General features: G+C 65.4%; 50 protein-coding genes (2 of these 50 only partly in view). 29 read left to right on the top strand and 21 right to left on the bottom strand.

The window, feature by feature from the left end; genetic code table 11:
* A protein-coding gene (locus tag ACUCV0_RS14215) for a PAS domain S-box protein (protein WP_482212962.1) crosses the window boundary here: on the top strand, positions 1-1096 show its final stretch. Its footprint begins 3254 nt before the window's first position; only the last 1096 of its 4350 coding nucleotides appear in the window; its start codon lies off the left edge, out of view; the stop codon is at positions 1094-1096.
* Between the two features lie 73 nt (positions 1097-1169).
* Positions 1170-1484, top strand: coding sequence for a DUF2388 domain-containing protein (locus ACUCV0_RS14210; protein ID WP_017639490.1), 315 nt, complete (start codon positions 1170-1172; stop codon positions 1482-1484).
* Positions 1485-1564: 80 nt separating this feature from the next.
* Here the strand turns inward: ACUCV0_RS14210 and gcvH are convergent, their stop codons facing one another.
* On the bottom strand, positions 1565-1948 hold the full coding sequence (gcvH, locus tag ACUCV0_RS14205; RefSeq protein ID WP_059316484.1) for a glycine cleavage system protein GcvH: 384 nt from the start codon (positions 1946-1948) through the stop codon (positions 1565-1567).
* 76 nt (positions 1949-2024) lie between these two features.
* Positions 2025-3068, bottom strand: coding sequence for a glycoside hydrolase family 5 protein (locus tag ACUCV0_RS14200; RefSeq protein WP_271653267.1), 1044 nt, complete (start codon positions 3066-3068; stop codon positions 2025-2027).
* Positions 3069-3520: 452 nt separating this feature from the next.
* On the opposite strand from ACUCV0_RS14200, the gene ACUCV0_RS14195 reads away from it, so the two are divergent.
* From ACUCV0_RS14195 to ACUCV0_RS14180, 4 genes are all read left to right on the top strand, one after another.
* Complete coding sequence (locus ACUCV0_RS14195; protein ID WP_482212961.1) at positions 3521-4855, top strand: PQQ-dependent sugar dehydrogenase; 1335 nt, start codon at positions 3521-3523, stop codon at positions 4853-4855.
* A 134-nt stretch (positions 4856-4989) separates the two neighbouring features.
* A complete protein-coding gene (locus tag ACUCV0_RS14190) occupies positions 4990-5664 on the top strand; it encodes a response regulator (RefSeq protein WP_271653269.1) in 675 nt (224 codons plus the stop codon).
* Positions 5661-7037, top strand: a complete 1377-nt coding sequence (locus ACUCV0_RS14185) for a sensor histidine kinase (RefSeq protein WP_482212960.1) — start codon at positions 5661-5663, stop codon at positions 7035-7037. Before ACUCV0_RS14190 ends, ACUCV0_RS14185 begins: the two co-directional genes overlap by 4 nt.
* Before the next feature lie 108 nt (positions 7038-7145).
* The gene (locus tag ACUCV0_RS14180; protein ID WP_271653271.1) at positions 7146-7760 is read left to right on the top strand and encodes a glutathione S-transferase family protein; all 615 of its coding nucleotides are present in this window, start codon (positions 7146-7148) and stop codon (positions 7758-7760) included.
* 7 nt (positions 7761-7767) lie between these two features.
* Here ACUCV0_RS14180 and ACUCV0_RS14175 read toward each other — a convergent pair whose 3' ends face one another.
* Complete coding sequence (locus ACUCV0_RS14175) at positions 7768-9000, bottom strand: cyclic di-GMP phosphodiesterase (protein WP_482212959.1); 1233 nt, start codon at positions 8998-9000, stop codon at positions 7768-7770.
* A 106-nt stretch (positions 9001-9106) separates the two neighbouring features.
* Here ACUCV0_RS14175 and yihG point away from each other — a divergent pair, with 106 nt between their 5' ends.
* Both yihG and mdtD read left to right on the top strand, forming a co-directional pair.
* Entirely contained in the window at positions 9107-9994 is an 888-nt protein-coding gene (gene yihG, locus ACUCV0_RS14170) for a 1-acylglycerol-3-phosphate O-acyltransferase, YihG family (protein WP_482212958.1), read from the top strand.
* Positions 9995-10065: 71 nt separating this feature from the next.
* Positions 10066-11499 carry a multidrug transporter subunit MdtD gene (mdtD, locus tag ACUCV0_RS14165; protein WP_059316492.1) on the top strand — a complete coding sequence of 478 codons (1434 nt, stop codon included), beginning with the start codon at positions 10066-10068 and terminating at the stop codon, positions 11497-11499.
* An 86-nt stretch (positions 11500-11585) separates the two neighbouring features.
* Here mdtD and ACUCV0_RS14160 read toward each other — a convergent pair whose 3' ends face one another.
* Positions 11586-11795 carry a cold-shock protein gene (locus ACUCV0_RS14160; RefSeq protein WP_017639480.1) on the bottom strand — a complete coding sequence of 70 codons (210 nt, stop codon included), beginning with the start codon at positions 11793-11795 and terminating at the stop codon, positions 11586-11588.
* Between the two features lie 390 nt (positions 11796-12185).
* On the opposite strand from ACUCV0_RS14160, the gene ACUCV0_RS14155 reads away from it, so the two are divergent.
* Positions 12186-12878: an HAD family hydrolase gene (locus ACUCV0_RS14155; protein ID WP_482212957.1), complete on the top strand. Its 693-nt coding sequence runs from the start codon at positions 12186-12188 to the stop codon at positions 12876-12878.
* A 42-nt stretch (positions 12879-12920) separates the two neighbouring features.
* Here ACUCV0_RS14155 and ACUCV0_RS14150 read toward each other — a convergent pair whose 3' ends face one another.
* Together ACUCV0_RS14150 and ACUCV0_RS14145 are read right to left on the bottom strand one after the other, a co-directional pair.
* A complete protein-coding gene (locus tag ACUCV0_RS14150) occupies positions 12921-14138 on the bottom strand; it encodes an NAD(P)-dependent oxidoreductase (RefSeq protein ID WP_482212981.1) in 1218 nt (405 codons plus the stop codon).
* Positions 14139-14425: 287 nt separating this feature from the next.
* A complete protein-coding gene (locus ACUCV0_RS14145) occupies positions 14426-15919 on the bottom strand; it encodes a lipid II flippase MurJ (RefSeq protein ID WP_482212956.1) in 1494 nt (497 codons plus the stop codon).
* Positions 15920-16236: 317 nt separating this feature from the next.
* Here ACUCV0_RS14145 and ACUCV0_RS14140 point away from each other — a divergent pair, with 317 nt between their 5' ends.
* Positions 16237-16491 carry a YebG family protein gene (locus tag ACUCV0_RS14140; RefSeq protein WP_059316496.1) on the top strand — a complete coding sequence of 85 codons (255 nt, stop codon included), beginning with the start codon at positions 16237-16239 and terminating at the stop codon, positions 16489-16491.
* Positions 16492-16547: 56 nt separating this feature from the next.
* Positions 16548-17501, top strand: coding sequence for a nucleoside hydrolase (locus tag ACUCV0_RS14135; RefSeq protein WP_482212955.1), 954 nt, complete (start codon positions 16548-16550; stop codon positions 17499-17501).
* Between the two features lie 141 nt (positions 17502-17642).
* Here ACUCV0_RS14135 and fba read toward each other — a convergent pair whose 3' ends face one another.
* The 5 genes from fba to epd all read right to left on the bottom strand — a co-directional run bounded on the left by fba (position 17643) and on the right by epd (position 21589).
* Entirely contained in the window at positions 17643-18707 is a 1065-nt protein-coding gene (fba, locus tag ACUCV0_RS14130) for a class II fructose-bisphosphate aldolase (protein WP_059316498.1), read from the bottom strand.
* Positions 18708-18825: 118 nt separating this feature from the next.
* On the bottom strand, positions 18826-19155 hold the full coding sequence (locus ACUCV0_RS14125; protein ID WP_059316499.1) for an MliC family protein: 330 nt from the start codon (positions 19153-19155) through the stop codon (positions 18826-18828).
* Positions 19152-19349, bottom strand: a complete 198-nt coding sequence (locus tag ACUCV0_RS14120; RefSeq protein ID WP_059316500.1) for a hypothetical protein — start codon at positions 19347-19349, stop codon at positions 19152-19154. Before ACUCV0_RS14120 ends, ACUCV0_RS14125 begins: the two co-directional genes overlap by 4 nt.
* A 5-nt stretch (positions 19350-19354) precedes the next feature.
* On the bottom strand, positions 19355-20518 hold the full coding sequence (locus ACUCV0_RS14115; RefSeq protein ID WP_059316501.1) for a phosphoglycerate kinase: 1164 nt from the start codon (positions 20516-20518) through the stop codon (positions 19355-19357).
* Positions 20519-20545: 27 nt separating this feature from the next.
* The gene (gene epd / locus ACUCV0_RS14110) at positions 20546-21589 is read right to left on the bottom strand and encodes an erythrose-4-phosphate dehydrogenase (protein WP_271653281.1); all 1044 of its coding nucleotides are present in this window, start codon (positions 21587-21589) and stop codon (positions 20546-20548) included.
* Positions 21590-22050: 461 nt separating this feature from the next.
* Between epd and nrdH the strand changes: the two genes are divergently transcribed.
* The 7 genes from nrdH (at position 22051) to ACUCV0_RS14075 (ending at position 30453) form a co-directional block, all read left to right on the top strand.
* Positions 22051-22275, top strand: a complete 225-nt coding sequence (gene nrdH / locus ACUCV0_RS14105) for a glutaredoxin-like protein NrdH (RefSeq protein WP_017639470.1) — start codon at positions 22051-22053, stop codon at positions 22273-22275.
* 10 nt (positions 22276-22285) lie between these two features.
* The gene (nrdI, locus tag ACUCV0_RS14100) at positions 22286-22690 is read left to right on the top strand and encodes a class Ib ribonucleoside-diphosphate reductase assembly flavoprotein NrdI (RefSeq protein ID WP_482212954.1); all 405 of its coding nucleotides are present in this window, start codon (positions 22286-22288) and stop codon (positions 22688-22690) included.
* Positions 22672-24813: a class 1b ribonucleoside-diphosphate reductase subunit alpha gene (nrdE, locus tag ACUCV0_RS14095; RefSeq protein WP_482212953.1), complete on the top strand. Its 2142-nt coding sequence runs from the start codon at positions 22672-22674 to the stop codon at positions 24811-24813. The genes nrdI and nrdE overlap by 19 nt, the downstream gene beginning before the upstream one ends.
* 10 nt (positions 24814-24823) lie before the next feature.
* On the top strand, positions 24824-25804 hold the full coding sequence (gene nrdF, locus ACUCV0_RS14090) for a class 1b ribonucleoside-diphosphate reductase subunit beta (RefSeq protein WP_059316503.1): 981 nt from the start codon (positions 24824-24826) through the stop codon (positions 25802-25804).
* Between the two features lie 624 nt (positions 25805-26428).
* Positions 26429-27964: an AlkA N-terminal domain-containing protein gene (locus tag ACUCV0_RS14085; RefSeq protein ID WP_482212952.1), complete on the top strand. Its 1536-nt coding sequence runs from the start codon at positions 26429-26431 to the stop codon at positions 27962-27964.
* Positions 27964-28470 carry a methylated-DNA--[protein]-cysteine S-methyltransferase gene (locus ACUCV0_RS14080; protein ID WP_482212951.1) on the top strand — a complete coding sequence of 169 codons (507 nt, stop codon included), beginning with the start codon at positions 27964-27966 and terminating at the stop codon, positions 28468-28470. The genes ACUCV0_RS14085 and ACUCV0_RS14080 overlap by 1 nt, the downstream gene beginning before the upstream one ends.
* A 117-nt stretch (positions 28471-28587) precedes the next feature.
* On the top strand, positions 28588-30453 hold the full coding sequence (locus tag ACUCV0_RS14075; protein ID WP_482212950.1) for a type VI secretion system Vgr family protein: 1866 nt from the start codon (positions 28588-28590) through the stop codon (positions 30451-30453).
* Between the two features lie 68 nt (positions 30454-30521).
* Here ACUCV0_RS14075 and tkt read toward each other — a convergent pair whose 3' ends face one another.
* From tkt to ACUCV0_RS14050, 5 genes are all read right to left on the bottom strand, one after another.
* Positions 30522-32519, bottom strand: a complete 1998-nt coding sequence (tkt, locus tag ACUCV0_RS14070) for a transketolase (RefSeq protein WP_271653288.1) — start codon at positions 32517-32519, stop codon at positions 30522-30524.
* An 83-nt stretch (positions 32520-32602) separates the two neighbouring features.
* Positions 32603-33202 (bottom strand): PqiC family protein, encoded by a 600-nt coding sequence (locus ACUCV0_RS14065; protein ID WP_482212949.1) that lies wholly within the window; start codon positions 33200-33202, stop codon positions 32603-32605.
* Entirely contained in the window at positions 33199-34845 is a 1647-nt protein-coding gene (locus tag ACUCV0_RS14060) for a PqiB family protein (protein WP_482212948.1), read from the bottom strand. The genes ACUCV0_RS14065 and ACUCV0_RS14060 overlap by 4 nt, the downstream gene beginning before the upstream one ends.
* Entirely contained in the window at positions 34829-35470 is a 642-nt protein-coding gene (locus tag ACUCV0_RS14055; protein ID WP_059316510.1) for a paraquat-inducible protein A, read from the bottom strand. The genes ACUCV0_RS14060 and ACUCV0_RS14055 overlap by 17 nt, the downstream gene beginning before the upstream one ends.
* Positions 35467-36108, bottom strand: coding sequence for a paraquat-inducible protein A (locus ACUCV0_RS14050; protein WP_059316511.1), 642 nt, complete (start codon positions 36106-36108; stop codon positions 35467-35469). Before ACUCV0_RS14050 ends, ACUCV0_RS14055 begins: the two co-directional genes overlap by 4 nt.
* 215 nt (positions 36109-36323) lie before the next feature.
* Between ACUCV0_RS14050 and ACUCV0_RS14045 the strand changes: the two genes are divergently transcribed.
* The 5 genes from ACUCV0_RS14045 to ACUCV0_RS14025 all read left to right on the top strand — a co-directional run bounded on the left by ACUCV0_RS14045 (position 36324) and on the right by ACUCV0_RS14025 (position 42940).
* Positions 36324-37322 carry an ArsR/SmtB family transcription factor gene (locus ACUCV0_RS14045; RefSeq protein WP_482212947.1) on the top strand — a complete coding sequence of 333 codons (999 nt, stop codon included), beginning with the start codon at positions 36324-36326 and terminating at the stop codon, positions 37320-37322.
* 116 nt (positions 37323-37438) lie between these two features.
* The gene (metK, locus tag ACUCV0_RS14040; RefSeq protein ID WP_059316513.1) at positions 37439-38629 is read left to right on the top strand and encodes a methionine adenosyltransferase; all 1191 of its coding nucleotides are present in this window, start codon (positions 37439-37441) and stop codon (positions 38627-38629) included.
* 170 nt (positions 38630-38799) lie between these two features.
* On the top strand, positions 38800-39429 hold the full coding sequence (locus ACUCV0_RS14035) for a phosphatase PAP2 family protein (protein ID WP_482212946.1): 630 nt from the start codon (positions 38800-38802) through the stop codon (positions 39427-39429).
* Positions 39430-39582: 153 nt separating this feature from the next.
* Positions 39583-40629, top strand: coding sequence for a polyamine ABC transporter substrate-binding protein (locus tag ACUCV0_RS14030; RefSeq protein WP_482212945.1), 1047 nt, complete (start codon positions 39583-39585; stop codon positions 40627-40629).
* Positions 40616-42940, top strand: a complete 2325-nt coding sequence (locus ACUCV0_RS14025; RefSeq protein WP_482212944.1) for a putative bifunctional diguanylate cyclase/phosphodiesterase — start codon at positions 40616-40618, stop codon at positions 42938-42940. The genes ACUCV0_RS14030 and ACUCV0_RS14025 overlap by 14 nt, the downstream gene beginning before the upstream one ends.
* Before the next feature lie 59 nt (positions 42941-42999).
* Here ACUCV0_RS14025 and ACUCV0_RS14020 read toward each other — a convergent pair whose 3' ends face one another.
* From ACUCV0_RS14020 to thiI, 4 genes are all read right to left on the bottom strand, one after another.
* A complete protein-coding gene (locus ACUCV0_RS14020; protein ID WP_482212943.1) occupies positions 43000-44937 on the bottom strand; it encodes an autotransporter domain-containing protein in 1938 nt (645 codons plus the stop codon).
* Between the two features lie 435 nt (positions 44938-45372).
* Positions 45373-45762 carry a lysozyme inhibitor LprI family protein gene (locus ACUCV0_RS14015; protein WP_271653295.1) on the bottom strand — a complete coding sequence of 130 codons (390 nt, stop codon included), beginning with the start codon at positions 45760-45762 and terminating at the stop codon, positions 45373-45375.
* A 145-nt stretch (positions 45763-45907) separates the two neighbouring features.
* On the bottom strand, positions 45908-47725 hold the full coding sequence (gene typA / locus ACUCV0_RS14010; protein ID WP_059316519.1) for a translational GTPase TypA: 1818 nt from the start codon (positions 47723-47725) through the stop codon (positions 45908-45910).
* A gap of 156 nt (positions 47726-47881) precedes the next feature.
* Entirely contained in the window at positions 47882-49336 is a 1455-nt protein-coding gene (thiI, locus tag ACUCV0_RS14005; protein ID WP_059316520.1) for a tRNA uracil 4-sulfurtransferase ThiI, read from the bottom strand.
* Between the two features lie 385 nt (positions 49337-49721).
* Between thiI and glnA the strand changes: the two genes are divergently transcribed.
* The 5 genes from glnA to ntrC all read left to right on the top strand — a co-directional run bounded on the left by glnA (position 49722) and on the right by ntrC (position 55122).
* Positions 49722-51128 (top strand): glutamate--ammonia ligase, encoded by a 1407-nt coding sequence (gene glnA, locus ACUCV0_RS14000; protein ID WP_059316521.1) that lies wholly within the window; start codon positions 49722-49724, stop codon positions 51126-51128.
* A 158-nt stretch (positions 51129-51286) separates the two neighbouring features.
* Entirely contained in the window at positions 51287-51805 is a 519-nt protein-coding gene (locus ACUCV0_RS13995) for a DUF4124 domain-containing protein (protein ID WP_482212942.1), read from the top strand.
* Positions 51805-52443, top strand: a complete 639-nt coding sequence (locus tag ACUCV0_RS13990; RefSeq protein ID WP_323148135.1) for a DUF4124 domain-containing protein — start codon at positions 51805-51807, stop codon at positions 52441-52443. The genes ACUCV0_RS13995 and ACUCV0_RS13990 overlap by 1 nt, the downstream gene beginning before the upstream one ends.
* Positions 52444-52614: 171 nt before the next feature.
* Positions 52615-53679: a nitrogen regulation protein NR(II) gene (gene glnL, locus ACUCV0_RS13985; RefSeq protein WP_059316524.1), complete on the top strand. Its 1065-nt coding sequence runs from the start codon at positions 52615-52617 to the stop codon at positions 53677-53679.
* 12 nt (positions 53680-53691) lie between these two features.
* Positions 53692-55122: a nitrogen regulation protein NR(I) gene (gene ntrC / locus ACUCV0_RS13980; protein ID WP_482212941.1), complete on the top strand. Its 1431-nt coding sequence runs from the start codon at positions 53692-53694 to the stop codon at positions 55120-55122.
* A 1356-nt stretch (positions 55123-56478) separates the two neighbouring features.
* Here the strand turns inward: ntrC and ACUCV0_RS13975 are convergent.
* The gene (locus tag ACUCV0_RS13975; protein WP_482212940.1) at positions 56479-57036 is read right to left on the bottom strand and encodes a hypothetical protein; all 558 of its coding nucleotides are present in this window, start codon (positions 57034-57036) and stop codon (positions 56479-56481) included.
* A 72-nt stretch (positions 57037-57108) separates the two neighbouring features.
* On the opposite strand from ACUCV0_RS13975, the gene ACUCV0_RS13970 reads away from it, so the two are divergent.
* Positions 57109-57130: the start of a tRNA (cytidine(34)-2'-O)-methyltransferase gene (locus tag ACUCV0_RS13970; RefSeq protein WP_007161318.1), read on the top strand. Its footprint extends 446 nt past the window's final position; the window shows 22 of its 468 coding nt (coding positions 1-22); its start codon is at positions 57109-57111; its stop codon lies off the right edge, out of view.

Genomic DNA, 57130 nt, shown 5'->3' with positions numbered 1-57130 from the left:
TATCGCTCACGACTTCAACAACATGCTCACCGGCATCGTCGGGGCCCTGGACCTGATCCGCTTGCGCATCGCCAATGGGCGCACCCAGGACCTGGATCGTTACATCAACGCCGCGGTGAATTCGGCCGACCGCGCCGCTGCCCTGACCCACCGACTACTGGCCTTCGCCCGCCGCCAGACCCTGGATCCGCAACCGGTGGACGTGCACCAGCTGGTCGCCTCGCTGCAGGACCTGCTGGTGCGCACGGTGGGCGAAAACGTCGCCTTGCGCCTGGATCTCGCGCCGGTCGCCTGGCTCGCCCACAGCGATACCCACCAGTTGGAAAACGCCCTGCTCAACCTGGTCATCAACGGCCGCGACGCCATGCCCGCGGGCGGCGAGCTGTGCATCGCCACCGCCAATCTCAGCCTGGATGGCGAGGCGGCCGCACGCGAATCCCTGGCGCCGGGCGACTACGTGCGCCTGAGCGTGGCCGACACCGGCACCGGCATGCCGCCGGAGGTCAAGGCCAAGGCCTTCGAGCCCTTTTTCACCACCAAGCCGGCCGGCCAGGGCACGGGGCTCGGCCTGTCGATGATCTATGGCTTCGTCAAGCAGTCCGGCGGCACCGCACGCATCGACACCGAGCAGGGCCAGGGCACCACCATCAGCCTCTACCTGCCCCGCCACCCGGAGGTGGTCGCGGAGAACGACGACAAGCCCACGACCAAGGTCGCGCCCCGCGCCGAGGCCGGCCAGACCGTGCTGGTGGTAGAGGACGAATACGCGGTGCGCATGATCGTACTGGAGGTACTCGCCGAACTGGGCTACACCGCCCTGGAGGCAAGCGACGCCGACAGCGCCCTGCCGATCATCGAAAGCGGCCAGCGGCTGGATCTGCTCATCAGCGATGTCGGCCTGCCCGGCATGAATGGGCGCCAGCTCGCCGAAATCGCCCGTGGTCGGCGACCCGAGCTCAAGGTGCTGTTCATCACCGGCTATGCCAAGAATGCCAAGGTGCGCGGCGAATTCCTCGGCGAGAACATGGACATGCTGATCAAGCCGTTCGACATCGACGCCCTGGCCGAACGTATCCACAGCATGATCCAGCGCTAGGCTGATGCAGCGGCCTGGAACTCGGCGGACGTCTGAGCTCTCTATAGGAGACCTCAAGAAGGAGATCTCATCCATGCGCCTGAAGAAGCTTGCTCTGGTTTCCCTGATCGGTCTGCCGCTGCTGGCCGCGACCACCGCCGCCAATGCGGATGCGCGGTTCTGGCGGCATGCCGCGACCCTGGGGGCGACCTCCGGCTCGTTCTATACCACCAGCCGTGACGACCACAAGATCGTTGCCGCCACCCAGGACGACGCCAGCTCCTACCTGGCCAGCAACGGCCAGATCCGTGGCCCCTACCTGGAAGCCGCGCTGCGCGACATGCGCGCCGCCGAGCCGGGCCTGCAGGCCAGCGACAACGATCTCGCCATGCGCATCCTGACCCAATAAGGGCCAGGCAAAAAAGAACCCCGCCGGTCATGCCGTGCGGGGTTCTTTTTTGCCTGTTGCCTGGGCGTGAGGCTGTCGCCTCAGCTTTCGCTGGCCTGGCGATAGCCTTCGGCATCGAGCAGCTTGTCCAGCTCGGCCGGATCCTGCGGCTTGAGCTTGAAGAACCAGGCACCATAGGGTTCGCCGTTGACCTGCTCGGGAGCGTCGGCCAGGGCATCGTTGATGGCGATGACCTCACCGCTCACCGGAGCGTAGATGTCCGACGCGGCCTTGACCGACTCCACCACCCCGGCCTGCTCGCCAGCGCCCAGGGTCTTGCCGACTTCCGGCAGTTCGATGAACACCACATCGCCCAAGGCCTCCTGGGCATGATCGGAAATGCCGACGGTAACGCTACCATCGGCTTCCAGGCGCGCCCATTCGTGGCTGGCGGCATAACGCAGGTCGGCGGGAATCTGGCTCATGAGGGGTCCTCGGGACTGGCACGGTTAAAACTCAAGGGTAGCCTGCCGACCCCGAGGACCGCCATCGCTGGCTGGGTTAATTGGGCCCGATTCGTGTGCAGCTGCTGTTGTCGACGTACTTCTTCAGCGTCGCCCACTGGGGGCGATCCACGCCATTGATGGGCTCCACCGCCAGGTTGTAGTTGCCCCAACCCGGGCCGGCAGCCCAGTAGCTGGCCGGGATGCAGTGCTGCTTGAGATAGGCCAGCATGTTGTCCATGGCCACCAGCCAACGCGGATCGTCATCGGGTACGCCGAATTCGCCGATGTAGCCCTGCTTACCGTTCTTCTTCAACCAGTCGACGAAGGGCTTGACGCGATTCACCCCGACCATGGGATCGAAGCCGCTCATGTCCTTGCTCGCATACTGGCCACCGCCGTCGTTGTCGAAATAGACGTGGGCGGAAAAGATCAGCTTGTCCGCCGGGTCCTTGAGCGCCAGCAGCGGATCGTTCCACTGTGGCCAGCGCGAGGCGCTGGACCAGCCATTGCCCTCGACGATGATGGGATGGACGCTGTCCATGGTGCGGATGCCGTTGATGCCATGCTGGGCGGCGGTCGGCCAGAAGGCCACGGCGTCGTGGGGCTCGTTCATGATGTCGTAGCCGTAGAGCGCCGGATGCTTGCCGAAGCGAAAGGCCAGGCGATAGGTCACATCCCAGTAGTTGAAGTAGGTGACCTTGCCGGCGCCGATGACTTCGCCGCGATACCGCGCATAGTTGTGCAGGTCGAGGATCACCTTGACGCCGTACTTCTGCGCGTAATTGAGCGTCTGGGTGACCAGCGCGCCATAGTCCGGATCCAGCATTGAGTTCAGCTTGGGTTGGATACGCTCCCAGATGATCGGAAAGCGCACCAGCTTGATGCCCTTGGCGCTCCAGTCCTTGAAGTGCTGCTCGCTGGGAAAGATGTAGTTGCGGTTGTTGATGCCGGGCAGCACCTGGCTGGCGAAGCCGGCACCGGAAAAGTTCAGACCGACCAGTTCGACCGCCTGGGCCGAACCGAAGAGGGCGCTGCTCAGGGCCAGGGTTCCGGCCAGACGCAGGGAAAACTGGCGCAAGCGCCGGGTAAGGGATTGCATGACTGCACCTGTGAAAAGAAATGCGCCCCGCCCCCGCAACCTAGCGAGTTCTGGCGTGAGCGAGCTCAGGCGGCCGCGTCCTTCTGCGGCGCCGCATGGTGCGACTTCGTCGTCATTGTTGGGGCAGCTATCGGCGTCGGCACCTGCAGCTTGAGTGAATATTTCCTTTCAAAAACAATTAGTTACTGATCGATACGCGTCAGATTGCCGGCGCTTTGCAGCCGTATTTTCCGCAAGGGAGCTAACGCCTTGAATCAACAGGACTTTCTATATTCAGAAAAAGACAGAAGAGCCCGGATAGCATCCAAAAAGACCGACAATGCGGCTACAGTCATTTTTCAAACCGCCCACCCTAATCACTTCAGAGGCTCAGCAGGCCTCCACTACCCCTGGCCCGGAACGTTCTCCTGACCCCGGGCTCTATCCCTGCGAGCCCCCGCGAGAGCCCTGCCATGCCCCTTAGCGCGCCCTACCCTGCTCGTACCCTGACCCTGGCCCTGGCCCTGGTGACCGCCACCCTGCTCGGCTGCGGCGAGACCGCCCAGTTGCAACGCGACGCCGGCTATGGCCCGACGCCGACCCTGCCGGCGCCACACAAGACCCTGCTGCCGACAGTCAACGTGGCGCCAGCGGTCGGCTGGCCCGAGGGCGGCAAGCCCATCGCCGCGCCGGGCACCCAGGTCCAGGCCTTCGCCCGCGGCCTGGACCATCCGCGCTGGCTCTATGTACTGCCCAATGGCGATGTGCTGGTGGCGGAAAGCAATGCCCCCAAGCGCGATGACTTTCCCGGCATCAAAGGCTGGATCGCCGGTCTGTTCATGAAGAAAGCCGGCGCCGGGGTGCCCAGTGCCGATCGCATCACCCTGCTGCGTGATGCCGACGGCGATGGTGTCGCCGAGACCCGCACCCTCTTCGCCGAGCACCTCCATTCGCCCTTCGGCATGGCGCTGGTGGGCGAGGACTTCTATGTCGCCAACGCCGATGCCCTGGTGCGCTTCACCTATCGCCCCGGCGCCACCCGCCTGGAAGGCCAGGGCACCAAGGTCACCGACCTGCCGGCCGGCATCAATCACCACTGGACCAAGAACGTCATCGCCAGCCGCGATGGCCAGAAGCTCTACCTCACCGTCGGCTCCAACAGCAACGTCGGCGAGAACGGCCTGGATATCGAGCAGGGGCGCGCCGCCATCTGGGAGCTGGACCGCGCCTCGGGCCAGAAGCGTCTGTTCGCCACCGGCCTGCGCAATCCCAACGGCCTGGACTGGGAGCCCACCACCGGCAAACTCTGGACGGTGGTCAACGAGCGCGACGAAATCGGTAGCGATCTGGTGCCCGACTACGCTACCTCGGTGCACGACGGCGGCTTCTATGGCTGGCCCTACAGCTACTGGGGTCAGCACCTGGACAGCCGAGTGCAACCGCCACGACCGGACCTGGTGGCCAAGGCCCTTACCCCCGACTACGCCCTGGGCAGCCACACCGCCTCCCTGGGACTGGCCTTCGCCCGTGCTGACACTCGGCTCCCCGAGGCTTTCCATCAGGGCCTGTTCATCGGCCAGCATGGCTCCTGGAATCGTGATCCCAAGAGCGGCTACAAGGTCATCTTCGTGCCCTTCCGGGACGGCAAGCCCAGCGGCCCACCACGCGACCTGCTGACCGGCTTCCTCAACGCCAAGGAAGAGGCCCAGGGGCGCCCGGTCGGGGTGGTCAACGACGGTCGCGGCGGTCTGCTGGTGGCCGACGACGTCGGCAACACGATCTGGCGGGTCAGCGCACCGCCACGCTAAGGCGCTACCCCTTTGTTAATCCGTCCTTAAGCGCCTTGGACTAGTCTTGAGCCTGACCATCCTGGGGGATGGTCACCGCTCTTGCCGTGGCAGGCCCGGAGCGGTACAACCGCTCCACCGCCTTGGAAAATCCGATGAGAATACTGCTGGCCGAAGACGACATGCTGCTGGGCGACGGCATCCGCGCCGGCCTGGCTCTGGAAGGCGACACCGTCGACTGGGTGACCGATGGCCAGGCCGCCCAGGCCGCGCTGGAGACCGATCCCTTCGACCTGGTGGTGCTCGACATCGGCCTGCCCCGCCGCTCGGGACTGGAGGTCCTGGCCGGCCTGCGCAAGCGCGGCGACGCCACCCCGGTGCTGATCCTCACCGCTCGGGACAAGGTCACCGACCGGGTCACCGGCCTGGACACCGGCGCCGACGACTACCTGACCAAACCCTTCGATCTCGACGAACTGCTCGCCCGCGTGCGCGCCCTTACCCGGCGCAGCGCCGGTCGGGCGCTGCCGCAACTGGAGCACAATGAGCTGCGCGTCGATCCGGCCACCCACCGGGTGACCCTGGCCGGCCAGCCCGTCGAGCTGGCACCACGGGAATACGCCCTGCTGCGCCTGTTGCTGGAAAACATGGGCAAGGTGCTCTCGCGCAATCGCCTGGAGCAGGCCCTCTACGGCTGGGATGGCGATGTCGAGAGCAACGCCATCGAGGTCCATATCCATCACCTCAGGCGCAAGCTCGGCACCAGCCTGATCCGCACCGTGCGCGGCATCGGCTATGGCATCGACCAGCCCGAGCGGCCGGCGCCGTGAACGACGGTCCGGCGATCTCGCTGCGGCGGCGCCTGCTGACGCTGCTACTGTGCGGGATCTTCGCCTGCTGGCTGATCGCCGCCCTGGTGACCTATCAGTTGGTCCTGCGCCAGGTGAATCGCCTGGCGGACGAGGACATGCTCGACTTCGGCGCGGCGGCGCTGCACCTGGCCACCCTTGGCGAAGGCAATGACCATACCCTGCCGCCCGAGGCCCGCGCCCTGGAGCGCAGCCGCACGGCCATCGCCGATCTGCCACTGTTCAAGCGGCGCAATGCCCTCGGCTATCTGCTGCAGGCCGGCGACCAGCGCCTCGGCACCCTGGCCCCGCCAGCCGGCCTGGTCAATCAACCGGCCGGCTTCAGCAGCCTGCTGGCCGAAGGGCAACACTGGCGCGTGCTGCGCCTGAGCAGCGGTGACGGGCGCATCTGGATCTACGAAAACCTGGCCGATCGCCGCGGGGCCACCAACCTGCTGCTGCTCGGCTCGCTGTTCCCCCTGGCTCTGGCCCTACCGGTGCTGGCCGCGCTCATCTGGTTTGGCGTCACCCGTGGGATCGATCCGCTGCGCCAACTGGCCGCGCAGATCAAGCAGCGCTCCGCCCAGCGGCTGGAGCCGCTGCCGCTGAATCGCGTACCTTTGGAAGCCGCGGTCCTGGTCGAGGAGATCAACGCCTTGCTGCAACGCCTGGACGGTGCCCTGGAAGCCGAGCGTCGGCTGACCAGCGACGCCGCCCACGAAATTCGCACGCCCTTGGCCAGCCTGCTGACCCACACCCAGGTGGCCCTGCGTTCCAGTGATCCCCAGGCCCACGCCCGGGGCCTGGTGCAGGTGCGCCGCAGCGCCGAGCGCATCAGCCAGCTGATGGAGCAGATCCTGCTCCTGGCCCGCCTGGACAGTGGCGCCTTGCAGGAACAGTTCATTCCCGTCCACCTCGGACGCCTGGCGGCGGATACCCTCTCGGAACTCGCACCGCTGGCCATCGACAAGAACATCGACCTGGTCCTGGAGGATCAGGAGGTCCGGCTGTCCGGCATCCCCACCTGGCTGGGGGTGCTGCTCACCAATCTGGTCGGCAATGCCATCCGCTACACCCCGAGCGGTGGCCAGGTGCTGGTGCGGGTCGTCGAGGACGTGCCCGGGCGGGTTCGGATCGATGTCTGCGACAGCGGACCCGGCGTCACCCCGGAAGAGCGGGCGATGATCTTCACCCGCTTCTATCGCAGCGAGAGCGCCGGTCAGAACGTCGGCAGCGGCCTGGGCCTGCCCATCGTCAAGCGCATCGTCGAAATCCATGGTGGCACTCTGCATCTGGGCGAAGGCCTGCAAGGACGCGGTCTGGGCGTGCATATCGAGCTGCCTGGGCTGGTCTGAACCAGCCGCCTACGACCAAGGCCATCTTTTATCCGGGCCGGCCTAGGGCTTACAGTGAAGGGATTCGTCAAAAGCGAATGCAGTCCTGCACCCTGGAGAGCCCGGCCCATGTCCATGATCCTGTACCACACTCCCGCCTCGCCCTTCGGTCGCAAAGTCGTGGTGATGCTCCACGAAACGGACCTGATCGAGCAGGTCGAGGTGGAAATCGTCCAGCAGACGCCACTCAATCCCAATCGCGACGTGCTCGATACCAATCCGGCCGGCAAGATTCCCGCCCTGCGCCTGGCCGATGGCACCTGCCTGCACGACAGTCGCGTCATCCTCGACTACCTGGATACCCTGCACGAGCGCACCCCGCTGATCCCGCGTCAGGGCCCGGAGCGCTGGCGCCGCCTGACCCTGGCCTCGCTGTGCGACGCCATGATGGAAGCCGCGGTACAGATCCGCTACGAAAGCTTCATGCGCCCACCGGGCATGCAATGGAAGCTCTGGCTGGACAACCAGCAGGAAAAGATCGCCCGGGCGCTGGACTACTTCGAGCGCGAGGCCATCAGCGAGCTGGACGACGAATTCGACGTGGCCAGCCTCGGCATGGCCTGCCTGCTCGGCTATCTGGACTTCCGCATCCCCACCTTTGCCTGGCGCAGCGACTGCCCGCGGATCTCAGCCTGGTACGCCCGCACCAGCGAGCGGCCGTCGCTGCAGACCACGCGCCCCTGAACCAGCGCTAGGCCTGCTGCCAGAGACGCTCCAGATTGCGAAAGCCCCACTCCTCCGGGTCCTCCCGCCGCACGATGCGTTCGTCGGCGGGGGGCCGGGCGAGGTCCAGCAGGCGCTGCGGTAGGGGGGTGCGCGAGCGGGCGGAAAAGAACACCCGGACCCGGGGCGTCAACAGGCTGTCCGGATGCTGCTCGACCACCACCGCCAGTTGCTCGTTGCTCAGCCGCACCAGGGAGCCGATCGGATAGATGCCCAGGGTCTTGACGAAGGCCTGGAACACCTGGGGATCGAAATGCCCCTTCCACTCCGCCATGCGCCGGATCGCTTCGGCCGGACTCCAGGCCGTCTTGTAGGGTCGCGTCGAGGACACCGCGTCGTAGACGTCGCAGACCGCCGCGATCCGCGACAACAGGCTGATCTGCGTACCGGCCAGACCACGGGGATAGCCGCTGCCATCGAATTTCTCGTGATGGTGCAGACAGACGTCGATGACTTCCGCCGCCGCGCCCCACTGCCGCAGCAGGGCGACGCCCTCTTCGGGGTGCCGCCTCATCACCGCGAATTCCGCATCGGTCAGCTTGCCCGGCTTGTTGAGCACCTCAAGGGGCGTGCGCATCTTGCCCACGTCGTGCAGCAGACCGGCCTGCCCGGCCAGCCATACCTGCTCCGCCGGCAGCTCCATCTGCCGCGCCACGGCCGTCATCAGGGCGCAGACCGACACGGAATGGATGTAGGTATACTCGTCGGCCGTGCGCAGTCGCGTCAGGCTGATCAGCGCCGTGGGATGCCGCAGCACCGATGCCGATATCTGCTCGACCACGGTCGCCACTTCGCTCAGCTCGATGGCCTGCCCCAGGCGCACGTCCTGGAACAGCCGCGCCACCTCCTGCTTGGCATGGGCGCTCACGGCGGAAGCCTGCGCCAACTCCCGAGGGCAGTTGAGGGCCGCACCCGGCGCGGAGGCCGGGGCGGTAGCGTCGGCCGTGCTGATGGGCCGCGCGGCAGCCGACGTGGGGATCGCTTCGGGCTCCACGGGCATCGGTGGCTTGGGCTGGCAATCCAGCCCCTTGGCGATATCGATCCACACGGCGGTCACGGCGCTGTCCTGGATCTTCTGCAGGTCGCGCTGTTCCTGGAGCAGAAAGCGCGCCTTCCAGAACGGATGGTCGATCCAGCTGCCTTCGAACCTGTGGATGTACATGCCGAGGCAGACTTCGGCACTGGTAACCTTTTTGAGCATGGCGTTCACTTCGCAGCTTATCGGCAGCAGCCATTTGGAAGCAGATGATCGCAAACTGCCATGGCACGCTAAAGACTATCGCCCCAAGTTCTAGACGAGAGAATCCATGCACCTCCTGACCGGTATTGCCGTCTCCCTGCTACTTCTGCTGAACACCCTGGTCATGATAGGTCCGCTGATGGTGTTTGCCCTGATCAAGCTGCTGCCCAACGTCGCGCTACGCGACGTCTGCTCCCGATTGGTCACCGCCATTGCCGAAGCCTGGGCGGAAATAAACAAAGTCATCTTCGCCCGACTGACCCCGACCGTCTGGGATATCCGCGGCGCCGAAGTGCTCAGGCGTGACCGCTCTTACCTGGTCATCTGCAACCATCAGTCTTGGGTCGACATCCCCGCGCTCATCGAGACCTTCAATGGCAAGGTGCCCTACTTCAAGTTCTTCCTGAAGAAGGAACTCATCTGGGTGCCCTTCCTGGGCCTGGCTTGGTGGGCGCTCGACTATCCCTTCATGAAGAGATACACCCGGGCACAGCTGGCGCGGCGGCCGCAACTCAAGGGCGCGGACCTGGCCATCACCCGCCGTGCCTGCGAGAAATTCCGCCGCCAGCCGGTGACCATCGTCAATTACCTGGAAGGGACCCGCTTCACCGCCGCCAAACATGCCGAACAGGATTCGCCCTATCGGCACCTGCTCAAACCCAAGGCCGGTGGCATGGCCTTCGTCCTCGCGGCCATGGGCGAGCAGCTGGACACCCTGCTGGACGTCACCCTGGTCTATCCGGACGGACGTGTGCCCGGCTTCTGGGACCTGCTCTGCGGCCGCGTCAAACGCGTTATCATCGATATCCACGCGCGACCGCTGGATCCGGCGCGCTGGGCGGGCGACTACAGCGAAGACGCGGAATTTCGCGCAGGCTTCCAGCAGTGGGTCAGCGAGCTCTGGGCAGAAAAGGACCAGCGGATCGAGGCGTTACAAGATTCCCGCTCGCGTTGAACGAGCGGGGCACCCTGCGGCCTGCAGACAGTCAGAGTGCGGGTAGTCGGCTGTCTCGACAAGGATCTCTCATGCCCACCCCGACGCTGGACACCACCACGACCCGCTGGCTTCCCTGGCTGATCGCCGTCGCCTTCTTCATGCAGTCGCTGGACGCGACCATCGTCAACACCGCCCTGCCGCGCATGGCCGCCGACCTCGGCGAGAATCCCCTGCGCATGCAGGGGGTGGTGATCGCCTACCTGCTCACCGTCGCCCTGCTGATCCCCGCCTCGGGCTGGATCTCCGATCGCTTCGGCAGTCGCCGCGTCTTCTTCACCGCCATCGCCCTCTTCACTTTCGGCTCGCTGCTCTGCGCCCTGGCACCCAGCCTCAACCTGCTGATCGCCGCCCGGGTGATCCAGGGACTGGGAGGCTCGCTGATGCTGCCCGTGGGGCGGCTGGTGATCCTGCGTGTCTATCCCCGCAGCGAACTGGTGCGCATCCTCAGCTTCATCACCATTCCCGGCCTGGTCGGCCCCCTGGCGGGCCCGGCGCTGGGTGGCTGGCTGGTGGAAGCCGTGTCCTGGCACTGGATCTTCCTGATCAACCTGCCGGTCGGGATCCTTGGCTGCCTGGCCACCCGCCGCCTGCTGCCGGACCTGCGCAGCCCTCTGCCCCAGCGCTTCGACGGTCTGGGCTTTCTGCTCTTCGGCACCTCCATGATCCTGATCAGCATCGCCCTGGAAGGTCTCGGTGAACTGCACCTGCCCCATGTGCGGGTGGTGCTGCTGCTGATGGGTGGCATGGCTTGCATGGTCGCCTACTGGCTGCGCGCCCTGCACCACGATCAACCGCTGTTCTCGCCTGAGCTGTTCCGCATCCGCAGCTTCGCGGTGGGCATCTTCGGCAACCTCTTCGCCCGCCTCGGCAGCGGTGCCCTGCCCTTTCTCATCCCATTGCTGTTCCAGGTGGGCCTTGGCTATTCGCCAACCCAGGCCGGTCTGCTGATGATGCCCCTGGCCCTGTCCGCGATGCTCGCCAAGCCCATCGCCGGCCCGCTGATCGGCCGTCTCGGCTATCGTCGCCTGCTGGTGGGCAATACCCTGCTGCTGGGCTGCCTCATCGCCAGCCTCGCCCTGATCGGCCCTTCCACGCCCTTTGTCTGGCTGCTCATCCACCTGGGTATCCTCGGCGCGGTGAACTCCATGCAGTTCACCGCCATGAACACCATCACCCTCATCGACCTGCACGACCAGCAGGCGGCCAGCGGCAACAGCCTGCTGTCGGTGGTAATGCAGCTGGCCATGAGCTTTGGCGTCGCCTGCGCCGCCGCCCTGCTGGGCGGTTTCCAGGACGACTATGGCGATACCGAGGTGCTCTCGGCCTTCCGGGCGACCTTCCTCAGCGTTGGCGCCCTGTCGATGCTGGCGGCGGCGATCTTCCTGCAGGCCTCACGCGAGACCGGTCGACGGATCAAGCCATTGGCCACGGAGCCGGAAAAGAGCGCGCAGAACGTGGAGTGAGAGACCGGTCGCGCCGATCGGTACGCCAGAAACGAAAAACCCCGGCCAGGCCGGGGTTATTCGTGAGCTTCGGGCGACGTCAGGTGTCAGATGACCTGTACGCGCTCTGCCTGCATGCCCTTCTGGCCTTGCACGACTTCGAAGCTGACCTTCTGGCCTTCAGCCAGGGTCTTGAAACCAGTGCCTTCGATGGCGCGGAAGTGCACGAACACGTCCGGACCGCTTTCGGGAGTAATGAAGCCATAGCCTTTGGTTTCGTTGAACCACTTGACGGTGCCGTTCTGACGATTCGACATGACGGGTGTTGCTCCTTGGAATAACGGGTTTGTTATTGACACATGCTGGCGCGGCAGTGCGTTGCATAGACCAGACGCCCGGTACTGAGTTGCAAGGAGTAACAAGAATCGAGCAGCAAGGGGTGGACGAAGAGCCTACCGCCTCAGGTCACGATCGACGGCGACCCAAGCAAACACAGTTCTCGAACTCTACGCCATATTTTTCTGGAAAGCGATTACCCTCCGGAGGTCGAATTTGTTTTGTAAAAAGGGTGCTACAGCGCCGATTTTCGACCCATCGAACACCTCTCGCATACCCGTTCGAAAGGCCTCGCTTCAGCCTGCTCGTCGAAACCGGCACGTAAGGCAGAAAGGCGTCCAGGCCCTGAAATCCCCCAGCAAGGAATACCGATGAACGTTACCCCTGTGGAACTGCTGATCAGCGATTGCGATGGCGTACTGGTCGACAGCGAAATCCTCGCCGAACGCGTCGTTCTCGACGGCCTGGCCGTCCATGCGCCACGCGCCGAACTGGAAGCCCTGCTGCACGGCACCTTCGGCCTGACTACCCGGGACATCTTCAACCTGGTCGAGCAGCGCTTCGGCATCACCCTGCCGCCGGCGCTGTTCAGCGACCTGCGCGCCGAGGCCGAAGCCCTGATTTCCACCAGCGTCGAGCCCATCCCCGGCGTAAAGCGTGCCCTGGAAAGCATCAACCTGCCACTGGCAGTGGCCTCCAACAGCCTCAGGCACAGCGTCGAATCCTCGGTCAGGCGCGCCGATCTGGTGGCGCGGGTGGCGGGCCACATCTTCAGTGCCGACATGGTGCCGCAGCCCAAGCCGGCGCCCGATGTCTATTTGCTCGCGGCCAAGACCATGGGCGTCGCGCCGGAGCGCTGCCTGGTGATCGAAGACAGCGCCACGGGCGTCCGGGCAGCCCTGGCCGCGGGGATGCGCGTCATCGGTTTCACCGGCGCCAGCCATATTCCGCCGAGCCACGGCGACACCCTGAGCGCACTGGGCGTGACCGCGCTGATCGCCCACATGGACGAACTCCCCGAGACCGTTGCCCGGCTACGCGCAGCTGCCACCGGCCAGCAATGAAAAAGGGGCCCTAGGGCCCCTTTTCTTCCTGCGTTACCGGAATCAGGACAAGACCGAACCGGCCACCTTGGGCAGCGCCGCCACCGGTGCCATTTCGGCGACCGCGCTCCAGGCCGGCTCGCTGAGCTGGGTTTCCAGCAGCTGGCGGTGGATCGCCTCGCGATGCTGTTGCAGCACGATATCCAGGGCGCGGCTGGGCGTCAGTTCCACATCGTCGAAGGTGACGATCTGGCCGGGCTCCATCGCCCGCTTGAGCACGCTGTGCTTGAGCAGTCCGATCGGCAGGTGATCCGGGCACTCGGCGATCTTCACGGCTTCGCCGCGCACGCTGTAGCCGCCGATACCGCGCTCGATGATGTCGCCAGCCGCCATGGGCTTCTTCATGATCGCAGCCACGCTCAGGGTCGGCGTGGTGGAGTTGTTCAGCAGAATCTTGCCGCCGGCGATGACGCGACGCAGGGTCTTGCCGACTTCCAGGGAGCAGAGGTGGAAGGGGCGTACCAGGACATAGTACGGGCCCTTGCCCAGCTTGAAGTACTCGATGGCGCCGGCCTGGTCTTCGTCATGCCGACCAACCACGAAGACGCCACCCGCCGAGTAGCCACTCGGGATCACGTAGTCGACGATGGGCGTGCCCAACTGCTCGGCCATCTGCGCCAGGATGTTCGCGCTGTCCTGCAGGTTGGTCGAGTTCAGGCCTTCGAGACCCTGACGGGTGATGGTGGCGCCATAGTTGTTGCCCACCACCACCTGCTCGATCTGCACCTTGGTGCCATCGGTGAAGGAGGTGGTCTGGTCGACGCTGGTGCCCTGGCGCGCGGACCAGTAGGCCATGTCTTCCGGGGTCGGGTTGTGGTTCAGATAGCCCTTCATGTTGCCGTAGACCAGCGGCTTGAAGCCCATCTGCACGGCTTCTTCATGCAGCGCCGCCAGCGAACCAGGCTGGTCGCCCTCGGCCTCGGTCAGGAATCCCTTGCCCGCCAGGTAGGAACCCGTCGTCACCTGCAGCTCGGCATTGATGGTGACTACCTTGATCCCTGCCTCGAAGGCACGTTCGATGATCTCGGTACCGTGGTAGGGGTCGCCACTGCACTCCACCAGCAGATCGCAATGATCGATGAGATCCGTGACCGACTGGGTGAGCGCTTCGGTCAGGGGATAGTCGGTGACCGTGGCAATGGGCCGGCGGGTCAGGACGCGGGTCACGGTCATGTCGTCATAGTGGCGGCTGATGAGGCGAGCCAGGCAGCGCGAGATCATGCCGGTACCGACGATGCCAATACGGGTGACAGGGGATTGGGAGGACATAGGATCGATTCCTTTCAAAGAGAATGTCGGTAGCGAGCAAAGCCACCATGCAAAGTGCCGACCCCAACTACGTGTCCGATCTCTTACAAATGGAAGAACGGCTTCCATCAGAAATTCTTTGACTGGGATCAATCTTTCCGTGCGACTCGAAGCCAAATCAAAAATTCATGACTTCGTAACAGATAGCGACCAATGGCTGCAGATCGCCACCTTTTTCCTTGCCGTCCAGCGACGGCCGTTCAACTCGTCGGTTCTGCGCGCTTCGTAACTGCGTTACCGCGCGCCCAATAGCCACGGCGGAACAGGTCACGTTCGCCCAGGACCAGCAACAGCACCAGGAAGCCCAGCATCGCCACGCTGATGCTGACGATCAGCTCCAGCAGACCGACCGGCTTGGGCAACAGGAAACTCAGCAGGGCCACCGCGCTGCCGGCGCTGAACCAGCGCAGCAGCAGCGACAGATGCAGACCGGCGAGGGAATGACGATAGAGCGCCACGGCCATGAACAGCGCCTGCAGGAAGGCCCCGGCGGTAAAGGAATAGGCCAGACCCTGGGCGCCGAACGGCTGATAAAGACAGGCATCCAGGGCCACGGTGATGAAGGAACTGGCCAAGGTGGCATAGAGGAAGGTCTTGGCGCGCTGCTGCGACAGTAGGGCCCGGCCCCACAGCAGGGCCAGCCCCATCCAGGGCAGACCCAGGGCATAGGCCACTACCAGGGTCGCGGTCGCCGCACTCTGCTCGGCGCCAAAGGCACCGCGCTCCAGCAGGACCTTGACCACCGGTTCCGAATAGCTGAACAGCACCACCGAGGCCGGTACCAGGAACAGCAGGGTGCCGAGCAGCGCCTTGCGCATCAGCGCGGCGTACTTGTCGGCATTGCCCTCGTTCCAGCTGCGGGTCAGCTCGGGAAAAATCATGGCCAGGATGGACAGCGCATAGAGCGTGAGCGGAATGGTCACGATTCGGTAGGAGAAGGACAGCATGGTGATGTTGCCCTCCGCCAGCAGCGAGGCGAAGAAGCGCTCCGCCAGCATGCAGCCCTGCTGGGCGCCGGCGGCGAGCAACACGGGGGCGAAAGTCACCGCGAAGGGGCTGCCCTCGGGCTTTTCCATCGCCACCGAACGCTGGCTGAGATAGCCGAGGCGACGATGCTGGATGACGATCAGCAATACCTGAGGCAGCAGCATGCCAGTGAACAGCGCGATACCACTCGGCTGCAGGATTACGATGGCCAGGATGGCGCCCAGATTGAGCATCAGCGTGCGAGTCATCGGCAGGATGAAGATGCGATCCAGGTTGAGCAGCGCGCCTTGGCAATAGAGGATGGCCTGGACGCAGATCAGCAGGGTACCGACGGCGAAGACCAGCTTGCCCGTCTCGACCTGCTCATCGCTCCAGCCCGGCGCCAGGGCGTGCATCAGCCAGGGACTGGCGAGGACGCCGATCACCGACAGCAGGAGGCCGAACAGGCCGATGCGCCAGTACAGCCAGCGGCCGACCTGCTCGTACTGGGCATTGCACCTGTCGCGGATGCGCTGCAGATAGGGAATCATGGCATCGCGCAAGGCGAGGCCGAAGAAGCTCTCGAAGAACACCGGCAGAATGAGCGCGACAAAGATGAGGTCGGCTTCCCAGCTCACACCGAATTGCCGGGCGATCAGCAGGTCGCGCAGGAATCCCAGCAGGAAGCTGGCGACGGTGATGGCCAGGATGATAAGCGTCGAACTCACGCCCGCACCTCGATTGGCCGGGACAGGCCAAGCGCAGTAATACGCAGACGGATAGGGAAGGCGTGCATTGAGCGGTCTCGTTCCGTGAGCCGGAGGTGATCCGGATAAAGGCGGGCAGAGCTGCCCGTTTGGTCCAGACTCAGAGACCAGCTTCCGCGCTTAAGTTTCCCGATGCAATTCCAGAGACATGCAGAAATGTCGAACGATTGGCAAATTGCCATGACTGACCAGGTCCTGACCGCCGAGCGGTAGCCCTTGCAATCCTGCAGCAAGCCAACTACTGTATATATAACCAGATACAGAATACGAGGTGACGCATGGCCGTCGAAGTGTTGTATCGCAGCAGCCGAGATCCGGAGCGCCTGTTCATGGATAAAGCCGAAGCCGATCGTCACGATAAAATGTTGGAGCTGGCCGAGTCGCTCGCCAGCGTGCTGGACAAGGCCGTCCCCGGTCTTGCCGAGAAGCAGTGTGAAGACCTGGGCCTGTTCATGGCCCGCAATCGAGAGATCTTCGCCCGGGCGTTCCGCAATCAGCCCGATGCCCTGGGCGAGCTGGACCTGCCCAGCTAGCAAGGGGCGGCGTCACTCGGTTAGCCTGGGAAGAGATCTGAGCCGGAGAAAGCCTCTTGTCCCTTCCCATCATCTTCGATACCGATCCTGGCGTGGACGACGCCCAGGCCATCGCCCTGCTGTTTGCCGATCCCGAATTCGAGGTGATCGGCCTGACCACGACCTTTGGCAACGTGCCGGTCGCCACGGCGACCCGCAACGCCCTGCTGCTCACCGAGCTGGCCGGACGGGACACGCCCGTCGCCGCGGGTGTCGCCGAACCCCTGATCAAGCTGGCCGGCAACCATGCCCTGCATGTGCATGGCCAGGATGGCCTGGGCAACCAGCAGCTCCCCGAGCCAAGCCAGACGCCCCATGCCCTGGACGCCGCGCGTTTCATCATCGAGCAGACCCGCCTGCGACCGGGTGAGATCACCCTGGTGGCGGTCGGGCCGCTGGGTAACCTGGCCCTCGCCCTGGCGCTGGATCCCACGGTCGCCGATCGCGTCCGTGAGGTCGTGGTGATGGGCGGCGCCATCGTCGAGCCAGGCAACGTCACGCCCGTGGCGGAAGCCAACATCTTTTCCGATCCCCATGCCGCGGCGCGGGTGTTCGCCGCTTCCTGGCCGCTGACCCTGGTCGGCCTGGATGCCACCCACCGCGCCGTGCTCGACCCGCCACGCCTGCAACGCATCGCCGCGTGCCAGGGCGCTCTGGGTGAGGTACTCGCCCGGAGCTATGACTTCTATGCGGACTTCTACCGCAGCGTGAAGGACATCGACGGCTGCCATCCCCACGACAGCTGCGCCCTCGCCTATCTGCGGCGACCCGAGCTGTTCCATACCGCCCGCGGCCACCTCAGCGTCGGTACCGAGGGCCTGGCGGAAGGCCAGACCTTTTTCGCGCCCGAAGGTCGGGTCTACCAGGATGGGCGCTGGTCCGGCAATCGGCCGATGACCGTCTGCCTGGGCATGGACGGCGCAGCCATGGTGGCCTGGATGGAAGAAGTCCTGACCGCAGCGGCACGGTAGCAGGTCAGGATCCGAAGGCCGTGCGCCTGCAGCCTTGCTCGCACACGTCAGCCTGCGCCAGGTGAATGGCAGCTCTGCCCCGCCCGAGCGTTCAGCAGGCATAAAAAAAGGCCCCGTAAGGGGCCTTTTCTACAGCCGGGATCAGTTGACCTTGGGATCCAGTTCGCCGCGGGCATAGCGCTCGAACATGGCATCCAGGGAGATCGGCTTGATCTTGGAGGCCTGGCCGGCAGTGCCGAAGGCTTCGTAACGGGCGATGCAGACTTCGCGCATGGCGGTCACGGTCTTGGCCAGGTACTTGCGCGGATCGAACTCGCTACGGTTCTTGGCCATGAACTCGCGGATGGCACCGGTGGAGGCCAGACGCAGGTCGGTATCGATGTTGACCTTGCGGACGCCGTACTTGATGCCTTCGACGATCTCTTCGACCGGCACGCCGTAGGTTTCCTTGATGTCGCCACCGTACTCGTTGATGATCTTCAGCCACTCCTGGGGCACCGAGCTGGAGCCGTGCATGACCAGATGGGTGTCCGGGATGCGCGCATGGATTTCCTTGATGCGCTGGATCGACAGAGTGTCCCCGGTCGGCGGCTTGGTGAACTTGTAGGCGCCGTGGCTGGTGCCGATGGCGATGGCCAGGGCATCGACCTTGGTGGCCTTGACGAACTGGGCGGCCTCTTCCGGATCGGTCAGCAGCTGGCTGTGATCCAGGGTACCTTCGGCGCCCACGCCGTCTTCTTCACCGGCCATGCCGGTTTCCAGGCTGCCCAGGCAACCCAGCTCACCTTCCACGGACACGCCACAGGCATGGGCGAAGGCCACGGTCTGCTGAGTGACGCGCACGTTGTAGTCGTAGTCCGACGGCGTCTTGCCGTCGGCCATCAGCGAGCCGTCCATCATCACCGAGGAGAAGCCCAGCTGGATGGAGCGCTGGCAGATGTCGGGGGTGGTGCCGTGGTCCTGGTGCATGACCACCGGGATGTGCGGGAATTCTTCCACCGCGGCCAGGATCAGGTGACGCAGGAAGGGAGCGCCGGCGTACTTGCGGGCACCGGCGGAGGCCTGGACGATGACCGGCGAATCGGTCTTGTCGGCGGCTTCCATGATGGCGCGCATCTGCTCGAGGTTGTTGACGTTGAAGGCCGGGACGCCATAGCCGAATTCGGCGGCGTGATCCAGCAGCTGACGCATGCTGACGAGTGCCATTGGTGATTATCTCCCTACAAAGGCGGTGGTGGCGCCAGCCTGCATGAGCGGCTGGCAGGGTTCAAGCGGCCGACCCCTGGCCGCTGTGGATTAATCGGTTCAGCTGACATTCGCCGCTTCAAGGCGTCCGGCAGCCACGGCCGATGAGGTCGTTGTTGGCGATCCAGTAGACAAGTCCCTGGTCGCCACGAATATGGAAAGCCACCAGCCCATCGGTATAGGACTGGCCATCGGTGGCCGGTTCGCGATTGAGATGACGGATCAGGCCATCGCCTTCCAGCTTGAGGTCGACGATGGACTGGCTGCGATCCACATAGCGCCAGTCGAAGGCCGCCTTGGAATCGCAGACCCAGTGCGTCCAGCCGCCGGTCTGCTGCGCACCGCGGCCGGCACAGCCGGCCAACAGGGCGAGACTCAGCAGACCGAGGGCGAACGTACGCCCCTTCACTGGGCGCAGCCGCTGGTGGGACGACCGGCGTTGGCGTTGCCGGTGAGCGTGTCCACGCGCTCGTTGTTCTGTGCCGTCGGGGTAGCGGCGGACACCGGCGGCGGCGAGAACACCGCGCAGGCCTTGTCGGCATTGCCGCCGGCACAACCGGCCAGCACGAATACAGCGGAACACACGAGCAGCGGCGTACGCATGGCGATTACTCCTGGGCGCGTTGCTGGAGGACTTCCACGGCCGGCAGGACCTTGCCCTCGACGAATTCGAGGAAGGCGCCACCACCGGTGGAGATATAGGAGACCTTTTCACCGATGCCGTACTTGTCGATGGCGGCCAGGGTGTCGCCACCGCCGGCAATGGAGAAGGCGTCGCTGTCGGCGATGGCCTGGGCCAGGGTGCGGGTGCCTTCGCCGAACTGATCGAATTCGAAGACGCCTACCGGCCCGTTCCAGAGGATGGTCTTGGCCGACTTCAACAGGTCGGCGAACTGCTGGGCGCTGACCGGGCCGATGTCGAGGATCATGTCGTCGTCGGCCACGTCGTTGATCGACTTGGTGACGGCTTCGGCGGTCTCGGCGAATTCCTTGGCGACCACCACGTCCACCGGCAGCGGCACGCTGACCTTGGCGGCGATGGCCTTGGCGGTGTCCACCAGATCGGCTTCATACAGCGACTTGCCGACCTTGTAGCCGGCCGCGGCCAGGAAGGTATTGGCGATGCCGCCGCCGACGATCAGCTGGTCGCAGATCTGCGCCAGGGAATTCAGCACGTCCAGCTTGGTGGAGACCTTGGAGCCGGCGACGATGGCGGCCATCGGGCGGGCGGGATTGCCCAGCGCCTTGCCCAGGGCATCCAGCTCGCCGGCCAGCAGCGGACCGGCCGCGGCGACCTTGGCGAACTTGGCCACGCCGTGGGTCGAGCCCTCGGCGCGGTGGGCGGTGCCGAAGGCATCCATGACGAAGACGTCGCACAGGGCGGCGTATTGCTTCGCCAGCTCGTCGGCGTTCTTCTTCTCGCCCACGTTGAAGCGCACGTTTTCCAGCAGCACCAGCTGGCCCGGCTCGACCTGGACGCCGCCCAGGTAATCTTTCACCAGCGGCACCTCACGGCCCAGGGCCTTGCCCAGGTAGGCAGCGACCGGCGCCAGGCTGTTTTCCTCGCTGAATTCGCCCTCGGTGGGACGGCCCAGGTGCGAGCAGACGATCACCGCAGCACCCTTTTCCAGGGCCAGCTTGAGGGTGGGCAGGGCGGCGACCAGACGGGCATCGCTCTTGATCTGGCCTTCCTTCACCGGAACGTTGAGGTCTTCGCGAATCAGGACGCGCTTACCCTTCAGATCGAGGTCGCTCATTTTCAACACGGACATACAGGCAATCCCTTAGTTGTGCTTGTTTCAGGTGGGCTTGGCGATGCGCAGCCAATGGCCGGCGACGTCGAGCATGCGGTTGGCGAAGCCCCATTCGTTGTCGAACCAGACCAGCAGGTTGACCAGCCGGGGGCCGGAGACGCGGGTCTGGCTGCCATCGACGATGGCGGAATGGGGATCGTGGTTGAAATCGCAGGAGGCGTGGGGCAACTCGGTGTAGTCGATCAGCCCGGCCAGGGGGCCGCTCTGCGCGGCGTCACGCAACAGGGTGTTGAGCGCTGGAGCGGTGGTGTCCTGGCCGACGATGCAGGTGATGTCCAGGCAGGAGACGTTGACCGTGGGCACGCGCACGGCGCGGGCCTGGATGCGCCCGCCGAGCTCCGGCAGCAGGCGCTCGATGCCTCGCGCCAGGCCGGTCGCCACCGGAATGATCGACTGGAACGCCGAACGCGTCCGCCGCAGATCTTCGGCATGGTAGGCGTCGATCACAGGCTGGTCGTTCATGGCCGAGTGAATCGTGGTGATGGAGACGTACTCCAGACCCAGGGTCTCGTGCAAAAGTTTCAGCACCGGGACGCTGCAGTTGGTGGTGCAGGAGGCATTCGAGACCAGGGCCTCGTCACCGCGCAGGGTCTGCTGGTTGACCCCGTAGACCACGGTGGCGTCCACGTCGGTCTCGCTGACCATGGGCTGGGAGAACAGCACCCGCGGGGCGCCAGCGGCCAGAAAGCGCCCGGCCTCGACGCGGGTGCTGAAGGCACCGGAGCATTCCAGCACCAGATCGACGTCCAGCGCCGCCCAGTCGACCCGCTCGGGCTCGGCCTCGCGGCGGATCTCCAGGGCTTGGTCGCCGATGCGTAGTCGCTCGCCGTCCAGCGCTACCCGGCCGGGAAAGCGGCCATGGGTGGAATCGAAGCGGGTCAGGTATTCGAGGCTGGGCCGGTCGGCCAGGTCGTTGAGGGCAACGATGCTCAGCTCCGTCGTCGTGCCCCGCTCGTGCAGGGCACGCAACACGCAACGACCGATACGACCGTAGCCGTTGAGAGCGAGGCGATAGCGAGCGGAACTCATGCGTGAACGGACTCGGGCGCAAGCGAAAGGCCGATTATGCGGCGGTTCGACGACGAATGGGAGTCGCCAGGGTAGCCCACCTGCCTTTCTCACTACAAAAAAGCGCCCTCCTTGGCAGACGCAGAAAAATTCCGCGGTCTGGCTTGGGCGTCCTGCGGTATCCGGGTCGGAGCGCTGTCTGCCGTGAATGGGCAGAGGTAGCTCCCAAGGAAGCCGGACTACCGGCCTGCCTGCGATGCCCTAGCAGAAACGGTCATCGAAGGCTGATAGAGCAGAGCCATGACCTAGATCAAAAACCCTACTTGTTGTGTTGTAGAAATTAAAAAACACCATATGTAGTATCTGGACCGAACTTGAGGCCCAAGCCGCACTCGAAGGAAAGGAGCCGCATCGCCACGGCGAACGCCGGCTGGCGCCAGGCTTTTTCCCTTGAGTTCGCCCACTAAGGACAGGAGTCAGCCATGACCATCACCATCTACAGCAAGCCCGCCTGCGTACAGTGCAACGCCACCTATCGCGCCCTGGACCGTCAGGGGATCACCTATGAGGTGGTGGATATCGAGCAGGATGCCCAGGCGCGCCAGACCGTGGAGTCCCTGGGCTATCGCCAGGTGCCGGTGGTGGTGGCCGGTGATGACCACTGGGCCGGTTTCCGCCCGGACAAGCTCGGTCAGCTGGTGGCCTGAGGCTAGGGCCATGGGTGAGCTGCTGTATTTCTCCAGCACCTCGGAGAACACCCACAGATTCGTCGAGAAACTCGGTCTGCCGGCGCGGCGTATCCCTCAGGATCCCGCCGCCGAACCGCTCAAGGCCTGCGTGCCCTACATCCTGGTGCTACCGACCTATGGCGGCGGGGGCAGCAAGGGCGCGGTGCCCAAGCCGGTGATCCATTTTCTCAACGATCCGCACAATCGCGCCCTGATCCGCGGCGTCATTGCCGCCGGCAACACCAACTTCGGCGAGGGCTACTGCCTGGGTGGACGCATCGTCGCCCAGAAATGCGCGGTGCCCCTGCTCTACCAATTCGAATTGCTCGGCACGACGGAGGACGTCGACCGGGTGCGCACGGGAGTGAACGACTTTTGGCAACGTCAGGCCTGACCCCGACCGGCAGCGACGCGGACTATCACGCACTCAATGCCATGCTCAATCTCTATGGCTCCAATGGCGAGCTGCAGCTCGACAAGGACCGCCAGGCGGCGCGGCAATACTTCCTGCAGCACGTCAACCAGAACACGGTGTTCTTCCATAACCTGGACGAGAAACTTGGCTATCTGGTGGACAAGGGCTACTACGAGGCGGCGGTGCTGGAGCAGTATGCCCCGGCCTTCGTGAAGGCGCTGTTCGAGCGCGCCTATGCCTACAAATTCCGTTTCCAGAGCTTTCTCGGCGCCTTCAAGTACTACACCAGCTACACCCTCAAGACCTTCGACGGCCAGCGCTACCTGGAACGCTACGAGGATCGGGTGTGCATGGTCGCCCTGAGTCTGGCGCGTGGTGACGAACAGTTGGCCGAGTCCCTGGTGGACGAGATGATCAGCGGGCGCTTCCAGCCGGCCACCCCGACCTTTCTCAACGCCGGCAAGCGCCAGCGCGGCGAGCTGGTGTCCTGCTTCCTCCTGCGCATCGAAGACAACATGGAGTCCATTGGCCGCGCCGTGAATTCGGCGCTGCAGCTCTCCAAGCGTGGCGGCGGCGTGGCCTTCCTGCTGAGCAACGTGCGCGAGGTCGGGGCACCGATCAAGCGTATCGAGAACCAGTCCTCGGGCATCATCCCGATCATGAAGCTCCTGGAAGACGCCTTCTCCTACGCCAACCAGCTGGGCTCACGCCAGGGCGCCGGCGCCGTCTACCTCAATGCCCACCACCCGGACATCCTCAGGTTCCTCGATACCAAGCGCGAGAACGCCGACGAGAAGATCCGCATCAAGACCCTGTCCCTCGGCGTGGTGATTCCCGACATCACCTTCGAGCTGGCCAAGCGCAATGCCGACATGTACCTCTTCTCGCCCTACGACGTGGAGCGGGTCTATGGCGTGCCCTTCGCCGACATCAGCGTCAGCGAGAAATACGCGGAGATGGTCGCCGATGCGCGCATCCGCAAGCGCAAGATCAACGCCCGGGAATTCTTCCAGACCCTGGCGGAGATCCAGTTCGAGTCCGGCTACCCGTACCTGATGTTCGAAGACACGGTGAACCGCGCCAACCCCATCGCCGGGCGCATCAACATGAGCAACCTCTGCTCGGAGATCCTCCAGGTCAACACCCCCAGCCGTTTCGACGAAGACCTGGGCTACGAGCACATCGGCCAGGACATCTCCTGCAACCTGGGCTCCCTGAACATCGCCCGCACCATGGATTCACCGGACCTGGGCCGCACCGTGGAAACCGCCATCCGCGGTCTCACCGCGGTCTCGGAGATGAGCGACATCCGTTGTGTGCCCTCGGTGGCCGCCGGCAACGCCGCCTCCCACGCCATCGGCCTGGGCCAGATGAACCTGCACGGCTACCTGGCCCGCGAGCACATCCACTACGGCTCGGCGGAAGGCCTGGATTTCACCAACCTGTACTTCTACACCGTCACCTACCACGCGGTGCGCGCCTCCAATCGCCTGGCCATCGAACGCGGCCAGAGCTTCCAGGGTTTCGCCGACTCCAAGTACGCCAGTGGCGAGTACTTCGATCAGTACACCGAGGGCGACTTCACCCCGCGTACCCCGCGGGTGGCAGAGCTGTTCGAGATGGCCGGCATCCGCCTGCCGACCCGCGCCGACTGGCAGGAACTCAAGGCCTCGGTGATGCAACACGGACTGTTCAACCGCAACCTCCAGGCCATCCCGCCCACTGGGTCGATCTCCTATATCAACCACTCCACTTCGAGCATCCACCCCATCGTTGCCAAGGTGGAGATCCGCAAGGAAGGCAAGCTGGGCCGCGTCTACTACCCGGCGCCCTACCTGGCCGACGACAACCAGGAGTATTACCAGGACGCCTACGAGATCGGCCCGGAAAAGATCATCGACACCTATGCCGAGGCCACCCGCCATGTCGACCAGGGGCTGTCGCTGACGCTGTTCTTCCGCGACACCGCCACCACCCGCGACATCAACCGGGCGCAGATATACGCCTGGAAGAAAGGCATCAAGACGCTCTATTACATACGCCTGCGCCAGGCCGCCCTGGAAGGCACCGAGGTGCAGGGCTGCGTGTCCTGCAGCCTGTGAGGAAATCGCCATGAACGCACCCGTCAACGCGCCGCGCCTGAATCGCATCAACGCCATCAACTGGAACCGTATCCAGGACGACAAGGACCTGGAAGTGTGGAACCGCCTGACCGGCAACTTCTGGCTGCCGGAAAAGATCCCGCTGTCCAACGACATCCCCTCCTGGGCGACCCTGACGCCCAAGGAGCAGCAGCTGACCATCCGCGTCTTCACCGGCCTGACCCTGCTGGACACCATCCAGAACGCCGTGGGCGCCCCGACCCTGCTGGCCGATGCCGTCACCCCCCACGAAGAGGCGGTGATCGCCAACATCGGCTTCATGGAAGCGGTGCATGCGCGCTCCTACAGCTCGATCTTTTCTACCCTCTGCTCGACGCCGGATGTGGACGAGGCCTATCGCTGGAGCGAGGAGAATCCCTATCTGCAGACCAAGGCCGACCTGATCCTGGCGCGCTACCACGCGGACGACCCGCTGCTGCGCAAGGTGGCCAGCGTCTTTCTGGAATCCTTCCTCTTCTATTCGGGCTTCTATCTGCCGATGTACTGGTCCAGCCGCGCCAAGCTGACCAACACCGCCGACCTGATCCGCCTGATCATTCGCGACGAGGCAGTGCACGGCTACTACATCGGCTACAAATTCCAGCAGGCCCTGGCCAAGGAAAGCCCGGAGCGCCGCCAGCAGGTCAAGGACTTCGCCTACGAACTCCTGCAGGACCTCTACGACAACGAGGTGGCCTACACCGAGGACCTCTACGACAGCGTGGGCTGGAGCGAGGACGTGAAGAAATTTCTCCACTACAACGCCAACAAGGCGCTGATGAACCTGGGCTTCGAAGCGCTGTTCCCCAGCAGCATGACCGACGTCAGCCCGGCGATCCTGGCCGCCCTGTCGCCCAGTGCCGACGAGAACCACGACTTCTTTTCCGGCTCGGGCTCGTCCTATGTCATCGGCAAGGCGGTGAGTACCGAAGACGAGGATTGGAATTTCTGAGCTAATTCGCTGCTCCAGCAAGCCCCTTCCTGGGAGAGGGCTGAGGTGAGGGCGCCCCTCGCGACGAAGTCCTCAGCGGAAAAGGCTGCGCCGTTTTTCAGGCTACGGCGTTGAGCCGGCCGCCTGCTCCGAAAACTCCCTCTCCCTCTGGGAGAGAGTTGGGGTGAGGGCGCCCCTCACGACGAAGTCCTCTGCGGAAAAGGCTGCGCCGTTTTCCACGCTACGGCGTTGAGCCGGCCGCCTGCTCCGAAAACTCCCTCTCCCTTTGGGAGAGAGTTGGGGTGAGGGCGCCCCTCGCGACGAAGTCCTCTGCGGAAAAGGCTGCGCCGTTTTCCAGGCTAAGGCGTTGAGCCGGCAGCCTGCTCCGAAAACTCCCTCTCCCTCTGGGAGAGGGTTGGGGTGAGGGCGCGCCTCGCGACGAGGTCCTCAGCGGAAAAGGCTGCCCCGTTTTCCAGGCTACGGCGCTGATGCCTGATCGCGGCCATGGGCCGCTCCTACAGAAGTTTGACGTTCCTTTAGGAGCGGCCGCATCGGCGGACCGCCATGGCCGCGATAGATCTCTACCTCAGCGGTCCTGTCCGAAAACGGCCAGTCACCCCTACCCGGCGGTGCTAACCTGCCGCCATGAACGCCTTCCCCGACATTCCCGCCTTCGAACGTGCCCGCCTCGCGCGGGACCCGCGTTTCGACGGCCTGTTCTATACCGCGGTGCTCACCACCGGCATCTATTGCCGACCGGTATGCCCGGCGCAACCGCCGCGCCCGGAAAACGTCAGCTACTACCCCAGCGCCGCGGCCGCCGAAGCCGCCGGCTATCGCCCCTGCCTGAGGTGCCGCCCCGAGCTCTCCCCCGCCGGCGGCCACTGGCAACGCGGCGACGCCACCCTGGCCCGCGCCCTGCGACTGATGGACGAAGGCCTAGAGGAAGGCGGTCTTCCCGCTCTCGCCGCCCGGCTCGACCTCAGCGAACGCCAGTTGCGGCGACTGTTCGTCGAACGCCTGGGCGCCGCACCCCTGGCGGTGCTCACTACCCGCCGACTGTTGTTCGCCAAGCAATTGCTCAGCGAGACCCGGCTGCCGATCACCGAGGTAGCCCTGGCCGCCGGCTTCGGCAGTCTGAGACGCTTCAACACCGCCTTTCGCGACGCCTACGGCCTGGCCCCCAGCCAGGTGCGCAAGGGTCAGGCCGCGCCTTCGCCAGTGCTGGTCCTGCGTCTGGCCTATCGTCCGCCCTACGACTTCGCCGCCCAGCTGGATTTTCTCCGCGGTCATGCGCTGCCCGGCGTCGAGGTGCTGGACGACAGCAGCTATGCCCGGGTGATCGGCACGCCTGAACAACCGGGCTGGCTGCGCGTCTCGGCCTGGGATGCCGACACGCCGGCGCTGCGTCTGGAGCTGCACGGCGCCGCGCCTGGCGAGCTGCAGGCGGCAGTGGCACGAATCCGCCGCATGTTCGATCTGGATGCCGATCCGGAAGCCATTGCCCAGGGCCTGGCGGTCGATCCGACCCTGGCCGAGCTGGTGGCGCGCCGGCCGGGCCTGCGCCTGCCCAGTGGTTGGGACGGCTTCGAGATCGCCGTGCGCGCCGTCATCGGCCAGCAGGTCAGCGTGGTGGCGGCCACCACCATGACCGCCCGGGTGGTGCAGCGCTTCGGGCGGCCTTGGGGCGAGCCCGGCCACGAGGCCAGTCGCCCGCCAGCCGGCCTGCACCACTTCTTTCCCACGGTGGAGGCCCTGGCCGATGCCGCCCTGGAAGACCTCACCGGCCTCGGCCTGATCCGCGCCCGCGCCGGCACCCTGGGCACCGTGGCCCGGGCCTTGCGCGCCGGCGAGGTGGACTTCGACACCGGACGCACCCTGGACGACTTCACCCGGCGCTGGATCGCCCTCAAGGGCATCGGCCCCTGGACCGCCCAGTACATCGCCCTGCGCGCCCTGGCCCACCCCGATGCCTGTCCGGTGGAAGACCTGGTGCTGCAGAAACGCCTGGCACCGCCCGGCGAGCGCCTGACCGCCAAGGCGCTGTATGCCCGTGCCGAAGCCTGGCGGCCCTGGCGCGCCTATGGGGTGATGCAGGTTTGGCGCGAGGCCACCTGGAAGGCCCCCGCCGATACTCCCGCCGAACCCGTCCCTACCCGTCTCGCCAAGGAGTCGCCCTGATGATCGCCTATTGCCTGCTGGACAGCCCCATCGGCCCTCTCACCCTGGCCGCCGACGACAGCGGTCTGCGCGTGGTGGAATTTCCCGAGAATCGCTACCTGGCCAAGCGCGACAGCAGCTGGGTCGCCGCCGACCATCCGATCCTGGCCCTGACCCGCACGCAACTTGGCGAGTATTTCGCCGGCCGACGCCAGCGCTTCGAGCTGCCCCTGGCGCCGCTCGGCACCCCCTTCCAGCTGGAGGTCTGGCAGGCCCTGGCGGAGATCCCTCACGGCCAGACCTGGAGCTACGGCCAACTGGCCAGCCATCTCGGCCGACCCCAGGCGCGGCGCGCGGTGGGCGCCGCCAACGGCCGCAATCCGTTGCCCATCGTGCTGCCCTGCCACCGGGTGATAGGGGCGTCCGGTGCCCTGACCGGCTTTGGCGGGGGGTTGCCGACCAAGCAATTCTTGCTGGAACTGGAAGGAGCCTTGCCACCGCAGCAGGATCTCCTCGCCCTGGGCTAGCCCGCTACTGCGCCAGAATTCGCCTGTGAAATCGCTCTAGAATGCGCCTCTTGCAGCTTGAACCTGTGCAGTCTGGCTGATCACATGGGAGTTTTCGATTCGCAAGGATGCGATCCGATGTTCACTCCAGCCGATACCCCTCAGTTCACCCTGACGCTGGACGGCGTCGCCCATGATTTCCAGATCCTCGCCTTTGAGGGCACCGAGGCCATCGGTAGGCCCTATCGCTTCCAGCTGGAGCTGGTCAGCGAACGACCGGACTGGCCGCTGGAATCGCTGCTGCATCGCCGCGCCTTTCTCGGCCTGGGCCCGGGGGACGCGGGTATCAACGGTCAGATCGCCGCCGTCGCCCAGGGGGATTCCGGCCACCGCCTGACCCGTTATCGCATCGAACTGGTGCCGCGCCTGGCCTACCTCGCCCACCGGACCAATTCCCGCATCTTCCAGGGGCTCAGCGTCCCCGAGATCCTCGCCCAGTTGCTCCAGGAACACGGCATCCTCGAAGGCGACTATCGCTTCGCCCTGGGTCCGACGGTCTATCCAACGCGCGACTACTGCGTGCAATACCGCGAAAGCGATCTCGCCTTTCTCAATCGGCTGTGCGAAGAAGAGGGCCTGCACTATCACCATCAACAGCGCCGCGACGGCCATGTGCTGGTGTTTGGCGATGATGCCACCTGTTTCCCACGGCTCGGCGCCACCCGCTACCTGCCTGGCAGCGGGCTGGTGGCGGACGAAGCGGTGATCAGCCATTTCGCGGTCGGCCTGCAGACCCGTAGCAGCGCCACCACCCTGCGTGACCACGACCCTCTGCAGCCGCGGCTACGCCTGGAAAGCCGGGCGGACGCGACTTCACCACCCGCCCTGGAACACTATGGCTTTCCCGGTCGTTTCATCGATCGCGAAACCGGCAAGCGCCTGAGCGCACGGCGTCTGGAGAGCCTGAGGCTCGACGCCCACCAGGCGCAGGGCACGAGCGATCGAGCAGGCCTGGTGAGTGGTCACTTCCTGCTGCTGGAGCAGCATCCCCATGGCGACTGGAACCAGCTCTGGTTGCTGACCGAGATCCACCATCAGGGGCGCCAGCCCCAGGTACTGGAAGAAAGCCTGCCCAACCCGTCTGTGGAGGATGGCTTGCGCCAGGGCTATCGCAACACCTTCGTCGCCCTCCCCTCGACGGTGCCCTTTCGCCTGCCCCGCCGTCATCCCAGACCGACCGTGCTGGGCGCCCAGACCGCCGTGGTGACTGGTCCGGCCGGCGAGGAGATCCACTGCGACGCCCTTGGCCGGGTCAAGGTGCAATTCCACTGGGATCGCCAGGGCCAGGCGGATGAGCGCAGCAGCTGCTGGCTGCGCGTCGCCAGCGGCTGGGCCGGGCCGGGCTACGGCGCCCTGGCCGTGCCGCGGATCGGCATGGAGGTGCTGGTGGGCTTTCTAGAAGGCGATCCCGACCAGCCGCTGGTGATCGGCTGCCTGCATCACGCCGAACACCGACCGCCGCTGGAGCTGCCCCGGGACAGGACCCGCAGCACCTTCAAGAGCCTGAGCAGCCCGGGCGGCAACGGTTACAACGAACTGCGCCTGGAGGATCGCCAGGGCCAGGAGGAAATCCACCTCCATGCCCAACGCGACTGGGACGAACGTATCGGTCATGACCACCGCAGCGAGATTGGCCACGAGCGCCATCAGCGGATCGGCGCCAACAGCTACAGCACCTTCCACGCCGAAGAGCACCGCATCACCCATGGCGAACGCCGCACCGAGGTGCGCGCCGATGACCACCTGGACGTCAGCGAGAGTCAGCACCTGCGCCTGGATGGCGGCCTGTTCGTCGAAGCCGGTAGCGAAATCCAGCTGCAAAGCGGACAGAAGATCGTCCTGGAAGCCGGCGCCCGCCTGACGCTCAAGGCTGGCGGCAGTTTCGTCCAGCTGGATGCCGGGGGCGTCACGCTGGTGGGGCCGAGCATTCGGGTGAATCCCTGAGCGCCTGCTGAATGTCAGGCATGAAAAAGCCCCGCCTAGGCGGGGCTTTTCGTATTACCGCGGCACGCTTAGTCTTCCAGCAACTCGCCGGCGACCGCCAGGACGTTGTCCAGGGTGAAGCCGAAGTGCTCGAAGAGCGCCGCCGCCGGAGCGGATTCGCCGTAGGTGTGCATGCCGATGATACGACCGTCGAGACCGACGTACTTGTACCAGAAGTCGGCAATGCCGGCCTCGATGGCGATGCGCGCGCCAACTTCCACCGGCAGGACCTGCTGGCGGTACTCGGGGCTCTGGCGGTCGAAGACGCTGGTGCTGGGCATGGAGACCACGCGCACCTGGCGACCTTCGGCGGTCAGGCGGTCATAGGCCTGCACCGCCAGACCCACTTCGGAACCGGTGGCGATGAGGATCAGCTCGGGTTCGCCCACGCAGTCCTTGAGCACGTAGCCGCCGCGAGCGGCGTTGCCCAGGGTGGCTTCGTCGCGCACGCTGTGGACCAGGTTCTGGCGGGAGAAGATCAGCGCGCTGGGGCCGTCGCGACGTTCCAGGGCCGAGGTCCAGGCGATGGCGGATTCCACCGCGTCGGCCGGACGCCAGGTGTCCAGGTTGGGGGTGTAGCGCAGCGAGGCCAGCTGCTCCACCGGCTGGTGGGTGGGGCCGTCCTCGCCGAGGCCGATGGAGTCGTGGGTGAAGACATAGAGCACCCGCTGCTTCATCAGCGCCGACATGCGCACCGCGTTGCGGGCGTATTCCATGAACATCAGGAAGGTGGCGCCGTAGGGCACCAGGCCGCCGTGCAGGGCGACGCCGTTCATGATGGCGCTCATACCGAATTCACGCACGCCGTAGTGGACATAGTTGCCGCTGGCGTCTTCGGCGGTGACGCCCTTGGCGCCCTTCCACAGGGTCAGGTTGGAGCCGGCCAGGTCGGCGGAACCGCCGAGCAACTCGGGCAGCAGCGGACCAAAGAACTGCAGGGCGTTCTGGCTGGCCTTGCGGCTGGCGATGGTCTCGCCCTTGCTGGCGACGTCCTGGATGAAGGCGGCGGCGCGCTCGGCGAAATCGGCGGGCAGGTCACCGGCCATGCGGCGCTTGAACTCGGCGGCGAGCTGCGGATGGGCCTGGGCGTAGGCGGCGAAACGCTCGTTCCACTCGGCCTCGGCGGCGGCGCCGCGCTCCCGGGCACTCCACTCGGCATAGATGTCGGCGGGGATCTCGAAAGGCGCATGGGACCAGCCGAGCAATTCGCGCGCGGCCTGGATCTCGTCGTTGCCCAGGGGGGCGCCGTGGCACTCTTCCTTGCCCTGCTTGTGCGGGGCGCCGTAGCCGATCACGGTCTTGCAGCAGATCAGGGTGGGCTTGTCGCTCTTGCGCGCGGTGTCCAGGGCGGTCTGGATCTCGTCGGCGTCATGGCCGTCGACGTTGCGGATCACCTGCCAGCCATAGCTCTCGAAGCGCTTGGGGGTGTCGTCGGTGAACCAGCCCTCGACCTCGCCATCGATGGAGATGCCGTTGTCGTCGTAGAAGGCGATCAGCTTGGACAGGCCCAGGGTGCCGGCCAGGGAGCAGGCCTCGTGGGAGACGCCTTCCATCATGCAGCCATCGCCCAGGAAGGCGTAGGTATGGTGGTCGACGATCTGGTGGCCGTCGCGGTTGAACTGGGCGGCCATGACCTTTTCCGCCAGGGCGAAGCCCACGGCGTTGGCGATGCCCTGGCCCAGCGGACCGGTGGTGGTCTCGATGCCCGGGGCGTAGCCGTACTCGGGGTGGCCCGGGGTCTTGCTGTGCAGTTGACGGAAATTCTTCAGGTCGTCGATGGACAGGTCGTAGCCGGACAGGTGCAGCAGCGAATAGATGAGCATGGAGCCGTGGCCGTTGGACAGCACGAAGCGGTCACGGTCGGCCCACTGGGGATTGCCAGGGTTGTGCTTGAGCTGATCGTGCCAGAGCACTTCGGCGATATCGGCCATACCCATGGGGGCGCCGGGGTGGCCACTGTTGGCCTTTTGCACGGCATCCATGCTGAGGGCACGGATGGCGTTGGCTCGATCACGACGGCTGGGCATTGCGGTGTCTCCTGGCAGAGGCAGAGCGAAAGGGCGGCCATTTTCGCTCAGCCAGGGCACTTCCAGCAATCGGCGCGGTCGCCTCAGCCTGCCGGGCAGATCGTATCGCCGTCGGCTACGAAGGCACGCGCCACCGGCTCGATGCGCTTGGCCAGGACGCTCAGCGCCTGGCGATGCGCCGCGACGACCTCGACATAGGAGCCGCCAGCGGGCTGGCTGATCCGGCTGCCGCAGGTGAGCACCCGCTCGCCCCCGGGCTCGGCCAACCGCAGGGTCCAGAGCGCGTCCTGCTGGACCCCACGCCCGGGCTGCGAATCGAAGCGCTGCAGGTCCACCTTGATGCGCAGCACCGGTGCGCCGCTGCCACGGGGGGCATCGCCCAGGTCCAGGGTGCCCAGGTCCTGGGACAGGTCGGCGGACAGCGCACTGCGGACCTCGTCGGCCAGAGGGGCGATCCAGCGCTCGTTTTCCAGCAGCGCGATGCCCTCGCCCTGGCGGATCACCAGCTGCGGCTGATCCACCTGCGGCGGGACCGAGACGCCCTGTAGCGCGAAGCGAAAGCTGGCCGCGTGACCATTGGCAGCGGGCTCCGCGGCGCTGGTGAGGGTGTGGTAGTTGAGCGGCGCCTTGGACGAACAGGCGGCCAGCAGCAGGGGCAGAGCCAGGCAGGTCAGGCGCTTCATTGCAGTTTTCCTTTGGCGGGATCGCGGGAGCCCGGCTCGAACTTGGGCGGCGGATCGGTCACCAGGCCGCGGATCAGGGATTCCGGATGGCGGCCCAGGTAGTCGCCGAACACGCGCAGGGAGCGCGCCATGCGCTGCATCTCTTCGAGCGTCTGGGTCAGGTTCTGCTGCACCGGCGAGTCGGCACCCAGACTCTGGCTGGCGCTGCCGGTGAGCTGCTGCACGCCCATCAGGGTGGTGGTCAGCTGCGGCAGGACGCCCGCGTTGAGCTGCTTGAGAGTGCCACTGAGCTGCGCCAGGCTGGTGTCGAGATTCTTGCCGATGGAATCGAAGGGAATCTTGTCGATCTTGTTGACGATGCCGGCCATCTGCTCCTGCAGGCGATCGAAACTGCCGGTGACGGTGGGGATCGACAGCGGCTTGGCCTTGGGATCGAAGGCCACCTTGGGCGCGTTGGGCACGAAGTCGACGGAGATGTACAGCTGACCGGTCAGCAGGTTGCCGGTACGGGCCTGGGCGCGCAGGCCGCGGGCCACCCAACCGGCGAATAGCCTGCCATCGCGGTCCTTGGTCTCGATGCGCTTGCCGACGTCCCCCAATCGCTGGGGATAGATGACGGCGCCGACGATTAGCGAGAAGCGATCCTGGGCATCGTCGTAATCGGGGGTCAGGGAGACCACCCGGCCCACGTTCATGCCGAGGAATTCCACCGGCGCGCCGGTGGCGAGGCCACGCAGCGACTGCTGGAATCTCATGCGCACATAGATGGGCTCGCCGTCCGGTGGTGCCAGGGCGCTGGTCTGATCGTCGAACAGGGTGAAGCCCTGGTCTTCCTGGGCCGCCTCCGGATCCTTCGGCCACTCCGGGGTGACGAAGGCGATGCCGCCCGCCACCACCGTGGCCAGCGACTGGGTGTTGAGCTTGAGTCCGGACGCACTGAGCGAGACGTCGACCCCGCTGGCGTTCCAGAAGCGGCTATTGACGGTGACGAAGCGGTCGTAGGGCGAATCGACGAAGATCTGGGCGCTGACGCCCTTGCCGTCCGGGTTGAGGTGGAAGGACACCACCCGGCCGACCTGGATGCGCCGGTAATAGACCGGCGAGCCCACGTCCAGCGAGCCGATGTCGTCGGCGGTGACGATGAATCTCTTGCCCGAGGCGCCATGGATCAGCGCCGGCGGCTGCTCCAGGCCGCGGAAGTCGCGATGGGATTCGGTGGAGTCGCCGATATCGGCCCCGATGAAGGCGCCCGACACCAGGGTGTCGACCCCCGAGACGCCATTCACGCCGAAGCGCGGCCGCACCACCCAGAAGCGCGCGTCCTTGGTGGCGAAGCCCTCGGCGGACTTCTCCAGCTCGATGGTGGTGATCACCCGATTGCGATCCGGCGCCAGCTGGATGTCGCTGACGGTGCCGATCACCACGTTCTTGTACTTGACCTGGGTCTTGCCGGCTTCCAGGCCCTCGGCGGTGAGAAAGGTCACCGTGATGGTCGGTCCGCGCGAGGCCCAGCTGTGGATCACCATGGACAGCCCGATCAAGGCCGCCACGATGGGCACCAGCCAGATCAGCGATACGCTCCAGCGACTGCGGCGTACCTCGGGGGTAGGCGCCAGGGCGTCGGGTTCATGCCTGTCCGTCATCGTTCACCTCTGCATCCCAGATCAAGCGGGGATCGAAACTCATCGCGGCGAGCATCGTCAGCACCACCACGAAACCAAAGAACACGATGCCCAGGCGCGGCGCTGCCGAACTCAGGGCACCGAAATGCACCAGCGCCGAGACCAGGGCCACCACGATCACGTCGAGCATCGACCAGTAGCCGATCAGCTCGACGAAGCGATAGAGCCGGGCGCGCTGGGCGGTGGCCCAATCGCTGCGCCTCTGGCAGGTCACCAGCAGGGTGCCGAGCACCAGGAACTTGATGGAGGGCACCGCCACGCTGGCGATGAAGATAACCAGGGCAACGCCCCAGGAACCGTTCTCCCAGAATTCGATCACCCCTTCGAGGATGGTGCTTTCCGTGCCGCGGCCCAGGGTACCGGTGAACATCACCGGCAGGGTATTGGCCGGGATGTAGAGGATGAGCGCGGCCAGCAGGTAGGCCCAGGTCTTGGCATAGACATTCGGCTTGCGCCGGTGCAGCGCCGAGCCGCAGCGCGGGCAGCCGGCCTTGTGGCGACGGGGCGCCGTGCAGACGTTGCCGCAGACATGGCACAGGCAGAGGCCGAGCTCGTCGGCACGTGGCGGCAGCGGGGGCGCACTCATGGCTGGCGCGCTCCGACGGCGTCCCACAGCGGGTGCAGGTCGCGCTTGGCGATGATCAGCAGGACCACCATCAGTCCGACCATGCCGAACAGGCCCAGGCCCACCACCACGTGCAGCAGGCCGGCTAGCTTGATCACCGCCACCAGGGCGCCGAGCACGAAGACCTCGATCATGCTCCAGGGCCGCAGGTAATGCAGGGTCACCATGGCCGTGGCGAAACCGGGAGCGCGACGTCCGGCCTGGGCGAAGCCGAGCACCCAGAGCAGCAGCAGGATCTGCAGCAGCGGCACCACGAACAGGGTCATGGCCACCACCAGCGCCATGGGGCCGGCGAAGCCGCGACTCATGGCGATCACCGACTCCAGCAGGGTCGCCTCGCTGTGCAGGCCGCGAAAGCTCAGTTGCAAAATGGGGCCGACGTTGGCGATGACGAACAGCACCGCCGCAGCGATTGCCAAGGCCAGCAGGCCCTGGATGTCGAGGCGGCTGGCGCGATAGAGCAAGGCGCCGCAGCGCAGGCAATGCGCTCGCTCACCGACGGCGAGCGGCTCCAGGCGATGCACCGAATCGCAGTGCTCGCAGATCACCAGGCGCGTGCCAGCGGCAGGCGCGGAAGGGGATGTTGGCTGGACGGACATGAGGCTACCCGGGTGGCGCTCCTGGAGGGGGCTGCACGTTGGACGCGCGAGTCTCGCGGTCGTTACCGCAGGCCCGTGACGACTGCCGGCCAAACGGCCCCGGCATCTTACCTACATCTACGGACGTATGCGCGAGTCGATGCCCCGGACAAGTATCAAAACTTTTTGATGCTTTTCTTGCGAGCCCAGGAGCGGGTCTCTAGACTAGCGCCCCTATGACCCCGCTACGTGTGCCGGCGCTCGGCCGAGACCCAGGTGACACCCTCGCCGCCCTGTGCAAGGCCGGCGGCGATCCCCTGCGCCTGAATGTCCTGCGCGCCCTGCACAGTGCCTCCTTTGGCGTGCTGGAGCTGGCGCAGATCTTCGCCACCGGCCAGTCCGGCATCAGCCACCATCTCAAGGTGCTGGCCCAGGCCCAACTGGTGGCCACTCGCCGCGAGGGCAACGCCATCTTCTATCGTCGCGCCCTGCCCCGCCCCGGCAGCCTGGGCGGCGCCCTACACGCCGCCCTGCTCGAAGAGGTGGATGCCCTGGCCCTGCCCAGTGCGGTGCAGACGCGCATCGGCGAGGTGCATGCCCAGCGCGCCGCGGTGAGTCGCGATTTCTTCGCCCGGGTGGCGGAAAAATTCCAGGCCCAGCAGGACCTCATCGCCAGTCTGCCGCAGTATCGCGACGGCCTGCTCAGCCTGCTGGACGCCCTGGCCCTGGATCCGCGCGGCTGCGCCCTGGAGGTGGGCCCGGGCGACGGCGCCTTCCTGCCAGACCTGGCGCGGCGCTTCGCCCGGGTGGTGGCGGTGGACAACAGCCCGGCCATGCTCGAACTGGCGCGCCAGCGCTGCCAGCGCGACGGCCTCGCCCATGTCGACTTGCAGCTGGCCGACGCCCTCGCCGAGCCGCTGCCAGCGGCCGACTGCGTGGTCCTCAACATGGTCCTGCACCATCTGGCCGCACCGGCGGAAGCCCTGCAGCAACTGGCCCGGCGCGTGGCGCCGGGTGGCAGCCTGGTGATCACCGACCTCTGCCCCCACGACCAGACCTGGGCGCGTGCAGCCTGTGGCGATCTCTGGCTCGGCTTCGACCAGGACGAACTGGCGCGCTGGGCCCAGGCGGCCGGCCTGCAGGCGGGCGAGAGCCTCTACCTTGGCCTGCGCAATGGCTTTCAGATCCAGGTGCGCCAGTTCGCGCGCCCGGATCAGGGAAACACCCCGTCATGAGGCCAACTGGCCAGTGGCGGGCGGACCCGACGCTCAAGGGCGTCATGTCCAGCAAGAAAACTGCTGTCTCGACCGGCCTGCGGGCCCCTACCCCTTGGTAATTTAGGAACCATTCGATGAGCGAATATTCCCTGTTCACCTCCGAGTCCGTGTCCGAAGGCCATCCGGACAAGATCGCCGACCAGATCTCCGATGCCGTGCTCGACGCCATCATCACCCAGGACAAGCACGCCCGCGTGGCCTGCGAGACCCTGGTCAAGACCGGTGTGGCCATCGTCGCCGGTGAGGTCACCACCTCCGCCTGGGTCGACCTGGAGCAACTGGTGCGCGACGTCATCGTCGACATCGGCTACGACAGCTCGGACGTCGGCTTCGACGGCGCCACCTGCGGCATCGTCAACATCATCGGCAAGCAGTCGGTGGATATCGCCCAGGGCGTCGATCGCAGCAAGCCGGAAGACCAGGGCGCCGGTGACCAAGGCCTGATGTTCGGCTATGCCTGCAACGAAACCGATGTGCTGATGCCTGCGCCCATCACCTTCTCCCACCGTCTGGTGGAGCGCCAGGCCGAGGCACGCAAGTCGGGCCTGCTGCCCTGGCTGCGTCCGGACGCCAAGTCCCAGGTGACCTGCCGCTACGAAGGCGGCAAGGTGGTCGGCATCGACGCCATCGTGCTGTCCACCCAGCACAACCCCGAGGTCAAGTACGCCGACCTGCGCGAAGCCGTGATGGAGCTGATCGTCAAGCACGTCATCCCCGCCGAGCTGCTGCACAAGGACACCCAGTTCCACATCAACCCGACCGGCCAGTTCATCATTGGCGGCCCGGTGGGCGACTGCGGCCTGACCGGTCGCAAGATCATCGTCGACAGCTACGGCGGCATGGCCCGTCATGGTGGTGGCGCCTTCTCCGGCAAGGACCCGTCCAAGGTCGACCGCAGCGCCGCCTACGCCGGGCGCTACGTGGCCAAGAACATCGTTGCCGCGGGCCTCGCGGACCGTTGCGAGATCCAGGTGTCCTACGCCATCGGCGTGGCTCAGCCCACCTCCATCTCCATCAACACCTTCGGTACCGCCAAGATCAGCGACGAGAAGATCGTGCAGCTGGTGCGCGAGCATTTCGACCTGCGCCCCTACGCCATCACCACCATGCTCGACCTGCTCCACCCGATGTACCAGGCCACCGCGGCCTACGGTCACTTCGGCCGCCATCCCCAGGAAATCACCGTGGGCGATGACACCTTCACCACCTTCACCTGGGAACGTACCGACCGCGCCGCCGCTCTGCGCGCCGCTGCCGGCCTGTAAGACGCCTCCCGGTAAAAAGCCCCGCCACCGCTGGTGCCGGGGCTTTTTTCTGGGTCTGCCATCGGAATCCCAGCGCTTTCTTGCGCCAGTCCACAGGCTGGCATGCTCGATGCAACCTCTGGGCATCTGGTGGTCAGAATGCCTCGTCTTCTCCAGGAGTCTGCTTATCCATGTGGCTGTTCATCACCAACTTCGGCGATTCTTCGGTGATGCTTCCCTGCGCCGTCCTGATCGCACTCTGGCTGCTGGCCGGCCTGTCCGCGCGAGCGGCGTTGTTCTGGCTGCTGCTGTTTGGTACCGCCGGCCTCGCGGTCGCCCTGTCGAAGATCGCCTTCTTCGGCTGGGGCCTGGGCATTCCCCGCCTGGATTTCACCGGCTTCAGTGGCCACTCCATGCTGGTGGGCAGCGTGCTGCCGATCCTTGGCTGGCTGCTGGCCAGTCGGGCGCGACCGTCGCTACGGCTGACCGCGGCCGCCATCGGCGCCGCTTGCGCCCTGCTCATCGCGGTCTCGCGGGTGGTGCTGGGCTATCACTCGATCTCGGAAGTGGTGACCGGCCTGCCCATCGGCTATGCCGCCAGTGGCGGTCTGCTCTGGCTGCTGCGTGGCCAAGAGGTCAATCTCAAGCCACGCCAGGCAGCCCTGGGTGCAAGTCTGCTACTCCTGCCGCTGCTGTTGCTGCATGGCACCAACGCGCCGACGCAACGGGTGCTGGAACGCCTGGCGGTGAAATTTGCCGACGAGCAGAAGCCCTGGACCCGCGCCCACCAGCGTGCCGGGGTCGCCCCCTTGCAGAACTGAGGCGCATCGCTTGGCGCGTGCAATAGATGACGCATTGGCTGGCGAATACAGGCAGGCCTCCTAGACTGGCAGAAGCCCTGCGTTTCCTGGGGTGAACGTCCGGGTCCTTCGGCCCCTCCTATTGAAGTCAGCCCTTGCCGCCGAGTCGTCCGCATGCGCTACTGCCTGTTCCTCTGCAGCCTGGTGCTCACCGGTCTGCCTGCGTCACCCGTGGCGGCTGCCGAGCCCTTGCGGCTCTATACCTGGGAAGGCTATTTCAGCGATACCCTGCTGCAGCGCTGGGCCAAGAGCCATCCGCCGCTGCAGGAGATCCATTTCGACAGCAGCGACGTGCGCGACGCCACCCTGGCACGCGGCGATGCCACGCTCGACCTGGTGGTCATCAACGAAGTCAGCGCCACCCGCCTCGGCCAGGACGGCCTGCTGACGCGCATCGAGCCACACAGGCTGCCGCACCTGGCAGAACTCGACCCGCGCTGGCGTCACAGCTGCGGCGACTATGCCGTACCCTACGTATGGGGCACCCTGGGGCTGCTCTACCGCAGTGATCGCCTGGCCAAGGCACCAGACTCCTGGCAATCACTGCTGCAACCCGCCCCCGCCCTGCGCGGCCACATCGCCATGGTCGAAGATCATGATGACCTGCTGGTCGCTCCCCTGATCACCCTGGGGGGCGCGATCAACAGCAGCGATCCCGACCTGCTCAGACGCAGTTTCGCCCTGCTCAAGGCCCAGGCACCGGCAGTCCTTACCTATCAGTACGTGGTCAGCGCCCTGCGCAACCCGGCCTACAGCGACCTCATCGACCTGGCGCTGGGCTACAGTGGCGATCAACACCTGCTCAATGCCACCACGCCCGGACAGCCCTGGCGCTTCGTCACGCCCCGCGAGGGTAGCCTGCTCTGGGTGGACTGCCTGGCGGTGCCGAGCAATTCCCCACATCAGGCTGCCGCCGAGCGCTTCATCGACTTTCTCAACGAGCCGCATAACGCCCTGCTGGCCACGGAGGAACTGCACCTGGGGACGCCCAACGCCAGTGCCGCGCGCCTGTTGTCGGCGGACCTGCGCCAGGATCCCAGTCTGTTTCCTCCCGAAGACGTCCTCGCCCACAGTCAGCTATTTCGCGAAGGTCCGCCGGATACCTTCCAGACCCGGCAACGTATCGGCAGTGCCCTGGTGAGTCGCCATGAATCTCAATAGGCGCGTCCTGCTGCTGATCCTGCCGGTCGCCCTGCTCTGCAGCCTGACCCTGGTGGGACTGGGCTACACGGTGCAGCGCGAGGCGGTGATAGGGCTCGAACGCTCCCGGGTCAATCACGACCTGGCGGCGCTCGAAACCACCTATCGCGAGTACGATCAGTTCAGTCGCAACCTGCTCTATGCCCTGGCCAACAGCGCGGCGCTAGGCAACTTCCTGCGGCAGACCGACGTGCCCTATCGCAACGAAGCCCTGGGTACCCAGCTGCAACTGGCGGTCCAGCGACTGGTCGGCAACGATGCTCCCAGCCGCATCTCGCTGACGATCGCCCGACCGGACCTGAGCCTGGCCTACTACTACGAACGCAGCGACGATCCCTTCGCCCAGTTGGGCAGCCGGCAGCGGCAGCTGCTCGAACGCCTGGCGCGCGCACCGGACGGCCCCCTGGAACGCCGCGACTACCTGATCGACGAACAGGGCCAGTCGCTACTGGTGGCGACGACCGCGCTGCTGCCCAGTACGGCCGGGCCGCCTCTTCCTGGCCAGCGCGACCTGGCGATGACGCTGCAGTTGGCGGTCAGCCCGGAGCGGCTGGAAACGTTGCGGCGGACCCTCGAACAGACCTATGGCGCACCGCTGGAATTCTCTCGCACGCCGCCCGTACGGACTTCGGCATTCACGGCCGTCGAACGCCTGGCACCGGACCTCTATGTTCGTCTGAGTCCGGACCCACAGCACCTGCACGAGCAATTGCGCAGCCTGGCAGTGGCCTATTTCAGCGGCGGGCTGCTGGTGACCTTGGCCTGCATCCTGGTGCTGGTGATCCTCATTCGCCGCCATATCACCCTGCCCATCGCCCGCCTGGACAGCCAGCTCACCGAGGTCCTGGAAGGTCAGCGCCTGGCGCTCGAAGACAGCCGCGAGCCGGGCGAGATCGGCCATCTGGGCGCCAACATGAAGCGCCTGCACGACAACAACCTGGCCATCCTGGCGCAGCTGCGCACGGCCCTGCGCACCGACGTCCTGACCCAGATCGGCAACCGCCGCTACTTCCAGCTCATGGGCGAGTCCTGGCTGGCAGGAAAGCCGGACGGCCGTACCATCGCCCTGCTCTATTTCGGGCTCGACCATTTCAAGTCGGTGAACGACAGATTCGGCCACGAAGTAGGCGATGAATTGCTGCAGGCGATGGCCCGGCAGACGCAGCAGTTGCTCGCCGCCTATCAAGAGCGCAACGAAGTGGTCTTCACCCGTCTGGCTGGCGATGAGTTCGCCATCCTGCTGCGCGGATCGGCAGCGGCAACCGATGCCCTCGCCCTCGGTGAGGAACTGCAACGAAATTACGACAGCGGTACCCTGGTCGGCGAGCGGCGCTATGCCGTGACCCTGAGCATCGGCCTGGCCGCGCCCGAGGCTCCGCTGGACCTGGCCGACCTGCTGGCCCAGGCCGCCCTGGCCCTGGACCGGGCCAAGAGCGAAGGCGGCAATCGGCTGGTGCATTTCACTCCGGCGCTGGCTGCGCGCCAGCGTCGCCAGGATCTGCTGGACGAGTACCTGCGCCACCTCAACCCGGACGAGGAGTTTCACCTGGTCTACATGCCGGCGGTCGACAGTGCCGGTCAGGTACGCTCCGCCGAAACCCTGCTGCGCTGGAATTCGCCACGCCTCGGCGCCGTGTCGCCCGCGGAATTCATTCCCATCGCCGAGCGCCAGGGACATTTCCGCTGGATCGACCGCTGGGTCGTGGACCAGGCCTGCCGTGAGTATCCGGCCCTGCAGGAGATCCTGGGCAATGACTTGGTGCTGTCCGTCAACCTGTCGTCCGCGCAGCTGGACCAGGCCGATATCGTGCCCTACCTGCGCGAGCGGGTGCGCCACCACGGCGTCGATCCGGGCCACCTGGAGCTGGAATTCACCGAGACCTTCGCCGCCGAGCTGAACGAGCGCACCCTGGGGCTGCTGCACGAGCTGCGCGCCGAGGGCTTTCGCGTGGCCATCGATGACTTCGGCGTGGGCTACACCTCCATCCAGCAGGTCACCGACTATCCCGCCGACACCATCAAGTTCGACCGCCTGATCGTCGAGCGCCTCAGCCAACCCGGGAATCAGGCCAGCCTGGATGCGCTGATCGCCTTCTGCCATGCCCGCGACGCCCAGGTCATCGCCGAAGGCGTGGACACCGAGCAGAAGCAGCTCTGTCTGCACCAGGCCGGCTGCGATCTCCTGCAGGGCTTTCTGGTCTGCCCGCCGCGCCGACTGGACGAGCTAGGCGAATGGCAGCGCCAGCGACTGGGCAATCCCAGCCCGGTCTAGGGCTAAAGGGCAGCCCGCTGCCGCAAGGTCGGCGGGCTATCCCCGGGTTGGGCCCGTGCTTAGAAATCCAGCGACAGGCCCAGCCCTACGCCCTGCTGGTGGGTATCACCCGCGCCGGCATAGCTGTAGCCGCCGCGCAGGGTCAGCTCCGGGGTCAGGCGCTGGACCACGCCCAGACTCAGGCGCGTACGGTCGCTGTCCGGCTGGTAGCCATCCAGGGTGTAGTCCAGACCCGGCACGCTGTTCAGGCGCATGGTCACATCGCGAGTGCCGTCGGCGAATTCCCGTTCGCGGCCCACATCGGCGAACAGCGCCGTGGCCGGTGCGAGTTGCCAGCGGCCCTGCAGGCCCAGCCCGAGGCGCCGCGAGGTGCTCGACTGGTCGTCGAACTCCAGCGCCGTGGCATCGTTGCCGCGCTCGCGATAGCCATCCACCTGGACGCGGGCATAGTCGGCGCTCACGTAGGGACTCAGGTGCCAGGGACTGCCAGCCGCGGCCAGGTCATAGCCCAGGCGCGCCGAGAGGGCACGCAGATCACCATCGGTATCGCCCTGCTCGCTGCGCGTGGTCGGGCCGAGGGCGAAGCGCCGGCTCAGGTCGTCATAGTCCAGGCGGCCACCGGTGGCGGTGAGATCGCCCCAGACGCGCTCGCCCTGATACTGGGCGAAGGCGCTGAGCAGATAGCTGTTCAGGCGATAGTCGGAATCGGCCGCACCGGGCTCCAGGTGCTGCCGCGCGACCCCGGCGGCGACACCGAGGCGCCATTCCTCACTGAGTCGATAGCTGCCGCCCAGGTCCAGGCTGTAGCCGTTGCCATCGCCACCGGCGGTGCTGCGCTGGTCGTCGACGTCCAGCCGCCGCGCGCTGGTATCCACATAGCCCTGCCAGCGCCCCACCGGCTGCCAGGCGTGCCAGTCGCCCAGCCAGCGCTGGTGCAGGCCGTCCTGGTGCGCCCTCAGGGTGGACTGGGCCATCTCCGGCAGCAGGGTGACCTCCCAAGGCGCCGCCAGCAGCGAATAGGCGTAGTCGGCGATCAGCCGCTGCCCCGTGATGGTCGGGTGCACGCGATCGTTGAACAGCAGCTGGCTGGGATCGGCCGCGGCGGCGCCTAGCCCGTAGGTGGTATTGCGGGTGCAGTTGTCGCCACTGAAGCAGGTGCCGGTGAGATTCTGCCCGGTGGCCAGCCCATAGCGTCCGGGTTCCGCCACCACCTCGGCGAGCAGTTGTGGCACGTTGAGACCGATGATCTCCGCGTCGATGCCCGCCAGCCGCGTCACCAGGGCCTGGTTGTAGACCCGGCTCAGGGCCGAAGTGGCCGCCTGCTGCGGCGAACCGGCCAGGGCCGGGGTCTGGCCGATGTCGGGCAGCAGCCAGACCACCAGATGGCGGGCCCCGGCCTGCTGCAACGCAGCGACGCCGTCACCCAGACGATTGGCCGCAGCCGCGGCGGTCGCCGGCGAGGTGACCAGCCCTTGGAGGAAGTCGTTACCGCCACCGCTGATATAGAACAGGGTGTTGGGATCCAGGCTCAACCCCTGGCTGGCAAGACCGGGCAGATAGCCATCGCGTCTGCGCAAGGTCAGGCCGCCAACCGCCACCGTCGAGCCGTTGGCGGCGGTGATCGAATCGCGGATCTGCGCCGTGGTGTAGCCACCCACCGCCCAGTTGTCGCCGTCGCTGAGCCCCAGCAGCCGATTGATCACCGAGGTCGAGGCGTCCAGAGTGCGGGCATCGAAGCCCAACTGCTGGCCAAGCAGGATCGAGGACACCGGGCCGGTCACCGCGCCGCTCGCCGGGCTGTAGCCGGGGCCGACACGATTGGTGAACCTGAGGCTGGCGCCATTGACCCCGGTATCGGGAAATTGCCCGGCGTCCAGCAGGCTGTCGCCAAACACGGTGAAGCCACTGTAGGGATTGGGAGCCGCCTGCACGGTTGCCGCGAGCGTCGTCGCCAGGGCGATGGCCAGCGGCAGGCGTTGCCTGAGGAAAGATGTCATGCCTGCATCCTTGATTGTTGTTATCGGAGCACGCGTCAGGGCGTGTAGCCCCACGCTAGACGGTTTTTGTGACGTTGTATCTGGGTGTGAACAAAAACTTGCAAGACGTTCATGCCGTCTGGACGGCATGCCAGACGGGTGTCGATAGTTCGACTAGGGCGGCCCGCCATGACTGTCGAGTCTGCTGATCAACCAGTGGCAGCACTCATGGGGGTGATGACGCTGAGCGCCCGCTCGGATAGCCCCTCTCCCCCAGGGAGAGGGTTGGGGTGAGGGTCCCTTGCCAGCGAGCCCCTAGTGGAAAACGCTGCACCGTTTTCCACGCTACGGTTTTCTCCGTGGCGACGGCGCTGAGCGCCCGCTCGTATAGCCCCCTCTCCCTCGGGGAGAGGGTTGGGGTGAAGGAACGGCGAGATCCCTATCCCGCCAGCTACCTCACTGCCCCAGCTTGCCCGCTTCGCAGCCGGTGCTGGCGCACTCGCGCAGACGCTCCTTGAGCGTCTCCACACGGCTTTCGGTCAGGCTGACGGCGCAGTCCAGGTTGACGAAGTAGCCATCGGCCTCCTCGCGGGCGCACTGGCTGTCGCGCTGCTTGATCCAGGCGAGTTGCCCCTGCTTGAGCAGCGCCTGCTGATCGGCCGGCAGTTGCTTGCGCAGTTCGCCATAGGTCTGGTTCAGCGACTTGTCGCTCTGGGCGAACAGGGTGCTCGCGCAGTAGACGGTGTCGAAGGCGTTACGGGGCGTCCCGCACCCGGCGGCTTGGGCATTGGCGAGCGCAAAGAGACTCGCCAGCGTCAGGGTGGCGACAAGGGTGGTTTTCAACATGGCAGCATCCTGCAAGGGGGCCGTCCGGAGTGGCGCGGCCATGAGACCAAAGCTAGCAGAGCCGCCGGTTGCGCGCGTGGCGCCTGCTGAAAAACAGCCAACAAAAAAGCGCCCGAAGGCGCTTTCCTGTACTACCCGAGCGGGATCAGACCTTGGAGCGCTCGAAGCGCTTGCGGTCGTTCTCGTTCAGGTACTTCTTGCGCAGGCGGATGGACTTGGGCGTCACTTCCACCAGCTCGTCGTCGGCGATGAATTCCAGCGCCTGTTCCAGGGTGAACTTGATCGGCGGCACCAGGGCGATGACTTCGTCCTTGCCCGAGGCGCGCATGTTGTCCAGCTTCTTGCCCTTGGTGGGGTTGAGCACCAGGTCGTTGTCACGGCTGTTGATGCCGCACAGCTGGCCTTCATAGATCTCGTCGCCCGGAGCCAGGAACAGCTTGCCGCGGCTCTGCAGGGTTTCCAGCGAGTAGGTCAGCGCGGTACCGGTGGCCATGGAGACCAGCACGCCGTTCTGACGGTTGCTCACTTCACCGGCCTTGATCGGGCCGTAGTGGCTGAAGGTCGAGGTCAGGATGCCGCTGCCCGAGGTCAGGGTCAGGAAGTTGTTACGGAAGCCGATCAGGCCACGCGCCGGGATGGTGTACTCCAGGCGGATACGGCCCTTGCCGTCGGGGATCATGTTGGTCAGATCGCCCTTGCGCAGACCCATCTGCTCCATCACCGAGCCCTGGTGCTGCTCTTCGATGTCGATGGTGACGTTCTCGTAGGGCTCCTGCTTCACGCCGTCCTTCTCGATGATCACCACTTCCGGACGGCCCACGGCCATCTCGAAGCCTTCGCGGCGCATGTTCTCGATCAGTACCGACAGGTGCAGCTCGCCACGGCCGGAGACCTTGAACTTCTCGGCCGACTCGCCCGGCTCGACGCGCAGGGCCACGTTGTGCAGCAGCTCCTTGTCCAGACGGTCCTTGATGTTGCGGCTGGTGACGAACTTGCCTTCACGACCGGCGAAGGGCGAGTCGTTGACCTGGAAGGTCATGCTCACGGTGGGCTGGTCGACGGTCAGCGGCGGGCGGGCTTCGACGTTCTGCGGATCGCACAGGGTGTCGGAGATGAACAGCTCGTCCATGCCCGAGACGCAGACGATGTCGCCGGCTTCGGCTTCGGCCACTTCCACGCGCTGCAGGCCGGAGTGGCCCATGATCTTGAGGATACGACCGTTGCGCTTGCTGCCGTCGTCGCTGATGGCCACGACCGGGGTGTTGGCCTTGATGCGGCCACGGGCGATACGGCCGATGCCGATCACGCCCAGGAAGCTGTTGTAGTCCAGCTGGGAGATCTGCATCTGGAAGGGACCGTCCAGATCGACCTGGGGGGCCGGAACGTGGTCGACGATGGCCTGGAACAGGGCATCCATGTTGTCGTCCATCTTCTCGTGGTCCATGCCGGCGATGCCGTTCAGGGCACTGGCGTAGACGATCGGGAAGTCCAGCTGCTCATCGGTGGCGCCGAGGTTGTCGAACAGGTCGAAGATCTGGTCGATGACCCAGTCCGGACGCGCGCCGGGACGGTCGATCTTGTTGACCACCACGATCGGACGCAGGCCGGCCTTGAAGGCCTTCTGGGTCACGAAGCGGGTCTGCGGCATGGGGCCGTCCTGGGCGTCGACCACCAGCAGCACGGAGTCGACCATGGACATCACGCGCTCCACCTCGCCACCAAAGTCGGCGTGGCCGGGGGTGTCGACGATGTTGATGTTGTAGTCCTTCCACTTGAGCGCGGTGTTCTTGGCCAGGATGGTGATGCCACGTTCCTTTTCCTGGTCGTTGCTGTCCATCACCCGCTCGTTTTCCGCTTCTTTGCGGTCCAGGGTGCCGGACAGGCGCAGTAGCTTGTCGACGAGGGTGGTCTTGCCATGGTCGACGTGCGCGATGATGGCGATGTTGCGTAGATTCTCGATCACAGTGGTGTTCTCGGTATAGAAATGAAGGAGCTTCAGCCAGCAGGCTGACAGCCGGAGATTGCAAAGGCGCGAAACGCGGCCGACCGGTATGTGGCCGGCGGCTAGGAGAGGTCGGGAGGGCGGTGGCGGATACTGCCACCCAACAGGCCCGGCTGCTTAGGCCGGACGATAAACGCGCACATTGGCGTGCCCTTCGGTGAGCAGGTGATGGGCATGCAGCCGGCTCATCACCCCGCGGTCGCAATAGAGAAGGTACTGGCGATTCTCGTCCAGTTCCTTGAAACGGCTGTTCAGCGCGAAGAACGGCATGGTCTGCACCTCGATGCCGGGCAGCTCCAGCGGCAGGTCTTCCTGGGCGTCGGGATGGCGAATGTCCACCACGATCTGCCCGGGCAGCGGCTGGTCCACCTCTTCCACCTGCACGTCCTTGCCCAGCTCCTCGATCACCTTGTCGACGGTGATGAAGCGGGCGCGCTCCAGCGCGGCGTCGAGCACCGCCATGTCGAACTTGCCTTCCTCGTGCTCCACCCGCAGGGCCTTGGCCTTGGTGGTGGGATTCACCGAGATGATGCCGCAGTACTCGGGCATGTGCTTGGCGAAGTCGGCGGTGCCGATGCGCTGGGCGGTATCGATGATGTCCTGCTTGTGGCTGGCCAGCAGCGGACGCAACACCAGGGTATCGGTGGCCTTGTCGATCACCGCCAGGTTGGTCAGGGTCTGGCTGGAGACCTGGGAGACGGCTTCGCCGGTCACCAGCGCCTCGATCTGCAGCTGCTCGGCGATGCGACTGGCCGCACGCAGCATCATGCGCTTGAGGATCACGCCCATGTGGCTGTCGTCGCACTGGGTGAGGATCTGCCCCACCACTTCCTCGAAGGGCACGCTGATGAACAGCACCCGCTGGGAGCGCCCGTATTTCTCCCAGAGATAGTGGGCCACTTCCATCACGCCCAGCTCGTGGGCCCGCCCGCCGAGATTGAAGAAGCAGAAATGGCTGACCATCCCGCGTCTCATCATCTGGTAGGCGGCCACGGTGGAGTCGAAGCCGCCGGACATCAGCACCAGCACCTGCTCCAGGGCGCCCAGCGGATAACCGCCCAGGCCTTCGTGATGCTCGTCGATGATGAACAGCTGCTGGTCGCGAATCTCCAGGCGGACGTTCACCTCGGGATTCTTCAGGGCGATGCCGGCGCCGCCGCAGCGCTCGCGCAGGCCGCCGCCGACATAACGCTCCACGTCCATCGAGGAAAAGTCGTGTCGACCGGCGCGCTTGCAGCGTACCGAGAACACCTTGCCGCGTACCCGCTCACCGAAGTGGCGCTCGCACAGCGAAAGGATGGTCTCGAAGTCACCCAGCGGATACTCGTGCACCTCGAGGAACTGGCCGATGCCAGGGGTGCAGGCCAGGCGCTGCTTCATGTCCGCCAGCACCCGTGGCTCGCTGATCGCGGTCTCGAGCGAGATGTTGTCCCAGACCCCCTCCACGCGGACATCCGGATCCAGATCGCGCAGCACGACACGAATGTTCTTCACCAGCTGGCGAATGAAATTCTTGCGCACCGGGCGACTCTTGATGGTGATTTCCGGAAAGACCTTGATGATGAGCTTCATGAGCGGGAAACGGGGGGCGGGTAACGCGAAAGAAAAGGGCGAATATCATACCTGAAAACCATCGAGCACTCGAATTCAACCGACAAAATCACCTCTGGCGCCATTTGAGTGCAGGGACGGATTTAGATGCACTATTTTGGTGCAATGATACGGCCTCGACTGGCCTGAAAACGGCATGGGAGGCGCCAGGAAGGCCCTCCAGCCCATTTGGGGGCACTGGCATACAACTTGCTCTCTTGTGAGGCAGCCGCCCCTGGGCCAGCATAGGGCGCTTTTCGTGGAACGCCGGTCATGGACCAGGCAATACGGGAGCGCCCCTCAAGGGCACAGCTGATACCGGGAGTACCGCCAACCGCTCCCGGCTGAAATTCCTCTGGAGGAAACCATGTCGAAGGCTGTTCAACTGATCAAAGAAAACGACGTGAAGTGGGTAGACCTGCGCTTCACCGACACCAAAGGCAAGCAGCAACACGTCACCATGCCGGCGCGTGACGCGCTGGACGAAGACTTCTTCGCCCACGGCAAGATGTTCGACGGCTCCTCCATCGCCGGCTGGAAAGGCATCGAAGCCTCCGACATGATCCTGCTGCCCGACGACAGCACCGCCGTTCTGGATCCCTTCACCGAAGAGCCGACCCTGATCCTGGTCTGCGACATCATCGAACCCTCCACCATGCAGCCCTACGAGCGCGACCCCCGTGGTATCGCCCGTGCTGCCGAGGAGTACCTGAAGTCCACCGGCATCGGCGACACCGTGTTCGTCGGCCCGGAGCCCGAGTTCTTCATCTTCGACGAAGTGAAGTTCAAGTCGGACATCTCCGGCTCCATGTTCAAGATCTTCTCCGAGCAGGCCTCCTGGAACACCGACGCCGACTTCGAGTCCGGCAACAAGGGCCACCGCCCGGGCGTCAAGGGCGGCTACTTCCCCCTGCCGCCGGTCGACCATGACCACGAAATCCGTACCGCCATGTGCAACGCCCTGGAAGAGATGGGCCTGGTCGTGGAAGTTCACCACCACGAAGTGGCGACCGCTGGCCAGAACGAGATCGGTGTGCAGTTCAACACCCTGGTCAAGAAGGCCGACGAGACCCAGACCCTGAAGTACGTCGTGCACAACGTGGCCGATGCCTACGGCAAGACCGCCACCTTCATGCCCAAGCCCCTGTACGGCGACAACGGCTCCGGCATGCACGTGCACATGTCCATCTCCAAGGATGGCAAGAACACCTTCGCTGGCGAAGGCTATGCCGGCCTGTCCGACACCGCCCTGTACTTCATCGGCGGCATCATCAAGCACGGCAAGGCGCTGAACGGCTTCACCAACCCGTCCACCAACAGCTACAAGCGTCTGGTGCCCGGCTTCGAAGCACCGGTCATGCTGGCCTACTCGGCCCGTAACCGTTCCGCCTCCATCCGTATCCCCTATGTGTCGAGCCCGAAAGCCCGCCGCATCGAAGCCCGCTTCCCGGATCCGGCTGCCAACCCCTACCTGTGCTTCGCCGCCCTGCTGATGGCCGGCCTGGATGGTATCCAGAACAAGATCCACCCCGGCGATGCCGCCGACAAGAACCTGTACGATCTGCCGCCGGAAGAAGGCAAGAAGATCCCGCAGGTCTGCGGCAGCCTGAAGGAAGCCCTGGAAGCCCTGGACGCCGGTCGTGCGTTCCTGACCAAGGGCGGCGTCTTCACCGACGAGTTCATCGATGCCTACATCGAGCTGAAGTCCGAGGAAGAGATCAAGGTGCGTACCTTCGTGCACCCGCTGGAATACGATCTGTACTACAGCGTCTGATCCCGCTGCGGTAAGCGAAAGGCCTCCCTCGGGAGGCCTTTTCTTTGCGCCACGAAAAGCCGTCGCGACCGACGCAGCGCCACGCACGCCAAGTTGCCTACCGGCGCACGCGGCGCGCCTGCTACCCTTGGTATCCATCGCCCGGCCGAGATCCTGCCATGCCTCGCCTGCTTGCCTGCTGTCTGCTCTGCCTCGCCTGCTCCGCCCAGGCCGCGATCTACAAGTCGGTGGATGCCGAAGGCAACACGGTGTTCAGCGACCAGCCCTCGGCCAATGCCAAGCCCGTGCAGGTGGCGCCCACCAATACCGTGGACAATCCGCGGCCGGCGCCGCCCATCCCCAATGCCCCCACGCCGTCGACACCTGCAGGCCCGGCCTTCAACCGCCTGGAGGTCAATGTGCCCGACGATGAGGCCATCCGCGCCAACAACGGTACCTTCTCGGTGGGCGTGGCCGTGGAGCCGGCCCTGGGCCCGGGGCAGTCGCTGCAACTGCTGGTGGATGGCGCACCCTATGGCAGCCCGGGTCAGAGCACCCGCTTCGGCGTGGCCAACCTGGAGCGTGGTGAGCACCGCTTCGCCGCCCAGGTGCTGTCGGGCAATGGCGAGGTGATCCAGACCAGTGCCGAGAAGACCATTACCGTGCAGCGCATCAGCGTCAACAGCCCGGCCCGCTGATGCGTTCGCTCCTGACCTTGTTGCTGCTCTGCCTGCTGCTGCCTGCCCAGGCGGCGGTCTATAGCTACGTCGACAAGGAAGGCAATCGGGTCTACACCGATCAGCCGCCCAAGGGCGTGAAGGCGACGCCGGTGCCACTGAGCACGCCCAACAACCTCAACCAGCAGGGCCAGCCGACCCGCAAGCTGAGTCCGACTCCCACCGCGCCGCTGGCCAGGACGCCCAAGGCCGCGCCCTTCCGCTACCAGATGCTGCGCATCCTGGTACCCGAGCCCGACGCCACGGTGATCGATCAGCAAGGGCAGCTCATCGTCAGCCTGGTCAGCGAGCCGGAGCTGCAGCCGGGTCACAGCTACCGGCTGTTGGTGGATGACAGGGAAGCCGGCGTCGGGCGCAGTCCGGTGTTTCCCCTGGACAACCTGGATCGTGGCACCCATAGCCTGGTGGCGGAGATCCTCGCCGCCGACGGCAATGTGCTGGAGCGTACGCCGGCCCAGCCCTTTCACCTGCGGCGTCCCTCCCTGGAGCAGAAGCGCCGCGCCCATCCCTGCACCGACAAGGATTGGGGCAAACGTCCGGAATGTCCGCTGGACATGAAACCGCCCGAAGCCAAGAAATCCTGGCTACCTTTCCTCTAGCGCACCTCTTTGGTGCGCTTTTTGTCCATGCACCATCTTGATACAAATCCTGCAGGGACTACCGGCCCGCGCGGCGGCTGTTAGTGCACGTTGCAGGCATCTGCCCTAACTCGGGGCGTCTTGGTTTGCTTCTTGCATTTTCCTATCGTCCCTATAGCGCTGTGGCCCCTCATGCCTACCGACGTCATCCACCGGCTCCTGCTCGACAACCTCACGACCGCGGTCATCCTGCTCGATGCGGAGCTGCGTCTGGAGTACATGAATCCGGCGGCCGAGATGCTGTTGGCCATCAGCGGCCAGCGCAGCCACGGCCAGTTCATCAGCGAGTTGTTCACCGAGTCGCCCGAGGCCCTGCAGGCGCTGCGGCAGGCGGTCGATCATGCCCACCCCTTCACCAAGCGCGAGGCGCTGCTGGTCTCCACCTCGGGCAACAGCCTCACGGTGGACTATGCGGTGACCCCCATCTTGGACCGCCACAACACCCTGCTGCTGCTGGAAGTCCATCCGCGCGATCGGCTGCTGCGCATCACCAAGGAGGAGGCACAGCTCTCCAAGCAGGAGACCACCAAGCTCCTAGTGCGCGGCCTGGCCCACGAGATCAAGAATCCCCTGGGTGGCATCCGCGGCGCAGCCCAGTTACTGGCCCGCGAGCTGCCCGAAGAGTCACTCAAGGACTACACCAACGTCATCATCGAGGAAGCGGACCGGCTGCGGAATCTGGTCGACCGCATGCTCGGCTCCAACAAGCTGCCGAAGCTTTCCACCACCAACGTCCACGAGGTGCTCGAACGGGTCTGCAGCCTGGTGGAAGCGGAAAGCCAGGGGCTGATCAATCTGGTACGCGACTACGATCCGAGCATCCCCGACCTGATGATCGATCGGGAGCAGATGATCCAGGCAGTACTCAACATCGTGCGCAACGCCATGCAGGCCATCTCCCAGCAGAACGAACTGCGCCTGGGCCGGGTGACCCTGAGAACCCGTACCCTGCGCCAGTTCACCATCGCCCACCACCGCCATCGCCTGGTGTGCAAGGTGGAGATCATCGACAACGGTCCGGGCATTCCCCAGGACCTGCAGGAAACCATCTTCTATCCCATGGTCAGCGGTCGCCCCGACGGCACCGGCCTCGGGCTCGCCATCACCCAGAACATCATCACCCAGCACCAGGGGCTGATCGAGTGTGAAAGCCATCCTGGCCACACCGCCTTCAGCATCTTCCTGCCGCTGGAATAACGAGGAGTACGCATGAGCCGTCAGGAGACCGTCTGGATCGTCGACGACGACCGTTCCATCCGCTGGGTCCTGGAAAAAGCCCTGCAACAGGAAGGCATGACCACCGTCGCCTTCGACAGCGCCGATAGCGTCATGACCCGCCTCGGTCGCCAGCAACCGGACGTGGTGATCTCGGACATCCGCATGCCGGGGACCAGTGGCCTGGACCTGCTGTCGCGCATCCGCGAGATGCACCCGCGGCTGCCGGTCATCATCATGACCGCCCACTCCGACCTGGACAGCGCCGTGGCTTCCTACCAGGGCGGCGCCTTCGAATACCTGCCCAAGCCCTTCGACGTCGACGAGGCCGTGGCCCTGGTCAAGCGCGCCGGGCAGCATGCCCAGGAGCAACAGGGCTTCGCCGAGCCGGAGCACCTGACCCGCACCCCCGAGATCATCGGCGAGGCGCCGGCGATGCAGGAGGTGTTCCGCGCCATCGGCCGCCTCTCGCACTCCAACATCACGGTGCTGATCAATGGCGAATCCGGTACCGGCAAGGAGCTGGTCGCCCACGCTCTGCACCGCCACAGCCCGCGTGCCACCGCGCCCTTCATCGCCCTGAACATGGCCGCCATTCCCAAGGACCTGATGGAGTCCGAGCTGTTCGGCCACGAGAAGGGGGCCTTCACCGGTGCCGCGGCCCAGCGCCGGGGCCGTTTCGAACAGGCCGACGGCGGCACCCTGTTCCTCGACGAGATCGGCGACATGCCGGCCGACACCCAGACCCGCCTGCTGCGCGTGCTGGCCGATGGCGAGTTCTACCGTGTCGGTGGCCATACCCCGGTCAAGGTCGACGTCCGCATCATCGCCGCCACCCACCAGAATCTCGAAAGCCTGGTGCGCGAGGGCAAGTTCCGCGAAGACCTCTTCCACCGCCTCAATGTCATCCGCATCCACATCCCGCGCCTGGCCGACCGCCGCGAGGACATCCCCGCCCTCGCCCGCCACTTCCTCGCCCGCGCCGCCCAGGAGCTGGCCGTGGAACCCAAGACCCTGCGCAGCGAGACCGAGGAATACATGAAAGGGCTGCCCTGGCAGGGCAACGTGCGCCAGCTGGAGAACACCTGCCGCTGGATCACGGTGATGGCCTCCAGCCGCGAGGTGCTGATCGACGACCTGCCACCGGAGCTGCTCAACCAGCCCCAGGACGCCGCCCCCGCCGCCAACTGGGAACAGGCGCTGCGCCAGTGGGCCGATCAGGCCCTCACCCGCGGCCAATCCAGCCTGCTGGACAACGCCGTGCCGGCCTTCGAACGCATCATGATCGAGACCGCCCTCAAGCACACCGCCGGCCGCCGCCGCGACGCCGCCGTGCTGCTCGGCTGGGGCCGCAACACCCTGACCCGCAAGATCAAGGAGCTGGGCATGAAGGTGGATGGGCCGGATGAGGAGGGGGAAGACTGAGGCTCTCTACCGTGCCGTAGGTTGGGCTGAGCGATAGCGAAGCCCAACGCTTTGTTTTGGCTTAGGGTAGGGTTAGGTTGCCCTCACTGATTATCGTGTTTTGCTGATGGCTCTTGTTTCGCCTGGCCGGCGACTCACTTTTCTTTGCTTGCGGATCGCCGCCCGGTGCAAAGAAAAGTAAGCAAAAGAAAGCACACCCCACGTTTCGGCCCTCCGCTGCGCTCCGGGTGATTCGCTTCGCTCACCCTTCGGGCCAGCCTGCGGCTGTTACTCCGCTTCGCTACGTTTCCCTCGCTCCGGCGTCGCTCCAGGGGCACGGCACGAAGGGGCCTCCTGCCCCTCGCGCCTTGCTCGGCGTCCTGCCTCGCATCCCCCTCCACGACACCTATGCTCGACCTCACTGACGGGGACGGGCGCCAGCCTGAGAGTTAGGTATTTCCAGTATCTGTAGCGTGGAAAACCGCGCAGCGTTTTCCACTGGCGCGTAACGCCGATCCCTGTGGACAAGGCTTTGCCGTTGTCCACGCTACGGGTCACAGCTCTTCGTACTTCTTCAACCAACACTTTCAGGCTGGCGATTCGCCCCGTTCAGAAGGGTGAACGCCAGTGTCGTGGAGTGGGTCGAGCCGCAGGGATGCGGCGAGAGGTCAAGTGGGCCATGGACGGCCCATCTGGACCGACCCCAGAACGGCGCCGGCGTGAGCGAAACGTAGCGAAGTGGAGTAACAGCCGCAGGCTGGCCCGAAGGGTGAGCGCAGCGAATTACCCGGAGCGCAGCGGAGGACCGGATGATCGGGGCAAGCGTTTTTGCTTACTTTTGTCCGGGACGCGCAGTCCGGGACGCGCAGCCGCGACTGAAAAAAGTGAGTCGCCCGGGTGGGCGAAACAAGAGGCACCCACAACACTCGGTAAACAGCCAAGGCACCAATAAGCCTTAGCACCTAGCACCTAGCACCTAGCACCTAGCACCTAGCACCTAGCACCTAGCACCTAGCACTGGCTTCACATTGTTGGGCTTCGACGATGGAGCCGCCTCAACCCAACCTACGAATCCTCCAAAATTACTCAAGCCAAAACTTGGCACACCTCCTGCAATACCTCAGGTAACTACCCTTTTGGGGACCTCGGTACAGGCAGGCTGGGGAATCCCCTCTTTTCTTCCTGAGGCCATCACTCACGGTGATGGCCTCTTTTTTTCGCCTGCAAAAAGCTGCAAACCCCAGGTTAGAGCGCCTCCTGCTCTATAGCCAAGACAAGGGGACTGGCAAAGGCAGCCGAAGCGTCAAGGCACCCCGGCGCTCCACCCCGTTCCGCTCTGGTGCAAACAGCCAGTCTTTTGCCTGATAACGGGGCATTTCAGGGCGTCAGCGGGACCTCGACGTGAAGCACCCAGTCCTCGCCTTCTTCCACGATCCGGTCGCTGGCCTGCAGCGCGCCGCCGACACCTACCAGCAACACCTTAAGGTCCTGCCCCTCCTGGCGCACCGTCCAGGAAAAGCTGCCACCCGGACGCACCACCCGTCCCTGGCGTTCGCCACCGTCCCAGCGGGCCCGGGGTAAGCGCAGGCTGAGGGCGCCCTCGGGGCGATAGCGTTCATAGAACAGCGAGCGATCGGCGGTGATCAGCAATTCGAAGCGGCCGGCCTCCTGGCGACTGTCCACCCCCAGGATGACCGGGCGGCGGGCCTCGGCCGACCAGGGATCGGGATGGGTGCGCTGGTACACCAGTTGGCCGATGATCATGCCGAACAATCCGGCGCCCAGGGCCGCCGAGGCCAGCCAGAGGGTCAGGCGCTGGCGCTGGCTGCGCCATTCGGCCTTGAGCAGCTCGGGATCCTCCACCCGCGCCAGTTCGTCCCGCCGGGCGCGCTGTTCGCGTAACAGCCAGTCGATCAGCCGGCGCCAGAGGCTCATCGCCCTGTCCCGCTCGCGACGCCGCGTCGGCGGCGCAGTACCATAGGCGCTTTGCCAGGCGCCCTGCCCTTCATGTTCGACATCATCCTCTACC

This window comes from Pseudomonas sp. VMV1 (assembly GCF_056790235.1).
The sequence above is the reverse complement of the archived record's forward strand: the minus strand, read 5'-3'. Positions and strand labels throughout refer to the sequence as shown.

Excerpts from the sequence above, each read along its gene's own strand:
- ACUCV0_RS14210 (WP_017639490.1), top strand. The coding sequence starts at position 1,170 with ATGCGCCTGAAGAAGCTTGCTCTGGTTTCCCTGATCGGTCTGCCGCTG.
- gcvH (WP_059316484.1), bottom strand. The coding sequence starts at position 1,948 with ATGAGCCAGATTCCCGCCGACCTGCGTTATGCCGCCAGCCACGAATGG.
- ACUCV0_RS14200 (WP_271653267.1), bottom strand. The coding sequence starts at position 3,068 with ATGCAATCCCTTACCCGGCGCTTGCGCCAGTTTTCCCTGCGTCTGGCC.
- ACUCV0_RS14195 (WP_482212961.1), top strand. The coding sequence starts at position 3,521 with ATGCCCCTTAGCGCGCCCTACCCTGCTCGTACCCTGACCCTGGCCCTG.
- ACUCV0_RS14190 (WP_271653269.1), top strand. The coding sequence starts at position 4,990 with ATGAGAATACTGCTGGCCGAAGACGACATGCTGCTGGGCGACGGCATC.
- ACUCV0_RS14180 (WP_271653271.1), top strand. The coding sequence starts at position 7,146 with ATGTCCATGATCCTGTACCACACTCCCGCCTCGCCCTTCGGTCGCAAA.
- ACUCV0_RS14175 (WP_482212959.1), bottom strand. The coding sequence starts at position 9,000 with ATGCTCAAAAAGGTTACCAGTGCCGAAGTCTGCCTCGGCATGTACATC.
- yihG (WP_482212958.1), top strand. The coding sequence starts at position 9,107 with ATGCACCTCCTGACCGGTATTGCCGTCTCCCTGCTACTTCTGCTGAAC.
- mdtD (WP_059316492.1), top strand. The coding sequence starts at position 10,066 with ATGCCCACCCCGACGCTGGACACCACCACGACCCGCTGGCTTCCCTGG.
- ACUCV0_RS14160 (WP_017639480.1), bottom strand. The coding sequence starts at position 11,795 with ATGTCGAATCGTCAGAACGGCACCGTCAAGTGGTTCAACGAAACCAAA.
- ACUCV0_RS14155 (WP_482212957.1), top strand. The coding sequence starts at position 12,186 with ATGAACGTTACCCCTGTGGAACTGCTGATCAGCGATTGCGATGGCGTA.
- ACUCV0_RS14150 (WP_482212981.1), bottom strand. The coding sequence starts at position 14,138 with ATGATCTCGCGCTGCCTGGCTCGCCTCATCAGCCGCCACTATGACGAC.
- ACUCV0_RS14140 (WP_059316496.1), top strand. The coding sequence starts at position 16,237 with ATGGCCGTCGAAGTGTTGTATCGCAGCAGCCGAGATCCGGAGCGCCTG.
- fba (WP_059316498.1), bottom strand. The coding sequence starts at position 18,707 with ATGGCACTCGTCAGCATGCGTCAGCTGCTGGATCACGCCGCCGAATTC.
- ACUCV0_RS14120 (WP_059316500.1), bottom strand. The coding sequence starts at position 19,349 with ATGCGTACGCCGCTGCTCGTGTGTTCCGCTGTATTCGTGCTGGCCGGT.
- ACUCV0_RS14115 (WP_059316501.1), bottom strand. The coding sequence starts at position 20,518 with ATGTCCGTGTTGAAAATGAGCGACCTCGATCTGAAGGGTAAGCGCGTC.
- epd (WP_271653281.1), bottom strand. The coding sequence starts at position 21,589 with ATGAGTTCCGCTCGCTATCGCCTCGCTCTCAACGGCTACGGTCGTATC.
- nrdH (WP_017639470.1), top strand. The coding sequence starts at position 22,051 with ATGACCATCACCATCTACAGCAAGCCCGCCTGCGTACAGTGCAACGCC.
- nrdI (WP_482212954.1), top strand. The coding sequence starts at position 22,286 with ATGGGTGAGCTGCTGTATTTCTCCAGCACCTCGGAGAACACCCACAGA.
- nrdF (WP_059316503.1), top strand. The coding sequence starts at position 24,824 with ATGAACGCACCCGTCAACGCGCCGCGCCTGAATCGCATCAACGCCATC.
- ACUCV0_RS14085 (WP_482212952.1), top strand. The coding sequence starts at position 26,429 with ATGAACGCCTTCCCCGACATTCCCGCCTTCGAACGTGCCCGCCTCGCG.
- ACUCV0_RS14080 (WP_482212951.1), top strand. The coding sequence starts at position 27,964 with ATGATCGCCTATTGCCTGCTGGACAGCCCCATCGGCCCTCTCACCCTG.
- ACUCV0_RS14075 (WP_482212950.1), top strand. The coding sequence starts at position 28,588 with ATGTTCACTCCAGCCGATACCCCTCAGTTCACCCTGACGCTGGACGGC.
- tkt (WP_271653288.1), bottom strand. The coding sequence starts at position 32,519 with ATGCCCAGCCGTCGTGATCGAGCCAACGCCATCCGTGCCCTCAGCATG.
- ACUCV0_RS14065 (WP_482212949.1), bottom strand. The coding sequence starts at position 33,202 with ATGAAGCGCCTGACCTGCCTGGCTCTGCCCCTGCTGCTGGCCGCCTGT.
- ACUCV0_RS14060 (WP_482212948.1), bottom strand. The coding sequence starts at position 34,845 with ATGACGGACAGGCATGAACCCGACGCCCTGGCGCCTACCCCCGAGGTA.
- ACUCV0_RS14055 (WP_059316510.1), bottom strand. The coding sequence starts at position 35,470 with ATGAGTGCGCCCCCGCTGCCGCCACGTGCCGACGAGCTCGGCCTCTGC.
- ACUCV0_RS14050 (WP_059316511.1), bottom strand. The coding sequence starts at position 36,108 with ATGTCCGTCCAGCCAACATCCCCTTCCGCGCCTGCCGCTGGCACGCGC.
- ACUCV0_RS14045 (WP_482212947.1), top strand. The coding sequence starts at position 36,324 with ATGACCCCGCTACGTGTGCCGGCGCTCGGCCGAGACCCAGGTGACACC.
- metK (WP_059316513.1), top strand. The coding sequence starts at position 37,439 with ATGAGCGAATATTCCCTGTTCACCTCCGAGTCCGTGTCCGAAGGCCAT.
- ACUCV0_RS14035 (WP_482212946.1), top strand. The coding sequence starts at position 38,800 with ATGTGGCTGTTCATCACCAACTTCGGCGATTCTTCGGTGATGCTTCCC.
- ACUCV0_RS14030 (WP_482212945.1), top strand. The coding sequence starts at position 39,583 with ATGCGCTACTGCCTGTTCCTCTGCAGCCTGGTGCTCACCGGTCTGCCT.
- ACUCV0_RS14025 (WP_482212944.1), top strand. The coding sequence starts at position 40,616 with ATGAATCTCAATAGGCGCGTCCTGCTGCTGATCCTGCCGGTCGCCCTG.
- ACUCV0_RS14020 (WP_482212943.1), bottom strand. The coding sequence starts at position 44,937 with ATGACATCTTTCCTCAGGCAACGCCTGCCGCTGGCCATCGCCCTGGCG.
- ACUCV0_RS14015 (WP_271653295.1), bottom strand. The coding sequence starts at position 45,762 with ATGTTGAAAACCACCCTTGTCGCCACCCTGACGCTGGCGAGTCTCTTT.
- thiI (WP_059316520.1), bottom strand. The coding sequence starts at position 49,336 with ATGAAGCTCATCATCAAGGTCTTTCCGGAAATCACCATCAAGAGTCGC.
- glnA (WP_059316521.1), top strand. The coding sequence starts at position 49,722 with ATGTCGAAGGCTGTTCAACTGATCAAAGAAAACGACGTGAAGTGGGTA.
- ACUCV0_RS13995 (WP_482212942.1), top strand. The coding sequence starts at position 51,287 with ATGCCTCGCCTGCTTGCCTGCTGTCTGCTCTGCCTCGCCTGCTCCGCC.
- ACUCV0_RS13990 (WP_323148135.1), top strand. The coding sequence starts at position 51,805 with ATGCGTTCGCTCCTGACCTTGTTGCTGCTCTGCCTGCTGCTGCCTGCC.
- glnL (WP_059316524.1), top strand. The coding sequence starts at position 52,615 with ATGCCTACCGACGTCATCCACCGGCTCCTGCTCGACAACCTCACGACC.
- ntrC (WP_482212941.1), top strand. The coding sequence starts at position 53,692 with ATGAGCCGTCAGGAGACCGTCTGGATCGTCGACGACGACCGTTCCATC.
- ACUCV0_RS13975 (WP_482212940.1), bottom strand. The coding sequence starts at position 57,036 with ATGAGCCTCTGGCGCCGGCTGATCGACTGGCTGTTACGCGAACAGCGC.